The following is a 57,671-nucleotide window of genomic DNA, read 5'->3' on the forward strand; positions in this document are numbered from 1 at the left end:
GGCTGCGCCATCCGGGCCCTCGAGGCCCGCAGGGAGCGCACCGTCCGTGAGGTCCGCCAGGCCGAACGCCTCGCCCTCGCCCGCGATCTGCACGACCTCATCGCCCATCACATGACCGACATCATCGTCCAGGCCAACGCCGCCCTGACCATCCACTCCGCGGCACCCGACAAGGCCGAACCGATCCTGCACAACATCGCCCGGTCCGGCACCGAGACCCTGGAGTCCATGCGGCGCCTGGTACGCGTCCTACGGGAGGACAACCACACCGCGCTGCGCCCCGGCGACCTGCTCACCGAACTCGCCGACCTCGTCTCCGCCCACTCGTCCGGCACCCACGACGAGGGCGCGGCACGACTGGAGGCCACAGCAGCCGCCCGCACCGCCCGTCTCAGCCCCGAAGTGGAGGTCTCCGTGCACCGTCTGGTTCAGGAAGCCCTCACCAATGTCCGCCGCCATGCGCCGGGCACCCGGACCGTGGTCCACCTGGACGCCGAACCGGACTGGCTGCGGGTGACCGTCACCAACACCCCGCCGTCCCGAGCGTCCGCCCTTCCCACCGGTGGCCGTGGCGGCTTCGGCCTGCTGGGTCTGCAAGAACGTGTCGAAGCCCTCGACGGCACCCTGCACGCGGGGCCGCTGCCCGGCGGCGGCTGGCAGGTCCGGGCGACCCTGCCCCGCACCACCCCGCCCGCGCTGATCCCGTAGCGCGTCACCGTCCGGAACGGACGACCCCGTGTTCCCAGGCCCACGCCGCCACCTCGACCCGGTTCCGGGCATCGAGCTTGACCTGGATCCGCCCCAGATAGGTCTTCACCGTCGACAGCGACAGGAACAGCTCGTCGCAGATCTCCTGGTTGGTGCGGCCCACGGCCACCAGGCGCACGATGTCCCGCTCGCGCTCACTCAGCCCCGCGGCGTCTGCCCCTCCCGAGGCCACACCCCGCTCGGTCTCCTCCAGCCGCCGCAACAGCCGCACCGTCACCGCGGGCGACACCAGCGCGTCCCCGCGCGCCGCCGCCTGCACGGCCTCGACCAGCAGCCCCGGTGAGGCGTCCTTCAACAGGAACCCGCAGGCGCCGTTGCGCAGCGCGGTGCGTACGTAGTCGTCCTGGTCGAACGTGGTGATCACCACCACGTTCAGGGGATCGGTGACACCCGGGCCGGCCAACTGCCGCACCACTTCCAGGCCGTCCAGTCGCGGCATACGGATATCGACCAGCACCACCTGTGGACGCAAGCGACGTGCCAGCTCGATGCAGGCCACACCGTCAGCGGCCTCACCGACGACCCGGATGCCCGGTTGCGCCCCCAGGATCAGGCCGAAGCCCGCCCGTACCAGCTCCTGGTCGTCAGCGATCACCACGTCAATCTGCGTACCGGACACCGCCCGTTCCTATCACAGGCCTATGTGACCGCACCGTGTGTGAGTGAGGTGCGCGGTCACCGCCGGGCGGGCGCCGGGCCGGTCCAGCCTGCGGTCCCGACACAGGCCTCGTTGCCTTCGGGGTCGGCCAGCACCCAGTGTCCGGGCGCGTTGGAGTCGTCCACCAGGCGGCCACCGGCGGCGACGGCCTCGGCTATCCGGGCCTCGGCCCGGTCATAGGGCACCCAGACGTCGACGTGGACCCGGTTGCGCTGCGGGCGCGGCGCGTCCATCTGCTGGAAGTAGAACGGCGCCCCGCGACGCTGCGGGTCGATCAGGTCCTCCGGGCTGTTCGCACGGTCGTCATAGCCGAGCAGGGCCCGCCAGAACCGCACCACGGCGGGACCGGACAGGGCGTCGACGGTGACCTGGACGGTCTGCACGGCCGACGGGTCCGCCGGTATCCCGAGCGTGCGCGCCACGGCGGTGATCCGCCGGGCCAGCTCCACGTCCCGCTCGCTCAGCCCGTAGAAGTCACTGGCGAGGGTGATCAGACGGACGGTCACACCGTCGTAGCGCACATCGATGTCGGGGTGGCCGGAGTCGACGCCCGGCAGTTCGCTGATCGCCTGCACCAGCTTCGCGCCGACGGCCAGCGATCCCGTACGGAAGTACGCGCACGCTCCCTCACCGAGGACCCGCCAGTCCTCCAGGCCGACGGTCTCGTGGAACTGCTGCGGCCTGACGCGCTCGATCGTGCCTTCTCCATAGGTCATGCGAGGAACCTAGCGCCCGGCACTGACAATCCACTCGGCACCGGCCACTCGGCGGCACCGACACCCCCTCACGGCCCGGCGATGACGGTCGCCCCCCGACGGACCGCCATCTCCGGGCCGACCCCTCCCGCAGGGCCCGCCGCCCCCGTGCCGGCGGGCCCCGTACGCCGAGAATGTGCCCAGGCACGGGGGGAGTTGAAGCCTTGCCGCCCGTGTTCAGAGGTTCATTTGAGGGTTGCGTAGGCGGGGTACGCGCGCTGCCGTAGGTGGACCGGGCCGGGGCGCACGGGCCCGAGCGGCGGGGCCCTTCGCGGCCCCCCGAATCCTCCGCACGCCGTTGACGCCGCGTGACGAAGGGCGTTAGCTGAGCCGCAGCCCGCTCAGCACGAAGGTCACCCCCGCCCCGGAGGTTCCCGTGACCTCGACGTCCGCGCCCCCGGGCCTGGCCCGGTTCAACGCACTGGAGGAGTCCGCGGCGTTCGCCGTGCTCCACCAGGTGTGCGCCTGCACGGCGTGGGTGCGCGTGCTGCTCGCCGCCCGCCCCTACGCCACCACCGCCGCTCTCCACGCCGCGAGCGACGCCGCCACGGCCGGACTGACCACGGCCGACCTGGCGGAGGCGATGGCCGGGCACCCCCCGATAGGCCGCCCCGCCCCCGGCGATCCGGCCTCGGTCCGCGAGCAGCGCGGCATGTCCGACGCCTCCGCGGACCTCAGGGCGGAGATGCTCGACCTCACCCTGGCCTACCAGGAGAAGTTCGGGCATGTCTTCCTGCTCTGCGCGACCGGCCGGACCGGTGAGCAGATGCGTGACGCGATCGAGGAGCGCATCGGCAACGCGCCGGAGCGGGAGTGGGAGATCGCCCGTACCGAACTGGGCAGGATCAACCGCATCCGACTGGCCCGACTCGTCGAAGAGGACGCCCGAGCATGAGCAGCAGCACCACGGCCTCCGTGTCCACGCACATCCTGGACACCAGCGCCGGCCGTCCCGCCGAGGGCATCGCCGTCCGGCTCGCCGCCCGCAGCGGGCGCGACGCCGACTGGCAGCAGCTCGGCGGCTCCACGACCGGCGCCGACGGGCGGTGCCAGGACCTCCCGGCCCCGCCGGAGGGAACCACCCACGTACGGCTCGACTTCGCCGTGGAACCGTACGCCGAGAAGCACCCGGCCGGTGCGCCCGGAGTGTTCTTCCCGGAGGTCGCGATCACGTTCGCCGTCGCGGCCGGGGAGCACTACCACGTACCGCTGCTGCTCAGTCCGTTCGGCTACTCCGTATACCGAGGGAGCTAGCAGACCCATGGCAGAACACACCCGCCCCGCCCGCCCCGTGATCCTCGGGCAGAACCAGTACGGCAAGGCCGAGACGCGCGTCGTGAAGGTCACGCGGGACGGCGCCACCCACCACCTCAAGGACCTGAACGTCTCGGTGTCGCTCCGCGGCGCCATGGAGGAGGTCCACTACTCCGGCTCCAACGCCCATGTTCTGCCGACCGACACCACCAAGAACACGGTGTACGCGTTCGCCAAGGAGTACGGCATCGAGTCCGCCGAGCAGTTCGGCATCCACCTCGCCCGGCACTTCGTCACCTCGCAGGAGCCCATCCACCGCGCCCGTGTCCGGATCGAGGAGTACGCCTGGGAACGCATCGAGGCCTCCGACGCGGACCCCGGGCCCCTCGGCGCCGACGCGCCCCGGCACTCCTTCGTCCGCAAGGGCCAGGAGACCCGCCTCGCCCAGATCACCTATGACGGCTCGTCCTGGGAGGTCGTCTCCGGGCTCAAGGACCTCGTCGTGATGAACACGACCGACTCCGAGTTCTGGGGCTACGCGAAGGACAAGTACACGACGCTCCCCGAGACGCACGACCGCGTCCTGGCCACGGAGGTCTCCGGTCGCTGGCGGTTCCGGTGGAGCGGCGACGAGCAGCCCGTGCCCCCGTGGGAGAAGTCCTACGAGGAGATCCGCAAGCATCTGCTCCAGGCGTTCGCCGGGACCTACTCCCTGTCGTTGCAGCAGACGCTGTACCAGATGGGCGCGCGTGTCATCGAGCAGCGCGACGAGATCGACGAGGTCCGCCTCTCGCTCCCGAACAAGCATCACTTCCTGGTCGACCTCGAGCCGTTCGGGCTGGAGAACGCCACCGCGGACGGCGCCGTGTACTTCGCCGCCGACCGTCCCTACGGTCTGATCGAGGCCACCGTCCTGCGGGAGGGCTGCGCGGCGCAAATCCCCGTGGACCTCAGCACCCTGTGACGCGTCCGCCGGTGGCCCGGCCCTCTCCGGCCCCCCGCGCAGAGCGAAAGGAGCGCCCATGGCAGCACCCCGGCGCATCGTCATCGAGAACTGCTCGATCGCGACCGTGGACGCCGCGGACACCGAGTACGCCTCGGGACACCTCGTCGTCAACGGCAGCCGTATCGAGGCGGTCGGCGCGGGCCGGGCCCCCGAGGGCCTGGCGAACGTCGTACGCCGCGTCGACGCCTCCGGACATCTGCTGACCCCCGGCCTCGTCAACACCCACCACCACTTCTACCAGTGGCTCACCCGCGGCCTGGCCACGGACCACAACCTCTTCGACTGGCTCGTCGCGCTGTATCCGATCTGGGCGCGCATCGACGAGGAGATGGTGTACGCCGCCGCGCGGGGCTCCCTGGCGATGATGGCCCGCGGCGGTGTCACCACCGCCATGGATCACCACTACATCTACCCGAAGGGCTCCGGCGACCTGTCCGGCGCCGTCGTCCGCGCCGCCCGCGAGACGGGCCTCCGCTTCACCCTCGCCCGCGGCTCCATGGACCGCGGTGCCTCGGACGGCGGACTGCCCCCGGACTTCGCCGTCGAGACCCTTCAGGGCGCGCTGGCCGCCACCGAGGCGACCGTCAAGGAACACCACGACGCCTCCTTCGGCGCCCTGACCCAGGTGGCCGTGGCCCCCTGCTCACCCTTCTCCGTCTCGACCGAACTCCTTCGCACATCAGCGGAGTTGGCGCGGAGCAAGGGCGTACGGCTGCACACCCATGGCTCCGAGACCGTCGAAGAGGAGCGGTTCTGCCGGGAGTTGTTCGGCATGGGCCCCACCGACTACTTCGAGTCCACCGGCTGGCTCGGCGAGGACGTGTGGATGGCGCACTGCGTCCATATGAACGACTCCGACATCGCGGCCTTCGCCCGCACCGGGACGGGCGTCGCCCACTGCCCGTCGTCCAACGCCCGTCTGGCGGCGGGCATCGCCCGCGTACCCGACCTGCTCGCCGCGGGCGTCCCGGTCGGCCTCGGTGTCGACGGCACCGCGTCCAACGAGTCCGGTGAACTCCACACCGAACTGCGCAACGCCGTCCTCATCAACCGCCTGGGCGCCCATCGCGAGGCCGCGCTGACGGCCCGTCAGGCATTACGTCTCGGCACCTACGGTGGCGCCCAAGTCCTGGGCAGGGCACGGGAGATCGGCTCCCTCGAACCGGGCAAGCTCGCCGACCTCGTGCTGTGGAGGCTGGACACGCTGGCCCACGCCTCGATCGCCGACCCGGTGACCGCGCTGGTCCTCGGCGCGGCGGCCCCGGTCACGCTCGCGCTCGTGGGCGGTGAGCCGGTCGTGGAGAACGGCGGGCTGGTGCATGTCGACGAGGCCGCGATCGCCCGCTCCACGCGGACGGAGGCGCAACGCCTCGCGCGGATCACCGCGCAGGGCCCGAGCAGCTGAACACCCCGGCCGGAAGGGCGACATGAGCTTCCGGCCGGGCGTCACCGCCGACCGGAGGAACCACCGTGGCCGCGCACCCCGTTGACGAGACACTGCCCGCCCTCAGAACGGCGACCAGCGGCCTGCAACACGTCGCCGCCATGTACGCGGGAGTCGTCGCCCCGCCCCTGATCGTCGGCGCGGCTATCGGCCTGTCCGCCACCGACCTGACCTTCCTCACCGGCGCCTGCCTGTTCACCGCGGGCCTGGCCACCGTCCTGCAGACCCTCGGCGTCTGGAAGATCGGGGCCCGGCTGCCGTTCGTCAACGGCGTCACCTTCGCCGGGGTCGCCCCCATGACCGCGATCGTCGCCGCCACGAAGGACCGCTCCGACGCCCTGCCGGTCATCTTCGGCGCGGTCATCGTCGCCGGACTCCTCGGCTTCCTGTGCGCTCCCGTCTTCTGCAAGGCCGTCCGCTTCTTCCCACCCGTCGTCACCGGCAGCGTGATCACCCTCATCGGCATCTCGCTGCTGCCCGTCGCCTTCGGCTGGGCGCAGGGCCCCGACCCGGCGGCGCACGACTACGGTTCGGCGGGCAACGTGGGCCTCGCCGGGGGCACCCTCGTCATCGTGCTGCTGCTGCGCCGCTTCACCCGGGGCTTCGCCCAGCAGATCGCCGTCCTGATCGGGTTGGTCGCGGGCACCCTCATCGCGATCCCGTTCGGGGTCACGGACTTCGGCCCGGTGGTCGACGCGCACGTGGTCGGCTTCCCCACGCCGTTCCACTTCGGGGCCCCGCGGTTCCAGTCGGCCGCGATCCTGTCGATGTGCGTGGTGATGGTGGTCAGCATGACCGAGTCCACGGCGGACATGCTCGCGCTCGGCGAGATCGTCGAACGGCCCGCGGACGAGCGGACCATCGCGGCCGGGCTGCGCGCCGACACCCTCGGCTCTGCGATCGCCCCCGTCTTCAACGGCTTCATGTGCAGCGCCTTCGCGCAGAACATCGGCCTGGTCGCCATGACCCGTGTCCGCAGCCGCTACGTCGTCGCCACGGGCGGTGGCTTCCTGGTGCTGATGGGCCTGTGCCCGATGGCCGCCGCCCTCATCGCCGTCGTACCGCGCCCGGTGCTAGGGCGTGTTTCGAAAGTCCCGTCTGCCCCGCGACGCCTGGCACGGCACCTCGCCGCGTTGTCGGGATTGCCCGCGTACATCCAGTACGCGGGCAACCCTCCGCCTTGCGATGCACCGCACCAGACGCCGCGGGGCCCGCCCTCCGGGCGGACGACGCTACTTTCGAAACACGCCCTAGGCGGCGCGGGCGTGGTCCTGTTCGGCTCGGTGGCCGCGAGCGGCATCCAGACCCTGGTCCGCGCGGGTCTGGAGAAGGGCGACAACCTACTGATCGTGGCCGTCTCCCTGGCCGTCGGCATGATCCCGATCGCGGCCCCGGACTTCTATCACGCCTTCCCGGACACCGCGCGGATCGTCCTGGACTCGGGCATCTCGACCGGCTGTGTGACGGCGGTGCTGCTGAACCTGGTCTTCCATCACCTGGGGCCGCGACGGGACACGACCCACGCGATGGAGACGGGGACCGGTGATACGCGCCCCTCGGCGTCGGGGGTCCCTCAGACCCGTCGCGGTGACGCCAGCAGATAGCGCGCCCTCGACCGCGGCTCCGTGTGCTCGCTCACCTGCCAGCCCGCCGCCTCCAGCGTGCCCGCGCAGGCGCGCAGCGCTGTGACGTCCGCGCCGTGCACGGCGACCGCCTCCGGCTGCGGCGTCGTACGCACCCGGTAGCCGTCGCCGTCACCGGTCGCGGGCCGGTGGCCCGCCGCCTCCAGGGCGAGCGCGGCCGCGCGGACGAGATGCTTGCGCTCCCAGCCGCACGGGCGGTCCGTGGCACCGTCCGGGCTGGTCATCCGGCGCAGCTCCAGCAGCCCCTGCCAGGCGCCCCGCACTTCCCGCAGCCGGGCGGGCCCGGTGTCGGCCGTCTCCTCGCCGCCGACCCGCGCGGCGAACACGCCCGAGTCCGCCGCGGCCGGGGCGACCGGAGCGGCCCGTACGGCTTCCTCGGCGGGCGTCTCGCGTATGCGATGCCCGGCGGGAGTCAGGAAGTGGGCGTGCGGCGGACGCGGATGCCGGAAGGCCAGGCCTCGCTTCACCAGCGCGGCGAGCTGGGCCTCGGTCCCTGTCAGCCGTCCGGTCACGGGATCGGCGGCGTCGATGACACGTCGCTGCGCGGCGGTCGGCGGTGGGGTCATGGGGGCGTACTCCTTCCCGCGGGGCCGACGCGCGCGTGCGCCGGTCAGGGCCGGTCGGGCCCCGCTTCCCCCGCGGAGAGGGACCCATGGGAACAGTAGGCGTCGGGTCTGACATTCCACCCCGCCACCACATGGCGCCGATGCTCCGTGCTCAACCGGCTCATCGTCCCCGTGGAGAGCTGGAACAGCGCCCCGGCCGACACGGGCAGCCCGAGCCGACGCGCGGCCAGGACCCGCAGGAAGTGCCCGTGCGAGACGACGACCACGCTGCCCTCCGACTCCGCGAGCGCCGCGTCGATCTTGGCGAGCATGCGTTCGGCCCGGCCCCCGACCTCGTCCGGGCTCTCCCCGGGCTGCTCGGGCGGACCGGGCGCCACGCCGTCGGTGAACAGGAACCAGTCGGGCCGGGTGCGATGGATCTCGACGGTCGTGATCCCCTCGTACCCGCCGTAGTCCCACTCGGACAGATCCGCGTCGACGCGCGCCCCGCCCACCCCGGCCAGCCGCGCCGTCTCCTGCGCCCGCCGCATCGGGCTGACGAACGCCGTCGCGATGTGGTGCCGGGCGATCAGCGGGGCCAGCCGACGCGCCTGCTCGCGACCGTTGTCGGTGAGCGGGACGTCGGTCCGTCCGGTGTGCCGCCCGGAGAGCGACCACTCGGTCTCACCGTGCCGTACGAGAAGAAGGTCACCCATGGCCGCACCCTTTCGCTTCCTGTGTACGGTGACACCTTCTCAGGCCCCGCGCACCGTCGATTGCGCCGGTCGGCACAGGGCCCGCGGCTACTGCCGGTACCCGCTCAGGAAGCGGCCGATCCTGCTGATCGCCGTGTCCAGGACGTCGGCGTGCGGGAGGGTGAGGATGCGGAAGTGGTCGGGGGAGGGCCAGTTGAAGCCCGTGCCCTGGACCACCTGGATCTTCTCGCGCAGCAACAGGTCCAGGACGAACCGCTCGTCGTCATGGATCTTGTGGATCTCGGGGTCGAGGCGCGGGAACGCGTAGAGCGCGCCCTTCGGCTTCACACAGCTCACACCGGGGATCTCGTTCAGCTTCTCCCAGGCGCGGTCGCGCTGTTCGCGCAGTCGGCCACCGGGCGCCGTCAGGTCGTCGATGGACTGACGGCCGCCGAGCGCGGCCTGAATGGCGTACTGGGCAGGGGCGTTGGCGCACAGCCGCATGGAGGCCAGCATCGACAGGCCCTCCAGATAGCTGCGGGCGTGCTGCCTGGGGCCCGACACCACCAGCCAGCCGGAGCGGAAGCCCGCCACCCGGTAGGACTTCGAGAGGCCGCAGAAGGTGAGGACCACCAGGTCGGGGGCGAGCGCGGCGGCCGTGTGGTGCACGGCGTCGTCGTACAGGATCTGGTCGTAGATCTCGTCCGCGAAGACCATGAGCCCGTGGCGGCGGGCGAGGTCGAGGATGCCCTCCAGGACCTCCTTCGGATAGACCGCGCCCGTGGGGTTGTTCGGGTTGATGATGACGACGGCCTTGGTCCGGTCCGTGATCTTCGCCGCCATGTCGGCCAAGTCCGGGTACCAGTCGGCCTGTTCGTCGCACAGGTAGTGCACCGCCTTGCCGCCCGCCAGCGTCGTCACCGCGGTCCACAGGGGGAAGTCCGGCGCGGGGATGAGGATTTCGTCGCCGTCCTCCACCAGCGCCTGTACGGCCATCGAGACCAGCTCGGAGACGCCGTTGCCGAGGTAGACGTCGTCGACGTCGACCTCCAGGCCCCGCTCCTGGTAGCGCTGGGCCACGGCGCGCCGGGCCGAGAGGATGCCGCGCGAGTCCGTGTATCCGTGCGCCCGCGGCAGCATCCGGATCATGTCCTGGAGGATGCCCTCCGGCGCCTCGAAGCCGAAGAGCGCGGGGTTGCCGGTGTTCAGGCGCAGCACGCTGTGCCCGGCCTCCTCCAGCGCGTTGGCCTGCTCGATCACCGGGCCGCGGATCTCGTAACAGACCTCACTGAGCTTGTTCGACTGCCGGAACTCCATGAGCCGCTTCCCTCCCGGTGACTGGTTCCTTGGTTTTACCAAGTGACCGCTTGGAAAGTCCAACCTACCCTTTACACTGCGTCGTATGTCACCTCGCCGAAGCTACGACCAGTACTGCTCCACGGCTCGGGCCCTCGACGCCGTGGGTGACCGCTGGACGCTCCTGATCGTCCGTGAACTCCTTGCCGGTCCACGCCGCTACACCGACCTGCACGCGGATCTGCCCGGCGTCAGCACGGACGTTCTGGCATCCCGGCTGAAGGACATGGAGCGCGACGGCCTGACCACGCGGCGCCGACTGCCACCGCCGGGGGCCGCCTTCGTCTACGAACTCTCCGCGCGTGGGCGGGAGTTGCTCCCCGTGCTGCAAGCGCTCGATGCCTGGGGCGCACCTCTGCTCGCCGAGCGTCGGCCCACGGACGCGGTGCGCGCCCACTGGTTCGCCCTGCCGCTGCTGCGTTCGGTGGAGGGGGAGGGGGAGGGGCTGGTCGAAGTCCGCCTGGAAGAAGGCCTGTTCCATCTCTGGCTGGGCGGCGGGGACGGGCCGGTCTACGGCAACGGAGCCGCGCCCAGCAATCCGGACGCGTGCCTCACGCTGGATGCCGACACGTGTACGGCCCTGGGACAAGGGGAGGTGACGCTCCGTCAGGTCATACAGGACGGGCGCGTCCAGGTGTCGGGGGACGGCGCGCTCGCCAAGGCGCTGCGCGGGGAGTGAGCCCCGCCGTCCCTCGAGAAGAGACCCGCCGTATGCGAAGAGGCCCGCCGCACCCCATGGGGCGCGGCGGGCCTCCACCCGTGTCGTTCCGGGGCTCAGACCCCCGGCGGCACCCGCGACGGTCGGCCCGAGCCGCGCGTCAGCGCATAGCCGCCGATCCCGGCGAGCGCCGCGAGCACGGCGCCGATCCCGGTCCACACCCAGCGGTCCGACCACCAGCCGGAGGTCCAGCCACCGTCCGGCTTCAGCGAGGACAGCGTGGGCTTGTCCTCGTCCGAGGACTCCTGCGCGGTGAGCGCGATGCCGGGCACCAGCGGCTGGGACAGCGAACCGTCCACCGCCGCCGCGCCGCCGATCTCCTTGGAGTCCGCACGGACTTCGGCGTTCACCGGCTTGCCGAGGTCGCCCGTGCCCAGCGTCACCACGGTCAGCCGGATGTAGTACGTCCCCGGCAGCGGGTCGTTGGCCCACGGTTCCGACCAGGCGCGGACCGTGCGCAGCGTGCAGGCCAGGTCCACGGAGGTCGCGTCCTGGGCGGCCGTCCGGGTCTGCATCCCGTACTGGCACGCCTGGCGGCGCCGCAGCCCGTCGTACACGTCGAGCTGCCAGGTCTGCGTCCCGCTGCGGGCCGAGGAGGGCAGCTTGACCGTGGCCTTCACGGTGGGCCGCTGCCCGGCGTCCGCGGGGAACGACCAGTACAGGTAGTCGCCCGTCGAGGCGTTCGCCGTGGCCTGCTGCCCCTGCTCGATCTCCGTCGCGTTACGGAACGACGTACCCGCCGAGGTGGGCGCCGCGCTGTCGTCGGACGGGCTCGCGGAGGGCGAGGCGTCGGCGACGGCCGGGGCCGCGGCGGCCCCCAGCAGGAGGAGCGCGGTGGTCAACATTGTTCTGATACGCATCAGTTGGTCCTCCAGACCGCGAACCGCCAGCGCGACAGCCAGCCCCACAGCAGACCCGCGAGGAAGCCGATCAGTACGAGCGTGCCGAGCAGCCACCAGCCGCGCCCGAGGCCGAAGGAGGCCACGTCGCTCGCCTGGTCCGGACCGTCGACGACGTCGACCGTCAGCTCCAGCGGCAACCCGGGCGTGGTCTTCACACCGGCCGCGGGGGAGAAGGAGTTGGCGACCTGGAGGCACACCGTCTCGGCGGGCGCGTCCTCTTCGTCGCTCTCGGCCTTCGGGTAGCGCAGACCCGTCGACAGGACGTCCGTGCGGCCCGAGCCCGTGGCCTCACCGCGGACGATCTCGCGTCCGTGCACGGTGAACGCCCGCAGCGAGACGCCGTAGTCGGGGCCGATCTGCCGGTCGTCGGCGACACTCACCGACGCGCGCAGTTCCTGACCGGGCTTCACATCCACGCGGTAGAAGCGGTGCTGGCCGAACTCCTCACGGTCCGTGTACAGACCGGACTTCAGCGCGGGGGCGGCCTCACACCGGTCGGTGCCGTCCACGGCGACCGGCGTCACGACCTTCTCCGTCGTTCGGTCCACCAACTGGTTGACCTTGCCGGAGAGTTCCTCCTTGTGGCGCACCGAGGTGTACGTGCCACCGGTCGCCTCGGCGATGCAGCTCAACTGCCGGTTCATCTTGGCGTTCGGGACGAGTCCCAGCGTGTCGATGGTCAGCCCGATGCCCTTGGCCGCGATCTCGCGGGCCACCTCGCACGGGTCCAGCGGGCCGCAGGTGTCCTCGCCGTCGCTGATGAGGACGATACGGCGCACACCGTTGCCGCCGTCGAGATCGTCCGCCGCCTTCAGCAGGGCGGGGCCGATCGGCGTCCAGCCGGTGGGCTGAAGGGTCCCCACGGCCGTCTTGGCCTGGTCCCGGTTCAGCGGCCCGACCGGGTAGAGCTGTGCGGTGTCCTTGCAGCCCGTTCTGCGGTCGTCTCCCGGGTAGTTGGCGCCCAGCGTCCGGATGCCGAGCCGCACCTCTTCGGGGGTGGCGTCCACCACCTCGTTGAAGGCCTGCTTCGCCGCGTCCATGCGCGAGCCACCGTCGATGTCCCGGGTGCGCATCGAACCGCTGACATCGAGGACGAGATCGACCTTGGGCGCGTCCTGGGCCGTCGTCTCGTCGGCGACGGCGCCGGCCGGGACGGCTATCCCGGCCGCCAGGGCGGCGAGCAGAGCACAGACTCCGACCGCCAGCCGTTTTCTTGTGATCATCAACGGATCCTATTGACCCGAGGGGGTGCGCTTCAAAACGACGAGACGGCCAGTGGGTTCGGCAGGCGCGTCCACAGGTCCCCGGTTCGCCCCGGCGACAGCCGCATCAGCGTCAACGCCTTGGTGGGCACCGGACCTTCGCACAGCGCGGACAGATCAGGCGTCGACGGCAGATCCCGGACGGCGTCGCGCAGCGCCGTCCGCAAGGCGGTCCCCGACCCCGCCGTCGACGCCAGCGCGCCCGCCACCAGCGACCCGAACAGCTTGCGCCGCAAGGCGGTTTCGTCGTCCGTGACGATCCGCCCCGCCAACTCCGGTGCCTTGACGCCATGACAGGCCAGCCGGGCCGGGCTCACCCGGATGTCGGCGAGATCGCGGTAGACCAGCCGCAGCGGAGCACCCGTGGACGAGAGCACCACCAGGAGGTTCTGGCCGTGCGCCTCCAGGGCGACCCCCAGGTCCAGCAACCGCAGACCGGCGGTGAGCGCCAGGCGCGTGAACCGGGCCAGCCAAGCAGGGGACGCGGGCAGGCCCGTGAGCGGCAGAGCGGCCACCGGGACGACCCGTTCACCGGCCGCCGTGTCCGCGTACGTCTCGGGTGACTCCCTCACCAGCGCGGCGAGATCGGGGGAGTGGGCGCTGATCGCTCCCAGAGTGCGGGTGACGACCAGCAGGCCGTCCGTGCGCGCGGCCATCGTCTCCATGAAGCCGGACACCGCCGCCGCCATCTCGACCGAGGCGACCGAGATGTCCCGCACCGAGGACGTCAGCCGTGCGCTGAGCGCGGTCTTCACATGCGGCCCGCACGCGGGCAGCGCCAGCGTGCGCAAGGACATCAACGGATGGGCCAACGGGCCTTCCTCGGGCGTCACTTGGAGTACATGCCGCGACTGCCAGGGGTGGACCGGGACCATCACCCGCCCGTCCCGCCGCAGCCATGCGGGCCAGGTGCCCCGTACGAGAGCGTCGTCCACGGGAACCAGGCCGAGGCGCACCCGCGCCCGGTGCTCGGGACCGTACGCGAGCTGCTCGGCCACCGAGAAGCCCGGCCGGGAACGGCAGTTGGGGTGGTACGGATGCCCGTCGACCAGCCGCTGCTCCCACTCCCGGCTCGACACCGGCTCGGGCGCCTCCGAAGGCTGAGCGGCCCGGGAGAGCGCCAACGAGGCGGTGCTGTGGTCGAGTTCGACGGCGAACGCCACACCGTGCGGGACCGCGAGGGCCCGGACCAGCGCGGCCGGACGGTCGTACGCGCGCCCGTCCAGCCGTACCTCACCGACGTACGCGGTGGTCGCGTACGGGTCCACGGGCGGGCCGTCCAGACGGCGCCCGTCGGTCAGATGCAGGACGAGCCCGTCGCGCACCGCCTCCCGTCGCGCGATCCACGGCAGCGGCTCATGGGCGAGCGCCCGCCACAGCCGGGTGAGCACGGCGCTCCGGGCGCCGGGCAGCCCGGCCGCGTACGACGCCGACAGATCGGGCCGCACTGTGTGCAGCTCGTCGGCCAGCTCGGCCTCGGCGCGGACAGAGGGGGCATGCACAGTCGGGCTCCTCGGGGCTCGCGTACCGCATCGTGGGGACGGACCACGACAGACATACTGAACGCCAGTGCACCATACGGACGAACGGATCACAGGGACCCCATGCAGCCCATGCAGCCCAGGGACAACGCCCCCGACCGTGCCGACACCCACGCGATGGCGCCGCTGCTCAACTGTCTGCTCCGGGAGGCCGCGGAACCCGCGGGCGAGGCGGGCGTCCACCGGCTGCGGGCCAGTGGCCGGCTGCTGCGGGTACGCGGCGGACGTCGCCCCGGTGACCCCGAACTGCACGCCGACGGTGCCTGGCGGCCCCTCACCCACCCGGAACTGGTCAAACTCACGGTCGAGGAGTTGCGCGAGGCCACCGGCGTCTCCAACCCCGAACTGCCCGGCGAGATGATCGACAGCCGGGACGCGGTGGCCGCGATCCTGGCCGCCCGCGCTCACGCGACGGCGCCGAAGGACCCGTACACGCGCTCCGAGCAGTCCCTGGTCACCGGGCACCCCTACCACCCCGCGCCCAAGGCGCGCGGGGGCGGACCCGTCGCGAGCTGGCTGCCCTACGCGCCGGAGGCGTACGCCCGCTTCCCGCTCGTCCTGCTGGGGGTACGGGAGGACACGGTCGTCGAGGAGGGCGACACCACGGCGCTCGACGCGCTCGGCACGGCCCCGCACGGCTACCGGCTGCTGCCCGCGCACCCCTGGCAGCTCGACCTGGTCGCCGCCCGCCCCGAGATCCGCGAGGCGTTCGAGGACGGGCGGCTGATCCGACTTGGCTCCACCCCGCGCCCCGTACGGCCGACCGCCGCGATCCGCACCGTGTACGCCCCCGACCGCGACCTCTTCCTCAAGTTCAGCCTGGACGTGCGGATCACCAACGACATCCGCCGACTGTGGCGCCACGACCTGCGCCGGTTGTGCCATGTCAACACCGCAGCGGTGTCCGCGTTCGCGGCGATCGAGGGCCCGGCGGCCTGGCTGAGCGACCGCGGCTACCGCACCGCCGACCACGCCTTCGAGGAACTGGCCGTCCTCGTCCGTGACGGCCTGCGCCCGCATCTGCTGCCGGGCACCACCCCGCTGCTGGCCGCCGCCCTCGCCGAAGGCTTCGAGGGCAGCCCGCTCGACACGCTCACCGACCCGGCCCCGTGGTGGACGGCCTATCTGCGCCAGGTCGTCCCCCCGGCCCTGGAGGCGTTCCACCGCCACGGCGTCGTCCTGGAAGCCCACCTTCAGAACACCCTCGTCGCGGTGGACACCACCGGGCTGCCCGTCCAGACACTGTTCCGGGACGCGGAAGGCGTGAAGCTCCTGACCGACGTGGACCGGGAGGCGGGCTGGGAACGGCTCGTCTACTGCCTGATCGTCAACAACCTCACCGAACTGGCCGCCCGGCTCTCGCACCACCACCCCGACTGGGACCCCTGGCCCGCCGCCCGCACGGAACTCGCCCGCCACGCCGTCCCCGAGATCCCCGCCCTGCTCACCTCGCCCACCCTCCCCGGCAAGACCAACCTCCTGCTGCGCTGGACCGGCGCGGACGGCGCCGACGCGCGCTATCTGCCGCTGCCGAACCCCCTGGCCGACCACTGAACCGCCCGGTCCACGGCGCGAGTTGACCCTCCCCTTACGTCAGGCTCGATGCTGGACGCCGACGAAAGGGCAGGTGGATGAGCTACTCCGTAGGGCAGGTCTCCGCGTTCGCCGGGGTGACGGTCCGTACGCTGCACCACTACGACAAGGCGGGACTGCTCTCGCCCAGCGAACGCAGCCACGCGGGCTACCGCCTCTACAGCGACGCCGACCTGGCCCGGCTCCAGCAGATCCTCTTCTACCGCGAACTCGGCTTCCCTCTCGAGGAGATAGCCGCCATCCTCAAGGACCCCCAGGCCAACGCCCTGAAGCAACTCAAGGCCCGGCAAAGGCAGTTGAGCGACGAGATCGCAAGGCTCCAGCAACTGGCGGAGGTGGCGGAACGCGCCATCGAGGTCGCGCAGACCGGGGTGTCCCTGACGCCTCAGGAACGCTTCGAGGTCTTCGGTGAGATCAGACTCGATCTGAGCTACGCCACCCAGGCGGAGTTCAAGTGGGCCGACTCACCAGGACATCAGGAGTCGATGGCACGCGCGGCCGCCCACACCAAGGAGGACTGGCGGCGGCTCATGGGGGAGGCCGCCGCCTGGCGCGCCGAACTGCTCGCGGCCTTCGACGACGGGCAACCCGACGACGGCGAACGGGCCATGGACCTCGCCGAAGAGCACCGCCTGCACATCTCCCGCTGGTTCACCTCCTGCCCGCCCGACATGCACCGTCGCATCGCGGACGACTTCGCCGCCGACCCGCGCGCCTTCGCCCTGGTCGTACCGCCGTCCCAGCAACGTCCCGGCCTGGCCGCCTACTTGCGCAAGGCGGTCCACGCCAACGCGGCCCGCCGCACCGGCGGCCGTACCGCCTCCGAGGAGGACCGATGAGGATCCTGATCGCCGCGGCCGGATCACGCGGCGACGTCGCGCCCTACACGGGCCTGGGCGCGGAGCTGCGCCGGGCCGGGCACGAGGTCGCCCTCGCCACCACGGACTCCTTCGCGCCGCTCGTACGGGACGCCGGACTGGAGTTCCGCCCGCTGCCCGGCGACACACGCGCGGGCGGTGATGTCACGAGCAAGCGTGAACTGATGTGCACCGCCGCCGCGTTCGTCACCGAACTGGGCCAGGGGTTCGCCGATGTGGTGGACAAGGGGACCGATCTGCTCCTGCTGTCGGCCACCACGGCCCCGCTCGGCTGGCACCTCGCCGAGGCCACCGGCCTGCCGAGCCTCGGCGTGTACCTCACCCCGAACGCGCCGACCGGCGACTTCCCGCCCATCGTCACCAGTCCCCGCTCGCTGGGCCGCCTCGGCAACCGGGCCACCGGACGCTTCGCGCTGCGCATGGCCGACCGCGTCTTCGAGCAGGCGGTCGCCACGCTGCGCGAGCGCCTCCAGTTGCCCCCGCTCTCCCCGTCCGCGATGCGCCGCCGCCAGGAACAGGCCGACTGGCCCGTCCTGCACGGCTTCAGTACGGCGCTGGTGCCGCGCCCTGCGGACTGGCGCACCGGCCTGGACGTGGTGGGCAACTGGTGGCCCCATCTCGACGCCGCCGAACGGCTGCCCGACGAACTGGAGGACTTCCTGCGCGAAGGACCCCGGCCCGTCCTCATCGGCTTCGGGAGCATGGCGGCCGGGGAGGGGGAGCGGCTGAGCGAGCTGGCCGTACGGGCGCTACGGCGCGCCGGGCTGCGCGGCATCCTCCAGACAGGCAGCGCCGGGCTCGCGGCCGACGGCGACACCGTCCTCACCGTCGGGGACGTACCGCACACGCTGCTCTTCCCGCGCCTGGCCGCCGTCGTGCACCACGCCGGGGCCGGAACGTCGGCCGCCGCGGTGCGCGCCGGGGTGCCCTCGGTGACCGTACCCGTGACCGCCGATCAGCCCTTCTGGGCAGGGCGGTTGGCCACCCTCGGCGCGGGCACCGCCCCGATCCCCTTCCACGACCTCACCGTTGAACGCCTCGCCGACGCACTCGACCAAGTCATCACACAGCAGGGCTACACACGAGCCGCCGTGCGAGCCGCGCGGCACATGGCGACCGAGGACGGAACAGGGCGCGTGGTCAAGGCAGTCGAGGAGCTGTTCAGGGGGTGACGTCCTGCCTGCCCGGGAAGGGAGTGCACCGGCCCGACCGGGGACCGGGCCGGTGCACCGTGTGCGTCACGGCCGCTTGCGGAAGGGGAGTTGAGGTGTGACGTAGGCGACCCGTCCGGTGGGGCAGGTCACCTGCCGTCGTGGGTGGTCAGGCGCCCCAGCGCAGGGCGATCGTGTCGCCGACGGCGATGCTCTTGTCGCGGGCGGCCGTCGCGAACGACGAGCCGTCGACGCTCACCTTCCAGGTGTTCGAGCCGCTGTTGGCCTTCCCGTTGAGGGAGGTGAGCTGACCGCTGCCGGACGAGGGCGTCACCGCGCTGACGCAGCCGGAAGGAGTGGCCCCGGCGGTGGCCGCGTCGAGGACGGCGCCGAGCGTGGTCGTGGTGCCGGTCGGGGTGAGGGCGACGGAGCACACCTTCAGGTTCCCGGAGCCGTCGTCGACGCTCAGCGCGAGGGAGGTCGCGGTGCCGGAGGTCAGCGTGGACTGGGCGACCCACTGCGGTGCGCCGGACGTGACGGGCGCGGGCGGGGTCGCGGTGAAGCCGCCGCCCGCGACCGCGCGGAGGCCGTCGATCGAGGCGTACGCCTGCGGGGCTGTGTCACTGGGCAGGTACTTGAAGCCGCCGCCGGGGTTGAACTGCTGGCTGATGAGGAAGTCGACCGGGGTCTTGCCCTTGGAGGTGAGGAAGTCACCGGTCTGGGCGTTGATGCCGCAGGCGTTGAGACCGGAGACGGCCCAGCCGTTGGAGTCGGTGTTGACGCCGAACATGGCGTTGAAGGCACCCGAGGTGGCGACCAGCTTGCCCTTGAGGAACGCCTTGGCCTGCGCGACATCGGGGTCCGTGTTCGGGACGCCCGAGACACACAGCGCGGCCATCGCCGCGCCGGTCATGTCGACATCGCTCGCGGCGGCGAGCTGGTCGGGGTTGCCCTCGGCCTTGCCGAAGTTCCACCCGCCGTCGTCGTGCTGGTTGGCCCGGATCCGGTTGATCACGGCGTCGCGCAGCGCCTGGGGTATGCGTACCTGCCCGGAGGTGGTCCTGGCGCCGTTCAGGGCGAGGGCGGCGAAGACGGTGCCGTTGAAGTTGCCGGAGGGGCCGAAGTAGCCGGGCTCGCCGGTCTGCCAGTAGCGGTAGATGTCGGCGACGAGGTTGCGGGAGGCGGAGACGCGGGACGGGTCGATACCGGCCGCGTAGGCGTTGAGCGTGGCGCGTTCGTAGTCGGTGACGACGGGGGACGAGGACGGCCAGGCGCTGGTGGCGAGCAGGTCTCTGTACACCGTCCGCGCGTTCTTGCTCGCGTCACCGCCGGGCGTGACATCCACCGCCGCGGTACCGGCCGCGGCGAACGCGCTGAACGCCCACTCGTTGGACAGGCCCGATCCGGCGTACGAACCATCCGCCCCCTGAAGGGACTTGAGATAGGTCACACCGTTCGTCTTCGATGTGGCGATCTGGGCCGGGGTGGCGGTCGCCGCCGCGGGCAGGGTGGTCAGGGCGAACGCGCCGAGGGCGGCGACAGCGGTGAACACGGCGCGGCGGCCGAGGGCGGAACGGGACATGGCGTGCTCCAGGGGTAGAGGGACGCCGACCCGGCCCGACGGGTCCCCCTGACGGGTGCACACGGCGGGTGTGGCCGCCGTCCGAGACGCGTGGACCGACTTCCAACAAGCCTGTGCCGCTTGGGCATTCGGGCTCGGAAACGGTCGCCCGCCCCATACCGCTGCGCGTCAGCTCCGGACTCTCACCGGATTCCCCCACTCGGCAGGGCGGGACTGTACCCGAGGCACGCGAGCCCCGCTACAGCCCGCCTCACGCTGTGCTCGCGTGCCGCGACGCACTGTCTTGACGGTCTCTCCGGACGCGTGTTCCAATTCGCCTGATACGCAATGCAGTTCCAGGGGAAGCCGGTCGAAGTCCGGCGCTGACCCGCAGCCGTAGGCCCGATCCTGATCGGGCGAGCCGGAATACCTGGAGCGTGTTCCAAGCAACAGACGCCGTCGCGGACTACGGCGTGGTGCGACCCGCTCGGCTGCGCGGCTCTCCGCCTCCGCGCCGGGCATCTGCCACGCGATCGTTCCCCGCCTCGGCCACACAGCGAGGGAGCCGTTGTGGGAACCATGGGGCGCACGGACATACCGACACCGAGACGGTCGGGGGCGGTGGCAGCCGCGCTGACCGCGCCGGCCCTCCTGGCCGCCTCCTGCTTCGCGTTCCTCTCGGTCGCCCCGCCCGCCGCCGCCGCGCCGGTCGGCGACTGCACCGCCACCAAGGGCGCCGTCGTGGCCGTCGACTTCGGCCCGTTCGGCGGCAAGGTCGAACGGGGCTGCGACACCAGCCCCACCACCGGCTACGAACTCCTCCACGACGGCGGCTTCACCACCACCGGGACCCAGCACGACGGCCCCGGCTTCATCTGCCGCATCGGCAACGCGTCCTTCAACTCCGGTACGGAGTACCCGACTCAGGACAAGGAAGACTGCGTCCTCACCCCGTCCGCGACCGCCTACTGGTCGTACTGGGTCGCCTCACCGGGCCAGGACGACTGGTCGTACAGCCAGTACGGCGCGATGAACCGCAAGCTCAAGGACGGCGACGTCGACGCCTGGGTGTACGGCGGCACCGACATCGGGGGCACCAGCGGCAAGCCCACCTTCAGCCCCGACGACGTACGCGCGGGCGGCACCACGACCCCTGAACCGAGCACCGGACCCACCGGAGCGCCCGGAGGCGTCGATCTGGCCGCGGCCGCCACCTGGCTCAAGGGCCGCCTGACCGACGGGGAACGCGTCGTCGACGACGGCGCCGAGACCCCGAACTACCTGCTGACCGTCGAGACGGCCTACGCCCTCGCCGCCGCCGAGGGCAAGAGCGACACCCTCGACAAGGTCACCTCCTTCCTCGCCCAGCATGTCGACGACTACACCGCCCCGAACGGCAAGGACCAGACGCCCGACACGGCAGCCGCCGCCCGCCTCGCCCTGCTCGCCGAGTCGACCGAGGCTGACCCGAAGGACTTCGGCGGGCGCGACCTGATCGCCGACCTGAGCGGGAACGTGTGCCCGGCGGCTGCCCCCGCCGACGGTTGCACCGCGAAGGGCGACTTCCGCGGCATCGGCTACGCCGACGAACAGGCCCGCGCCGTACTGGCGTTGATACGCGCCGAGGAGAAGCCGCCGACCGAGGCGGTGGACCGGCTGACCCAGGTGCAGTGCAAGGACGGCGGCGTCACCAGCATCCTCATCACGCCCGGTGAGTACTGCGACGGCGACCCCGCCACCACCGGCCTCGTCGCCCTCGCCCTGCACCGGGCGGGCGGCCACGACGACGCCGTCACCAAGGCCCTCGGCTACCTGACCAAGAGCCAGCAGGACGACGGTGCCTTCCCCGGCTACACCGGATCCACCACCGGCGACGTGATCGCCACCTCGTACGCGGCCCAGACCCTGCGCGCGCTCGGCGAGACCGACCGCGCGGAGGCCGCCGAAGGATGGCTCTCGCGCGCCCAACTCAAGGACGGTGGCTTCGGGTTCGACCAGGACGCCGTCGACTCCACCCTCTACGCCACCCCCATGGCCGTCCTCGCGGGCGCCCGCACGGACCTCGCCACGCTCACCACCGAGAAGCCCGAGCCGACCGACCCGCCGTCGACCGGTGACCCCAGCACCGGCCCGACCACCCCGCCGTCCACCGACGGCCCGAGCACCGGGCCGACCAGCGAGCCGACGCGGGGCGAGGGACCCGACCTGAAGAAGGGCGTCGCCTACCTCACCGCGGCCGACCAGCTCAAGCAGGGCCGGTACTACCCGACCGAGGCCGGCTCCGTACGCGCCGACTTCGGCCTCACCATCGACGGCGCCTACGCCCTCGCGGCCACCGGCCTGAACAACAACAAGCTGCGCGGCATCGTCGACTTCCTCGACAAGGGCGGCAAGGACGGCGAGGGCCGCACCGTCAACGACTGGACCAACGTCGGCACCAAGTACGCCGCCGGAGGCTCGATCGGCAAGACCGCGCTGCTCGCCGAGGCGGTGGACCGCGACCCGCGCGACTTCGCCGGGCACGACCTGATCGCCGCGCTCGACAAGGCCGTGTGCGCCGCGCCGAGCGAGGCCCCGGACCGCTCCTGCGCGGCCAAGGGCGCCTACACCTACGCCCCGTCCGTCTTCTCGCAGGCCCTCGGCGTCATGGCCCAACTGCGCGCCGGGGACAAGGACAACGCCCAGGATCCGATCGCGTACCTGGAGAGCCTCCAGAACGACAACGGCGCCTGGCCGAGCCTGATCCCGCCGACCGGGGACTCCGACGTCGACTCCACCGCCATGGCCGCGATGGCCCTCGACCTCGCGGGCGGCGACACGGCCGACAAGGCGGTCGACAAGGCGCTGAAGTGGCTCGCCGCCCAGCAGTACGACGACGGTGGCTTTCCCGGCGCGTCGGGCAACTCCGTCAACTCGGCCGCGCTCGCCGTGCAGGGCCTGTCCCTGGACAAGTCGACGTACCAGGACGAGATCTCGGCGGCCCTGAAGTTCCTCGCCGCGCAGCAGAACACCGACGGCGGCTTCAACGTCGCCGTGGAAGGCCAGCGCGGCTCCAACCTCCGCGCCTCCGCCCAGGCCGTGGGCGGCGCCACCGGCATCTCCTTCGGCACACTGGAGCGCAGCCTCGACGGCACGTCGGCGCAGCCCACGCCCACCGACGACGGCGATGACGACGGTGACGGCGCGCCCGAGATCGTCACGCCCGGGGACACCGATGAGGGGGGCGGCGGGAACGTCGTGGACGCCACCGGCGGTGACAGCGGCGTCCTCGCCTCAACCGGCGTCCAGGTAGGCGCACTTGCCGCACTGGCCGTCCTCATGAGCGCCGCCGGCTGGCGCACCGTCGTCGTCGCCCGGCGCCGCGTCGCCGCGGGAGAGCGACGATGAGGACCCGGCGCCTCACGGGTGCCCTGGCCCGGCTGGCGGTCGCGCTCGGCCTGACCACCGCCGGGCTCGGCGCCAGCGCCGGGCAGGCGGTGGCCGACCCACAGGCCATGGGCCGCTGCACGACCACCTCCGGGGTGGTGCTCGCCGTGGACTTCAGCCACTGGGGCGGGCCCATCTACCGCTCCTGCGGCACCACCCCGACCACGGGCTACGAGCTGCTCAACCAGGGCGGTTGGCGCACCACCGGCACCGGGCACGACGGCCCGGCGTTCATCTGCCGTATCGGATACAGCGGTTACCTGGGCGGCAAGCAGTTCCCGACGGCCGCCCAGGACGACTGTGTGCTCACGCCACCCGCCTCGGCCTACTGGTCGTACTGGCACGCCGACCCCGGCGCCAGTAACTGGGAGTACAGCCAACTCGGCGCCATGCTCTACAAGCCGAAGCCCGGCAGCGTCGACCTGTGGATCTTCGGCGGCACCAACCTCGAAGGCACGAAGGGCCGCCCCAAGGTCACCCCCGACCAACTGCGCGCCCACAACACCCAGCCGAGCGGCGGCGGCAAGCCCGCCTCCACCGCGAAGGCGCCCAAGCTGCCGCCGAACGTGAACACCGGCCCGGCACCGGAGCGTCACGTCACGAAGAAGCCCTCGGCCGCGGCGAAGCAGCCGACCACGTCGAAGCAGCCGAAGCCGTCCGCGAAGCCGAAGACGTCCGAGAAGCCGGAACCGAGCACGAGTCCGTCCTCGTCCGCCCCGGCATCACCCAGCCCGCAGGACACGGCGAGCGCGACCGCGTCGTCCGCGACCGGCACGCGGACGCGGGTCCTTGACGCCGCTCCGAAGGCCGACGCCCCACACGACACGGGATCCGTCCTGCCCGTCGTCGCGGGTGGCGGGCTCGTCGCGTTGATCGCAGGCGCGGCCGTGTACTCCGCGCGCCGCAGACCGCACGAGTGACGCCCATGGCCCGCACCTCCCTGGCGGCGGAAGCCGAGCGGTCCGGCCCCGCGCCGGACCGCGGCGGCCGTCGCCTGCCCCGCACCCTGCATCCGCTCGCCTGGTGGATCTGGGCGCTCGCGCTCGCCACCGCGGTCAGCCGCACCAACAACCCGCTGCTGCTGTTCCTCGTCCTGGCCGTCCTCGGCTACGTCGTCACCGCCCGCCGTACGCAGGCACCTTGGGCCCGCGGCTTCAAGTACTACCTGTACCTGGCACTGACGGTCGTGGCGATCCGGGTCGCCTTCCGCGCCGTGTTCGCCACCGGCATCACCCCCCACGACCACTTCCTGTTCTCCCTGCCGCACATCCCCACCCCCGACTGGTACGCGGGCATCCAGATCGGCGGCCCCGTCTCGCTGGAAGCGGTCCTGTCCTCCGCCACGGACGGACTCCGCCTGGCCTGCATGCTGTGCTGCATCGGTGCCGCCAACACCCTCGCCAACCCGAAGCGGGCCCTGCGGGTCCTGCCGGGCGCCCTGTACGAGCTGGGCGTGGCGGTCACCGTCGCCATCAGCGTGGCCCCGCAGCTCGTCCAGAGCGTCCAACGAGTGGCACGCGCACGGAAGTTGAGAGCCGAACGCGCCCGGGGGATACGGGCGCTGCGCGGCATCGTGGTGCCGGTTCTCGAGGACGCGCTGGAGCGCTCCCTGCGCCTGGCCGCCGCCATGGACTCCCGTGGCTACGGACGCGCCGGTACCGCCACCCGCCGCTCCCGCCGGATCACGGGCGCGCTGATGCTGCTGGGCATGTGCGGGCTGTGCGCCGGTGCGTACGGGCTCCTCGACGCGACCGCGCCCGCCTTCCTGGGGTTCCCCGCGATGGCGGTGGGTGCCGCGCTGTGCGTCGCCGGGCTGCGGCTCGGTGGGCGCCGCGTCACCCGTACCACGTACCGGCCCGACCCGTGGCGCGTGCCCGAGTGGACGGTCGCGGGCAGCGGAGTGCTCTCCGCCGTCCTGCTGTTCACCCACCTCGGGTACGACGCGGCCCAGCTCAACCCCACCTTCTATCCGCTGACTTGGCCCGACCTCCCGCTGGTGCCGACCCTCGCGATCCTGCTCGCCGGAACCGCGGGCTTCCTGGCCCCGCCACCGACCGCGCCACACCGAACCGCACGGCAGCACACCGACCCACAACGCACCGACCCGAAAGCCGACACCGCGTGATCACCTTCGACCAGGTCACCATCGAGTACGACGACGCGCCCGGCCCGGCTCTGCGCGACATCGACCTCACGGTCGAGGAAGGCGAACTCTGCCTCGTCGTCGGCCACACGGGGGTCGGCAAGTCCACACTGCTCGGTGCCGTCAACGGCCTCGTACCGCACTTCACCGGCGGCACCCTGTACGGCAGGGTCACCGTCGACGGCCGCGACACCGCTCACCATCCGCCCCGTGAACTCGCCGACGTCGTAGGCGTGGTGGGCCAGGACCCGCTCGACGGCTTCGTCACGGACACCGTGGAGGAGGAACTCGCCTACGCCATGGAGCAGTTGGCGATCCCGCCCGCCACCATGCGCAAGCGCGTCGAAGAGACCCTCGACCTGCTGGGCCTGGCCGATCTGCGCCACCGCGCCCTGCATCAACTCTCCGGCGGCCAGCAGCAACGCGTCGCCATCGGCTCCGTCCTCACCGCCCACCCTCGTGTCCTCGTCCTCGACGAGCCGACCTCCGCGCTCGACCCGACCGCGGCCGAGGAGGTGCTCGCCGCCGTCACCCGGCTCGTCCACGACCTCGGCGTCACCGTACTGATGGCCGAACACCGCCTGGAGCGCGTCGTCCAGTACGCCGACCGCGTCCTCCACCTGCCCGGCGACGGCCACGTACGCATCGGTCCGTCCGCCGACATCCTCCGTACGTCCACGATCGCGCCGCCCATCGTCGAACTGGGGCGCGCCGCGGGCTGGGACCCGCTGCCGCTGTCCATCCGCGACGCCCGCAGAGCCGCGGCCCCGCTGCGCACCCGGCTGGCCGGACACACCCCGGCACCCGTGCGGCCCGCGGCGGAGCAGGACCGCCCCGAACTGCTCACCGCCCGCAAGGTGACCGTCGCCTACCAGGGCGTCCCGGCCGTCCGCGAGGTCGATCTCGCGTTGCGCGCGGGGGAGGTGACCGCCCTCATGGGACGCAACGGCTCGGGCAAGTCGTCCTTGCTGTGGGCGTTGCAGGGCACCGGACCCCGCCACTCCGGCACGGTCGCCGTCGCGGACGGCGCCACGACGGAGGATCCCCACACACAGTCCGCCGCGCGCGCCCGGCAACTCGTCGGCCTGGTGCCCCAAACCCCGGCGGATCTCCTGTACTTGGAGAGCGTCGAGCAGGAACTCACCCAGGCGGACAGCGAATCCGCCACGGGGGAGCGCGCGCGGGCGGTCCTCGACCGGCTCGCGCCGGACATCGACGGTGCCACCCACCCCCGCGACCTGTCCGAGGGCCAGAAGCTCGCCCTGGTCCTCGCCATCCAGCTCACCGCCGCGCCGAAGGTCCTGCTCCTGGACGAGCCGACCCGCGGCCTCGACTACCGGGCCAAGGCCCAACTGATCGATGTGATCGACGCGTTGGCCGCCGAAGGACGGGCCGTGGTCGTCTCCACCCACGATGTCGAGTTCGCCGCGCGCGCGGCCGACCGCGTCGTGGTCATGGCCGAGGGCGACATCGTCGCCGACGGGCCCACCGCCGACGTCATCGTCGCCTCCCCGGTCTTCGCGCCCCAGACGGCGAAGATCCTGGCGCCCCTGCCGTTCCTCACCGTCGACCAGGTCACCACCGCGCTCGACGCCCCCGGTCAGCAGGAGGCACGGCCGTGACACCGTCGAACAGACCGACCGCGTCCGCCATCCGGCTCACGCCCCGGATCGGCCTGGTCATCATGATGGCGGCCTTCCTGGGGATCGTCGCGTTCTTCTGGCCGTTCGTCGTGGCACCGGGCACCTTCGGCTCGAACTACGCACCCCCCTTGATCTTCGGTGTGCTGCTGGTGCTCGTCCTGTGCGTCGTGCTGTCCGAGATCGCCGAGGGCGGCATCGACTCCAAGGCCCTGGCCATGCTCGGCGTCCTGTCCGCCGTGAACGCGGCCCTGCGCCCGCTCGGCGCGGGCACCGCCGGTATCGAGACGGTCTTCTTCGTGCTCGTCCTCGCCGGACGCGTCTACGGTCCCGGCTTCGGCTTCACCCTCGGCTGCACCTCACTGTTCGCCTCCGCGCTCATCACCGGCGGCGTCGGCCCCTGGATGCCGTACCAGATGTTCGGCTGCGCCTTCGTCGGTATGCTCGCGGGCTTCCTGCCGCGCGCCACCGGCCGCCGCGAGGTGCTGCTGCTCGCGGTCTACGGATCCCTGTCCGGCTATCTCTTCGGCTTCCTGCTCAACCTCTCCTTCTGGCCGTTCTCCCTCGACCCCAACAGCTCCATCGCCTACCTGCCCGGCCTGCCCTTCACCGAGCAGTGGCATCGCTACGTCGCCTTCGACCTGGCCACCTCACTCGGCTGGGACACCGGGCGCGCCGTCACGAACTTCGTGTGCGTCCTGCTCGCGGGACCGGCCGTGCTGACGACGTTCCGCCGGGCCGCCCGCAAGGCCCGCTTCCGGGCGCCGGTACGGTTCGTCCCGAAGGGGTCGTAGGCGGCCTGGTTACTATGCTCGCCGAGGTCGGGCCATGTGGAAGGAGCCGGGGACAGTGCTGAGGGAGGTCACCGCGACCCGTTACGTCGAACCTCTGCGGTCCGGCGGTTCCGTACCCGGTGTCGTCGAGGCCGATGATCTGGGCACGTACGTCGTCAAGTTCACCGGCTCCGCGCAGGGCCGCAAGGCGCTGGTCGCCGAGATCATCGTCGGTGAGCTGGCCCGCAGGCTCGGGCTGCGCGTGCCCGAACTGGTCCTCGCCCACTTCGACCCCGAGATCGCCGCGCACGAACCGCACCAGGAAGTGCGGGAGCTGTTGAACGCGAGCCCCGGTCTCAACCTCGGCATGGACTACCTCCCGGGCGCGCGGGACTTCACGCCCGAGGTCGCCAGGGCCTGCACGGTCGATCCGGTGGAGGCGGGCAAGGTCATCTGGCTCGACGCCCTGACCGTGAACGTCGACCGCACGATCCACAGCTCCAACCTCATGGTCTGGCCCACCTTCGGCACCGCGCCCCCACGCCTGTGGCTGATCGACCACGGCGCGGCCCTCGTCTTCCACCACCGCTGGGAGGCCTCCGCCCCCGAGAAGGCGTACGACTTCCGCCATCACGCCCTCGGCCACTTCACCCCGGACACCCGGTCCGCCGAGGCCGAGTTGGCGCCGCGCGTGACCGACGCACTGCTGCGGGAGATCACCGAGGAGGTACCGGACGCGTGGCTGACCGGCGAGCCGGGCTTCACGACGCCCGGCGAGGTCCGCGACGCGTACGTGGCGTATCTCTCGGCGCGAGTGAAGGCGTCCGGGACCTGGCTGCCCACCGACTTCCCCACCCGCGAGGAACTCGCCGCCGAGGAGGCCCTCCGCGCGGCGAAGACCCGGCAGGGCCGCCCCGCCTGGCTGAAGCAGGTCCCCGACCTGCACGGCGAACCGGCCGCGGAACAGGACTGGTCGGTACACCTGGGCTGACCGCGGCCGGGCGCCGGTCGGGGAGTGGACCGGTCGGCCGCCCGGGGTCGCGGTCGTCCGTGGTTCAGCCGGTCAGCCGCTCGTACGCGGGCAGCGTCAGGAAGTCCGCGTAGTCCTCGTCCAGGGCCACCTTCAGCAGCAGATCATGGGCCTGCTGCCAGTGGCCCGCGGCGAAGGCCTCCGCGCCGATCTCGGCCCTGATGCCCGCCAGTTCCTCGGCGGCGACCCTGCGCGCCAGTTCGGCCGTGGCCTTCTCGCCGTTCTCGAACTCGACGCCCGCGTCGACCCACTGCCAGATCTGCGAGCGGGAGATCTCCGCGGTGGCCGCGTCCTCCATGAGATGGAAGATGGCGACCGCGCCCAGACCCCGCAGCCACGCCTCGATGTAACGGATGCCGACCTGAACGGCGTTGACCAGACCCGCGTACGTCGGCCGGGCGCGCAGGGAGTCGACGGCGATCAGATCGGCGGCCTTGACGTCGACGTCCTCGCGCAGCCGGTCCTTCTGATGCGGCCGGTCGCCGAGCACCTGGTCGAAGGAGGCCATGGCGAGCGGGACCAGATCCGGGTGGGCGACCCAGGAACCGTCGAAACCGTCGCGCGCCTCACGGTCCTTGTCCGCCTTGACCTTCTCGAAGGCGACCCGGTTGACCTCCTCGTCGCGCCGGGAGGGGATGAACGCCGCCATGCCGCCGATCGCGTGCGCGCCGCGCTTGTGGCAGGTACGCACGAGGAGTTCGGTGTACGCCCGCATGAACGGGGCGGTCATCGTCACGGCGTTGCGGTCCGGGAGGACGAACCTCGGCCCCGCGTCACGGAAGTTCTTGATGAGCGAGAACAGATAGTCCCAGCGCCCCGCGTTCAACCCCGAGGCGTGGTCGCGCAGTTCATAGAGGATCTCCTCCATCTCGTACGCCGCCGTGATCGTCTCGATCAGGACGGTGGCGCGGACGGTGCCCTGCGGAATGCCGACGTAGTCCTGCGCGAAGACGAACACGTCGTTCCACAGGCGCGCTTCCAGATGCGACTCCGTCTTCGGGAGGTAGAAGTACGGGCCCTTGCCGAGGTCGAGCAGACGGCGCGCGTTGTGGAAGAAGTACAGGCCGAAGTCGGCCAAGGCGCCGGGCACTTGCCGCCCGTCGACCTCCAGGTGACGCTCGTTCAGATGCCAGCCGCGCGGGCGCATGACGACCGTCGCCAGCTCCTCGTCGGGGCGCAGGGCGTACGACTTGCCCGTGTCCGGGTCGGTGAAGTCGATGGCCCGGGTGTACGCGTCGATCAGGTTCAGTTGGCCGAGGACCACGTTCTCCCACGTAGGAGCGGACGCGTCCTCGAAGTCCGCGAGCCACACCCGGGCACCGGAGTTGAGCGCGTTGACGGTCATCTTGCGGTCGGTGGGGCCGGTGATCTCGACGCGGCGATCCTCCAGGGCTCGCGGTGCGGGGGCCACGGTCCAGGAGCCGTCCGCGCGGATCGCCGCGGTCTTCGGAAGGAAGTCGAGCCGGGACGTACGGGCGATCTCGGCCCGGCGCTCCGCGCGGCGGGCGAGGAGTTCGTCGCGCCGGGGCGTGAACCGCCGGTGCAGCTCGGCCACGAAGGCGAGCGCCGCACCGGTGAGGACCTCCTCCTGGCGCGGCAGGGGCTCGGCGTCGACAAGGGCTGCCGGGGGCAGGGCGGATGCGGACATGAGCGGTCGCTTCTCCTTGGATGAGCCGGTACGAGGATCCTTCGGTGAGCCGGTACGAGGGCGCGACGGGGGCTCGGCGGCGCCGTCCCGTCTACTCTGCCCCGCCTGGCTCCAGGTGCACCAGATCGCCTGGTGTGTCGATGTCGTACGGCCGGGCGACGTCCCCGCACTCCACGCGCGCGAGCGCTTCCTCACGGGCCCGCAGATACGCGCGCGCCCCCCGGTCCCCGGTGGCCGTCTCCGCGACGCCCGCCCAGTGGGCGCGGCCGAGCAGGACCGGATGCCCCCGTACGCCGTCGTAGGTCGCCGAGACCAGCGAGGCCTCGTCCCGGTACGCGGCCAGGACGCGGGCCATGGCCTCCGAGCCGATGCCGGGCTGGTCGACCAGGGAGACGAGGGCCGCGCGCGCCCCTGTCCCGGCCAGCGAGGCGAGCCCGGCCCGCAGCGAGGAACCCATGCCCTGCGCCCAGTCCGGGTTGTCCACGAGGACGCAGCCGGACAGGTCCGCCCGGTCCCGTACGGTGTCGGCGGCGGCCCCGAGCACGACGTGCACCCGGCCGCATCCGGCTGCCCGCAAGGCGGACACCGCGTGCTCCACGAGCGGTCGGCCCCGGTGGTCGAGCAGCGCCTTGGGCCGCCCGCCGAGCCGACGCCCTCCGCCCGCCGCGAGGAGCAGCCCGGCGACGGCCTCTTCATCGCGCGCCGTACGCGCAGCCGTCGTACGTCCCGTAGTGGTGCGTCCTGTCCCCGTCATACGTCCTGCATACCCGACGTCGTCTCAGGCGGTCGGTCCCGAACTCGCCAGCGCCCGCGACAGCTCCGCCGCCACCTCCTGGAGCACCGGCACGATCTTCTCCGTCGACGCCTCCGTGACCCGGCCCGCCGGGCCCGAGATGGAGATCGCCGCGGCCGTCGGGGAGTCGGGCACGGGCACCGCGAGGCACCTGACCCCTATCTCCTGCTCGTTGTCGTCGACCGCGTACCCGAGGAGGCGTACGTCCGCCAGGGCGGCCAGGAAGGCCTCCGGCGTGGTGATCGTCTTCTCCGTGACGGCGGGCATGCCCGTACGCGCGAGCAGGGCGCGGACCTCGTCGTCGGGCGTGGCGGCCAGCAGCGCCTTGCCCACGCCCGTGGTGTGCGGCAGTACCCGCCGCCCGACCTCCGTGAACATCCGCATCGAGTGCTTGGACGGCACCTGCGCCACGTACACGACGTCGTCGCCGTCGAGCAGCGCCATGTTGGCGGTCTCGCCGGTCTCCTCGACCAGACGCGCGAGATGGGGACGGGCCCACGTGCCGAGCAGCCGGGCCGCCGACTCCCCGAGCCGTATCAGCCGGGGGCCGAGCGCATAGCGGCGGTTGGGCTGCTGGCGTACGTACCCGCTCGCCACGAGCGTGCGCATCAGCCGGTGGATCGTCGGCAACGGCAGCCCGCTGTCGGCCGACAGCTCGCTGAGGCCGATCTCGCCGCCCGCGTCCGCCATCCGCTCCAGCAGATCGAAGGCGCGATCGAGGGACTGGACACCACCGGCGGCGGACTTGGCGGGGGCGTCGCTGGCGCTGGACGTCGGCACGGAGCGGTCCTTTCGGGGCCGGTGGGGAGGGAAGCAGCCTATCGGGCAGCGCGCCGTGCGGGGCTCTTGACGGTGTGAAGGCGGGAGTGAAGACTCCCTCGACAGCACGGCGAAGGGTGGTCCGGGTGTCCGAACTGGTCCTGCGCTCGACGCGCGTCATCACCCCGGAAGGGACCCGCGCCGCCTCGGTCGCGGTCGCCGGGGGCACGATCACGGCCGTCCTGCCCCACGACGCGGACGCACCGCCGGGGGCCCGGATCGAGGACCTCGGCGACGACGTCCTGCTGCCCGGCCTGGTCGACACCCATGTGCACATCAACGACCCGGGCCGCAGCGAATGGGAGGGCTTCCGCACCGCCACGCGCGCGGCGGCGGCAGGCGGCATCACCACCCTGATCGACATGCCGCTCAACTCCCTCCCGCCGACCACGACGGTCGACCACCTCCGTACGAAGCGGGAGGCCGCGGCCCGCGCGATCCATGTCGACGTCGGGTTCTGGGGCGGCGCGCTGCCCGGCAACGTGGGCGACCTGCGACCGCTGCACGACGCGGGCGTCTTCGGCTTCAAGGCGTTCCTGTCGCCCTCCGGCGTGACCGAGTTCCCCCACCTCGACCAGGAGCAACTCGCCCGCTCCCTGGCCGAGATCACCGGATTCGGCGGACTGCTCCTCGTCCACGCCGAGGATCCGCGTCAACTCGCCGCCGCACCGCGGCGGGGCGGCCCGAAGTACGCGGACTTCCTGGCCAGTCGGCCCCGAGCCGCCGAGACCGAGGCCGTCGCGAACCTGCTCGCCCACGCGAAACGGCTCCACGCGCGCGTGCACGTACTGCACCTGTCCTCCGGTGACGCGCTGCCGCTGCTCGCCGCCGCCAGGGCCGAAGGCCTGCCGGTCACCGTCGAGACCTGTCCGCACTACCTGACCCTGAGCGCCGAGGAGGTCCCGGACGGGGCCAGTGCGTTCAAGTGCTGCCCGCCCATCCGCGAGGCCGCGAACCAAGAGCCGCTGTGGCAGGCGCTGGCGGACGGCACCATCGACTGCGTGGTCACCGACCACTCCCCGTCCACGGCCGACCTGAAGACCGCCGACTTCGCGACCGCGTGGGGCGGCGTCTCCGGCCTCCAACTCAGCCTGCCCGCCGTCTGGACCGAGGCCCGTCGACGCGGCCACGGACTCGACGACGTGGCCCGCTGGATGTCCACGCGCACCGCGCGGCTGGCCGGCCTCGACCGCAAGGGTGCCATCGAGGCGGGCCGCGACGCCGACTTCGCGGTGCTCGCCCCCGACGAGACCTTCACCGTGGACCCGGCAGCCCTCCACCACCGCAACCGGGTCACGGCGTACGCGGGCAGGACCCTGTACGGCGTGGTCAAGTCCGCCTGGCTGCGCGGCGAGCGCATCGTGGCGGACGGCGAGTTCACCGAGCCGAAGGGCCGACTGCTCCGCAGAACCGGCTGACTCCCCTCCCGTCCCAGGCAGGAAGGCCCGATCACCGTGACCGCGCAGCAGCACCCCTCCCGGATCGTCCGCTTCACCGGCGACGCCGCCCCGTACACGGGCGGGGACCCCTACGCGGACTACCGCACCGCCGACTTCCCCTTCACCCGGTACACCGACCTCGCCGACCGAGGGCTCGGCGCCGGGGTCATCGCCGCGGGCGACGAGTTCTTCGCCCCGCGCGAGAACCTCCTCGTGCCCGAGCGCGCCGAGTTCGACCCCGGGCACTTCGGGCACAAGGGCAAGGTCATGGACGGCTGGGAGACACGGCGGCGCCGCGGCGTCTCCGCCGAGCAGCCGTGGCCGACCTCCGAGGTCCACGACTGGGCACTGGTGCGCCTCGGCACGCCGGGCGTCGTCCGCGGCATCGTCGTCGACACGGCGCACTTCCGCGGCAACTACCCCCAGGCGGTGTCCGTCGAGGGGGCGTCGGCGCCCGGCTCACCGTCCCCGGAGCAGTTGCTGTCGGACGAGGTGAAGTGGACGACGCTGGTCCCGCGCACCCCGGTCGCGGGCCACGCGGCGAACGGCTTCGCGGTGTCGGCCGAACAGCGCTTCACGCACCTGCGGCTGAACCAGCACCCCGACGGAGGCGTGGCGCGCCTGCGCGTGTACGGCGAGGTGGTCCCGGACCCGGCCTGGCTGGCGGTCCTCGGCACCTTCGACGTGGTCGCGCTGGAGCACGGCGGCCAAGTAGAAGACGCCTCGAACCTCTTCTACTCCCCGGCCACGAACACGATCAGGCCGGGCCGCTCCCGCACGATGGATGAGGGCTGGGAGACACGCCGCCGCCGCGACCGGGGCAACGACTGGATCCGCTACCGGCTGGTGGCCCGGTCGTGGATCCGCGCGATCGAGATCGACACGGCCTGTCTGAAGGGGAACGCGGCGGGCTGGGCCTCGGTCTCGGTCAAGGACGACGGGAACCCGGAGAGCGGGGAGGGCGCCGGGTGGCGGGAGATCCTGCCGCGCACCCGCCTCCAGCCCGACACGAACCACCGCTTCGTGCTGCCCGCCCCGGCCGTCGGCACGCACGCGCGCGTGGACATCTATCCGGACGGCGGCATCTCGCGGCTGCGCCTGCACGGCTCTCTGACCGAGGACGGCGCGGCCCGCCTGGCGGCCCGCCACCAGGAACTGGGCGGCTGAGGCCACCCGTTCGGACGCATTCCGGGACGGCCGGAACTCTTCGCACGGCCCCCGGCGTTCTCCCGGCGTGACTCTTCGCCAAGACATCGTCGGCAACGCCATGCAGATGGCGGTCGTCACCCTGAGCCCGGGGCAGACCGTGTACTGCGAGGCGGGCAAGTTCCTCTTCAAGACCACGAACGTGACCATGGAGACCCGCCTCTCCGGCCCGTCGAACGGCGGCGGTCAGTCCCCGGGCGGCGGCTCGGCCGGGGGTATGGGCGGCTTCCTGCGCCAGGCCATGGGCACGGCGATGCAGGTCGGCCAGCGCGCCCTGGCGGGCGAGTCGCTCGCGTTCCAGTACTTCACGGCGCAGGGCGGCGAGGGCACGGTCGGGTTCGCCGGTGTGCTCCCCGGAGAGATGCGCGCGCTGGAACTGGACGGCACGCGCGCGTGGTTCGCGGAGAAGGACGCCTTCGTGGCCGCCGAGTCGACGGTCGACTTCGGCATCGCCTTCCAGGGCGGCCGTACGGGCATGAGCGGCGGCGAGGGCTTCATCCTGGAGAAGTTCACCGGTCGCGGCACGGTGATCATCGCCGGGGCGGGCAACTTCATCGACCTCGACCCCGCGGACTTCGGCGGCCGGATCGAGGTCGACACGGGATGCGTCGTCGCCTTCGAGGAGGGCATCCAGTACGGCGTCGAGCGGATCGGCGGCCTCAACCGCCAGGGGCTCATGAACATGGCCTTCGGCGGCGAGGGCCTGTCCCTGGCCACGCTGGAGGGCCAAGGCCGCGTCATCCTCCAGTCGCTCACCATCGAGAGCCTCGCCAACGCGCTCAAGAAGGCCCAGGGCGGCGACAAGCAGGGACCGACGGGCGGCCTGTTCTCGACGCACACGGGATGAGCGGGGGGGTGCCGTACGAGATTCGACGGAATCGGATGACCGCCGACCGATGAGTTACGGGCACCGGCTCGGTCTGAACCGCTGACAACAGTACGGATCACCACCCGAGCAAGGAGGGCACCCGCACATGGGCAAGCTCACCGTTACCGCGTTCCTCACCCTCGACGGCGTTCACCAGGGACCGGGCGGGCCCAACGAGGACACCAGCGATGGCTTCACCCAGGGCGGCTGGAGCGTTCCCTACGGCGACGAGGGCTTCGGCCGGTTCATGGCCGAGGTCTTCGACCGCGCGGGCGCCTTCCTCCTCGGCCGCCGCACCTACGAGGTCTTCGTCGCGCACTGGCCGAAGCTGACCGACCCGGCCGACCCGATCGCCTCCCGGCTCAACTCCCTTCCGAAGTACGTCACGTCGCAGACCCTCGGCACACCCTCCTGGGCGGGCACCACGGTGCTGCGCGGCGACCTCGCCAAGGAGGTCACCGACCTCAAGGAGCGGACCGAGGGCGAACTCCAGGTGCACGGCAGCGCCACCCTGGTCCGGTCCCTGCTCGCGCTCGACCTCGTGGACACCCTGCACCTGCTGACGTGCCCGCTCATCCTCGGGAGCGGGCACCGTCTGTTCGCGGAGAGCACCCTGCCCACCGCGTTCGACCACATCGAGGCCCGCACCACGGCCAAGGGCGTCACCATCCACTCCTACGACCGCGCGGGCCGCCCGCGGTACGGCTCGTACGAACTCCCGGAGAACGCCCGGCGCCCGTCGTAACAGGGCCTAGTTGAGCCGCAAGGTGTGCCAGATCTCGTCCACGCCCGCCACATAGCGCTCGACCTCCACGAACCCGCGCTGGTGCGCGAAGGCGAGCCCGTCGGGGTTGGTGCCGAGCACGATCGTCTCGATCGTCTCGGCACCCAGCCCACGGGCCTGTTCGAGGCCCCGCTCGTAGAGCCGCCCGCCGAACCCCTGCCCGCGGTGGGCGGGCAGGATGCGCGCGATGACCGTGGCCGTGCCGTCCGTGGGCGGGCGCACGGTCGAGCAGCCCACGAGGACGTCGCCGAGGTACGCGACCTCCAGGCGGTTGCGCCGCACGCGCTCGCGTACGTCGTCGAGGGAGAGCGGGTCCGCGGGGATGATCTCGTTGTGGACGTGCCGCCAGTCCTCGAGCGAGGCATCGTCGGCGGGTTCCACGAAGCGAAGGTTCGACATCGCAGCAGGAAACCGGGGGCCGTCGGTCACCGTCAACCGGAATAGGCGATCTCGCCGACGTGAACGGGGCGGCGCTCGCGGCGGGACAGCTCGCACGCCTCCGCGATCCGCAGGGCGTGCAAGGCCTCATGGCCGTCGCAGGGGTTCGCGCGCTCGCCCCGTACCACCGCCACGAACGCCGCGATCTCCGCCTCGTACGCGGGCGCGAACCGCTCCAGGAAGCCGGTCCACGGCTTGTCCGCGGGCGCCGGACCGGTCGGTTCGGCGGACCTGAGCGGCGAACGCGCGTCCAGGCCGACCGCGAGCGTGTCCCGCTCGCCCGCCAGCTCCATCCGTACGTCGTACCCCGCCCCGTTGACGCGCGTCGCCGTCGCCGTCGCCAGCGTGCCGTCGTCCAGGGTGAGCACGGCCGCGGCCGTCTCGACGTCGTCCGCCTCCCGGTACATCGCCTCGCCCGCGTCGGACCCGGTCGCGTACACCTCCACGACCTCCCGGCCGGTCACCCAGCGCAGGACGTCGAAGTCGTGCACGAGGCAGTCGCGGTAGATCCCGCCGGACAACGGCAGATACGCGGCCGGTGGCGGCGCCGGGTCGGACGTCACCGCGCGCACCGTGTGCAGCCGGCCGAGCCGCCCGGAGCGCACGGCCTCGCGCGCGGCCGTGTACCCCGCGTCGAAGCGGCGCTGGAAGCCCATCTGAAGGACCGTCCCGGCCGCGTCGACCTCCGCGAGGGCGGCCAGCGTGCTCGGCAGGTCGACCGCGATCGGCTTCTCGCAGAACACCGGAAGCCCCGCGCGCGCCGCCCGGCCGATCAGCTCGGCGTGGGCCGCGGTCGCCGCCGTGACGACCACGGCGTCCGCGCCGCGGGCGAAGACCTCGTCCACATCGGCCGCGACCGCCGCGCCCAGCCGGTCCGCGAGCGCGGTGGCCCGGGGCGTGTCGAGGTCCGTGACGACGATCGAGCCGACCTCGCGGAGGCGGCCGAGCGTGCTCGCGTGGAACGTCCCGATACGGCCCGCCCCGATGACTGCGATGCGCATGAGAACAACCTGGGGTCCCGCACCCCGACCTGTCAATGGATTGTCCGGACAACCGGACTACACGACTTCCCGTCACCACCCACCGGAGCTACGCTCGCCCCGTGCCGAAACCAGATGGGGACCCGACCGTGTCGCTCCAGCTCAGCGTCGACCGCAGCAGCCCGGTGCCGCTGTACTTCCAGCTCGCGCAGCAGTTGGAGGCCGCGATCGAGCACGGCGCGCTCACGCCGGGCAGCCTGCTGGGCAACGAGATCGAGCTGGCCGCACGGCTCGGCCTGTCCCGGCCCACCGTCCGCCAGGCCATCCAGTCCCTGGTCGACAAGGGGCTGCTGGTGCGCCGCCGCGGTGTCGGCACCCAGGTCGTGCACAGCCAGGTCAGGCGCCCGCTGGAGCTGAGCAGCCTCTACGACGATCTGGAGGCGGCCGGGCAGCGCCCCGCGACCCGGGTGCTCGGCAACACCGTCGTCCCCGCGTCGGCCGAGGTCGCCGCCGCGCTCGGTGTGCCCGAGGGCAGCGAGGTGCGCCGGATCGAGCGGCTTCGCCTCGCGCACGGCGAGCCGATGGCGTACCTGTGCAACTACCTGCCGACCGGTCTGCTCGCTCTGGAGTCCGAGCGGCTGGAGGCGACCGGCCTCTACCGTCTGATGCGCGCCGCCGGGATCACCCTGCACAGCGCCCGGCAGACCGTCGGGGCCCGCGCCGCCACCCCGGAGGAGAGCGAGCGGTTCGGCGAGCCCGAGGGTGCCCCGCTGCTCACCATGCAGCGCGTCACGTTCGACGACACGGGCCGCGCCGTGGAGTTCGGCACGCACAGCTACCGCGCCTCGCGCTACTCCTTCGAGTTCCAGTTGCTCGTACGCCCGTGACCTGCCGCTTCGTACGCCCCTGACGTACTGCCCCGTACGTCCCTGACCCGCTCGCCCCGTACGCCCGTGACGTGCCGCCCCGTACGCCCCTGACCTACTGTCCGGTACGCCCTGTTCCCTCGGCCGATGGCCGGTAAGCGATACTGGATCGTTCCCATCATCTCCGCAGGAAGGTATGTCCTCGTGGCACGGATACGGATCTGGGCGACCATCGCGCTCGCAGGGGCGCTCGGCGTATCCCTCGCAGGGTGCAGCAGCCACGGCGGCAAGCGCGCCGAGGACGCCCGCAAGGCCGCCGTCGCCCAGGGCCGGGCCGCGGTGGACACGCCCCGCTGGACGGTCGCGATGATCACGCACTCCGGCGACGGCGACACCTTCTGGGACATCGTGCAGAAGGGCGCCGAGCAGGCCGCGCTCAAGGACAACATCGAGTTCCTCTACTCGCACAGCGCCGAGGCCCAGCAGCAGGCCCAGCTCGTGGACGCGGCGGTGGACCAGAAGGTCGACGGCATCATCGTCACGCTGGCCAAGCCCGACGCGATGAAGGCCGCCGTCGCCCGCGCGGAGAAGGCCGGTATCCCGGTGGTCACCGTGAACTCCGGCTCGGCCGAGTCCAAGGCGTTCGGCGCTCTCACCCACATCGGCCAGGACGAGACGATCGCGGGCGAGGCCGTCGGCGACGAGCTGAACAAGCGCGGCCGCAAGAAGGCCCTGTGCGTGCTGCACGAGCAGGGCAACGTAGGCCACGAGCAGCGCTGCGACGGCGTGAAGAAGACCTTCCACGGCACCGTGAAGAACCTCTACGTCAACGGCACCAACATGCCCGACGTGCAGTCCGCCATCGGCGCCAAGCTCCAGTCGGACAAATCCTTCGACGCGGTCGTCACCCTCGGCGCCCCCTACGCCGACACCGCGGTGAAGGCCAAGGCCGACGCCGGCAGCCGGGCGGAGATCGACACCTTCGACCTGAACGCGAAGGTGGCCGCCAAGCTGAAGGACGGCACGCTCGGCTTCGCCGTCGACCAGCAGCCCTACCTCCAGGGCTACGAGGCGGTCGACCAGATCTGGCTCTACAAGTACAACGCCAACACCATCGGCGGCGGCAAGCCGGTCCTGACCGGACCGCAGATCGTCACCAAGGACCAGGCCGCGACCCTGGAGAAGTACGCGGATCGGGGCACGCGATGACCACGACGACACCGGCGGAGCGGCCGGAGACGACGGCGGACGGAGCGCGCGCGGACGAGCGGCTGCTGAAGACCTCGCCCCTGAAGAAGCTCCTCGGCCGGCCCGAGCTGGGCTCGGTGGTGGGCGCGGTCGCCGTCTTCCTGTTCTTCGCGATCATCGCCGACCACTTCCTGCGGGCCGCGAGCCTCAGCACGGTCCTGTACGCGTCCTCGACGATCGGCATCATGGCCGTCCCGGTCGCGCTGCTGATGATCGGCGGCGAGTTCGACCTGTCCGCGGGCGTCCTCGTGACGTCGTCCGCGCTGATCTCGTCGATGTTCAGCTACCAGATGACCGCCGACATCTGGGTCGGCGTCGGCGTCTCCCTGCTGGTCACGCTGGCGATCGGCGCGTTCAACGGATTCGTGCTGACCCGTACGAAGCTGCCCAGCTTCATCGTCACGCTCGGCACGTTCCTGATGCTGACCGGTCTGAACCTCGGTCTCACCAAGATGATCAGCGGCACGGTCTCCACCAAGTCGATCTCCGACATGGACGGCTTCGAGTCGGCCAAGGCGGTGTTCGCCTCCACGATCACCATCGGCGGCGTCGACTTCAAGATCACCATCCTGTGGTGGTTCGCCCTGGTCGCCGTCGCCTCCTGGATCCTGCTGCGCACGCGGGCCGGTAACTGGATCTTCGCGGTCGGCGGCAACGAGAGCGCGGCCCGCGCGGTCGGCGTCCCGCTGTACCGGACCAAGATCGGCCTGTACATGGGGGTCGCCTTCGGCGCCTGGATCTCCGGCCAGCACCTGCTGTTCTCCTTCGACGTGGTGCAGTCCGGCGAGGGTGTCGGCAACGAGCTGATCTACATCATCGCGGCCGTCATCGGCGGCTGTCTGATCACCGGCGGCTACGGCTCCGCGATCGGCTCGGCGGTCGGCGCGCTGATCTTCGGCATGACCAGCAAGGGCATCGTCTTCGCCCAGTGGAACCCCGACTGGTTCAAGTTCTTCCTCGGAGCGATGCTCCTCCTCGCGACCCTGCTCAACACCTGGGTCCGCAAGCGTGCGGAGGCCACGACATGACGCACGACACGACGCGCGACGCGACGAAGGACGCGACGAACGACGCCGACGCCGAGGAGCGCACCGCGCTCGTCGAGCTGGAGGACGTCAGCAAGTACTACGGCAACGTCCGCGCCCTCGAAGGGGTCTCCCTGGAGGTCCGCCCGGGGGAGATCACCTGCGTCCTCGGTGACAACGGCGCGGGCAAGTCCACCCTCATCAAGATCATCGCGGGGCTGCACCAGCACGACGCGGGCACCTTCCGCATCGAGGGCGAGGAGTGCCGCCCGGCCTCCCCGCGCGAGGCCCTGGACCGCGGGATCGCCACGGTCTACCAGGACCTGGCCGTCGTCCCGCTGATGCCGGTGTGGCGGAACTTCTTCCTCGGCTCCGAGCCCCGCAAGGGCGTCGGCCCCTTCAAGCGCATGGACGTCGACTTCATGCGCCGCACCACGCGCACCGAACTGCTGCGCCTGGGCATCGACCTGCGGGACGTCGACCAGCCCATCGGCACCCTGTCGGGTGGCGAACGCCAGTGCGTGGCCATCGCGCGCGCGGTGTACTTCGGGGCCAAGGTGCTGGTCCTCGACGAGCCGACGGCGGCCCTGGGCGTGAAGCAGTCGGGCATCGTGCTGAAGTATGTGGCGGCGGCACGGGACGCCGGGCTGGGTGTTGTCTTCATCACCCACAACCCGCACCACGCGTACCTGGTGGGCGACCGGTTCACCCTGCTCAAGCGCGGCACGATGGTGGGCCGCCACACCCGCGAGGAGATCTCGCTGGACGAGCTGACCCGGCAGATGGCGGGCGGCGACGAACTCGACGATCTGCGCGAGGAGTTGGGCAACCGCGCCTCCTAGGGCGCGCGATCGGCGTGTCGCACGGCCCGCGAGACGGGCGCGACCGGCCGCGGCGGACCCGCGGCCGGGCCGCCGACCACGGTGTCCCGGGCGTCCACGGGAGCGAAACCGCTCCACCGTGCTCCCCGCCGTCGGCGTGACAGAATCGGCCCGATGAGCACCTACCGCGACTTCACCCACCGCGGCTCCGCGCGGGCGACCGTCCTGCGGACCGTCGGCACGCGCGAGCGCCGGTCCCATCTGTCGGCGCCCCGCGTCCCCACGGTCGGTATCGACATCGGCGGCACGAAGGTGATGGCGGGCGTCGTCGACGCCGACGGCAACATCCTGGAGAAGCTCCGCACCGAGACGCCCGACAAGTCCAAGAGTCCCAAGGTCGTCGAGGACACCATCGTCGAGCTGGTCCTGGACCTCTCCGACCGGCACGATGTGCACGCCGTCGGTATCGGCGCGGCCGGCTGGGTGGACGCGGACCGCAACCGCGTCCTGTTCGCTCCCCACCTGTCCTGGCGCAACGAGCCCCTGCGCGACCGCCTGGCCGGACGGCTCGCCGTCCCCGTCCTGGTCGACAACGACGCCAACGCCGCCGCCTGGGCCGAGTGGCGCTTCGGCGCGGGCCGCGACGAGGACCACCTGGTCATGATCACCCTCGGTACGGGCATCGGCGGCGCCATTCTGGAGGACGGCCAGGTCAAGCGCGGCAAGTTCGGCGTCGCGGGCGAGTTCGGCCATATGCAGGTCGTGCCCGGCGGCCACCGCTGCCCGTGCGGCAACCGCGGCTGCTGGGAGCAGTACAGCTCGGGCAACGCCCTGGTCCGCGAGGCCAGGGAACTGGCCGCCGCCGAGTCCCCGGTGGCGTACGGGATCATCGAGCACGTCAAGGGCAACATCTCCGAGATCACCGGCCCGATGATCACCGAGCTGGCCCGCGAGGGCGACGCGATGTGCGTCGAGCTGTTGCAGGACATCGGCCAGTGGCTCGGCGTCGGCATCGCCAACCTCGCCGCCGCCCTGGACCCCTCCTGCTTCGTGATCGGCGGCGGCGTCAGCGCGGCCGACGATCTGCTCATCGGCCCGGCCCGGGACGCCTTCCGGCGCCATCTGACCGGCCGCGGCTACCGCCCCGAGGCCCGCATCACGCGCGCGCAACTCGGCCCCGAGGCCGGCATGGTCGGCGCCGCCGACCTCGCCCGGCTCGTCGCCCGCCGCTTCCGCCGCGCCAACCGGCGCCGGGTGGAGCGGTACGAACGCTACGAGCGGTACGCGCAGTCCCGCCGCACCACCAGGGGAGTCCTGTGACGGCCACCACCTCCGTACCGCATCAGCCCGCACCGCCGGACGAGCCCGGACGGCCCCCCGAGTCCCACGGGCACATGGTCCGCCGCAGGGCGCTGACCCTGCTGACCATCATGCTGCTCATCGGCGTCCCGGCCGGCTATCTGGTGATCTCCGCCAACCAGAGCCGTGACAGCGGCAAGGTCAAGGAGGCCAGGTACTCGGCGACCGGCCTCACCGCGGGCCGCCCCTCCAGCGTGCTGTGCAGCCTGTACCAGGTGAAGATCCCCGCGAAGGCCACCGAGGTCGCGTACTACGAGACGAACAACTGGAAGACCAGCAGGCTGTACGCGCAGTTCAACACCAGCGAGGCCGGTCTCGCGAAGTTCCTCCGCAAGATCGACAAGAGCACGGGCGAGCTGAAGGAGAACGACACCGCCATCAGCCCGCGCGACCAGGGGATCGTCGGCTGGTCGTTCACCGGAGAGGGCCCCTGGTACGGCCTGACCCACACGCAGAAGAACCCGGCGCCCACCCTGGACGTCATGGTGAACCGCGCCGACCCCGACCACCCGACGGTCTACGTGGTGTCCCGGACGACCCCCTGACCGTCGCCCCCGTGAGCCTCGTCGGAGCCGGTTGTCAGACCCCGCCCGTACAGTCGAAGACATCTGACACGACGAGACGGCGGGAGGTGACCGGACGGATGAGGGAGCTGCGAGCTTGGGCGAAGCTGGCCGCCGTCTTCCTGCCCGCGCCGGTGCCCCGCCAGGGCCGGGTCGCCTTCTGGGACCCGGACGGCGGCCCTCTCCCGTCGGACGGCGGCCCCCTCCTGCCGGAGGGCGGGCCCCTCCTGTCGGAGAGCGGGGAGGACGCGGACAGCGCGGGCGGTGCGGATGACGCGGACCGTTCGGACGGCGTGGACCGTTCGGACGGCGCGCAGGACCTGACAGGCGCGACGGGCGCGCGGGAGCTGACGGTCGTACGCCCCCATGGATCCGGGGTGCGCCGCGGCACCGTACCCGCCGTCTCGCTGCCCATCGCCGACGCCCTGCCGCTGCTCGCCCGAGCCCGGCGCGATCCCGCCGCCCACCCCGCCACGGCCTGCTGGGGCGCCGCCACGCTCCACGCGCTGCGGCTCGTCGCGCGCGGGCGGCTGCTGCCCGGTCTCACCCCGCAGGGGGACGACGCCTGGCGGGCCGGACCGCTGGAACCGGACGACATCGCCCACCTCAGAGCGATCGCCGCGGCCCTGCCCTACGAGGGCCATGCCGTCCCGCTCCCCGGCAAGGGCCCCCTCACGCTGCCCGAGCCCGAGTCCCTCGTACGGTCCTTCCTGGACGCCGTCGCGGACACCCTGCCCCGTACCCCGGCCGCCGCCCACGCCATGGGCAAGCCGTTCGCCGCGCGTGAGCCGCAGCGCCTGCCCCGCGCGCGGGACTGGGCCGCCGAGGTCGCCGCGGGCATGGACACCGGCGTACGGATCTCGCTGCGCCTGGACCTGTCGGCGTCCCAGCTCTTCGACGACGGCGAGGACGCCCGGCGCGCCGGAGCGGCCGTCGTCCAGGTGCACAGCCTCGCCGACCCCACGCTCGTCGTCGACGCGGCGGCGCTGTGGGCGGGCGAGGCGGACGCCGGGTTCGGCCCCCGCGCGCGGGTGGACGCGGCCCTCGCCGTACGCCGCGCGGCCCGCGTCTGGCCCCCGCTGGAGCGGCTCTCCGAGCAGGACGTGCCCGATGTCCTGGCGCTGTCCGAGGAGGAGTTGGGCGATCTGCTGGGCGTCGCGGCGAGCAGGCTGGGCGCCGCCGGGGTCGCCGTGCACTGGCCCCGGGACCTGGCCCAGGACCTGACCGCGACAGCGGTCGTACGGCCCGCGCCCGGCTCGGCGACCGACGGCACGGGCTTCTTCGAGAGCGAGGAACTGCTCCAGTTCCGCTGGCAGTTGGCGCTCGGCGGCGATCCGCTCAGCGAAGCCGAGATGGACGCGCTCGCCGAGGCCCACCGCCCGGTCGTCCGGCTGCGCGACCGCTGGGTGCTGGTCGACCCGGCGCTCGTCCGCAAGGCCCGCAAGCGCGAACTGGGCCTGCTCGACCCGGTCGACGCGCTCTCGGTGGCGCTCACGGGCAGCGCCGAGGTGGACGGCGCGACGGTCGAGGCGGTGCCGGTCGGCGCGCTCGCCACCCTGCGGGACCGGCTGACGGCGGGCGTCGGCCCGGTGGAGCCGCCCCCGGGCCTCGCCGCCCGGCTGCGGGACTATCAACTGCGCGGCCTGGCCTGGCTGGACCTGATGACCTCCCTCGGCCTCGGCGCCTGCCTCGCCGACGACATGGGCCTCGGCAAGACGGTCACGGTCATCGCCCTGCATCTGCGCCGGGCCCGCCGCGAGCCGACCCTCGTCGTCTGCCCGGCGTCGCTGCTCGGCAACTGGCAGCGGGAGATCACGCGGTTCGCGCCCGGGGTCCCGGTCCGCCGCTTCCACGGCGCGGACCGCACCCTGGACGACCTGGACGGCGGCTTCGTCCTCACCACCTACGGCACAATGCGCACGGCGGCGCCGAGACTCGCCGAGCAGACCTGGGGCATGGTCGTCGCGGACGAGGCACAGCACATCAAGAACCCGTACTCGGCCACGGCGAAGGCACTGCGCACGATCCCGTCCCCCGCGCGTGTGGCCCTCACCGGGACCCCCGTGGAGAACAACCTCTCCGAGCTGTGGGCCCTGCTGGACTGGACGACCCCCGGACTGCTCGGCCCCCTGAAGTCCTTCCGCGCCCGGCACGCGCGCGCGGTGGAGAACGGCGAGGACCAGGAGGCCGTCGAGCGGCTCGCCCGCCTGGTCCGCCCGTTCCTGCTGCGCCGCAAGAAGTCCGACCCGGGCATCGTCCCCGAGCTGCCGCCCAAGACGGAGACGGACCATCCGGTTCCGCTCACCCGCGAACAGGCCGCGCTCTACGAGGCGGTCGTACGGGAGTCGCTGCTGGCCATCGAGACGGCGGAGGGCATCGGCCGCCGGGGCCTGGTCCTCGCCCTCCTCGGCTCGCTCAAGCAGATCTGCGACCACCCGGCGCTGTATCTGAAGGAGGATCCGGCGACGGCCGCGGCGCTCACCGCGCGCTCGGGCAAACTCGCCCTGCTGGACGAGCTGGTGGACACGCTGCTCGCGGAGGACGGCTCGGCGCTGGTGTTCACGCAGTACGTCGGCATGGCCCGGCTGATCACCACGCATCTGGCCGCCCGCGCGATACCGGTCGAGCTGCTGCACGGAGGCACGCCCGTGCCGGACCGCGAGCGGATGGTGGACCGCTTCCAGAGCGGGGCGACCCCGGTCCTGGTCCTCTCCCTCAAGGCGGCGGGTACGGGCCTCAACCTCACCCGTGCCGGGCATGTCATCCACTTCGACCGCTGGTGGAACCCCGCGGTGGAGGAGCAGGCCACGGACCGCGCGTACCGCATCGGCCAGACCCAGCCGGTGCAGGTCCACCGGCTGATCACTGAGGGCACGGTCGAGGACCGTATCGCCGAGATGCTGGAGTCCAAGCGGGCCCTGGCGGACGCGATCCTGGGCTCCGGCGAGTCCGCCCTGACCGAACTGACCGTCCGCGAGCTGTCGGACCTGGTGTCACTGCGGAGGACGGCGTGACCGGCACCGAGAGCACGACGTCCACCCGCCCCGCCGACGAGGCACGGCGTGCGCTGCGGGCCGCGAGGGAGCGGGAGAGCGCGAGCGCGGAGGGCGCCGAGGACAGCGGCGTGGAGGTCTCCGCGTCCGGCGTGGACGTACGGCCGGAAGCCGGGCCGACGGTCAGGCCGGGGGACGCGGCCCGCGAGGCGTTGCGCCGGGCGAACGCGGAACGGCGCGGTGGGGACGCGCGCGAGGCCGACCCGGTGACCGTGGACGCCGCCGCGCCGGAATCCGTAGCGGAGACCGCACCGGCCACGCGCCCCGGAGACATCGCGCGTGAGGCGCTGCGGGCCGCACGGAAGGAAGCGGACCGGCGCCCGCCCGCCACCACACCGGAGCCACAGTCCGGCGGCCGAGAGACATCCGGCGCCGAAGAGCCCTCCGCAGCACCGTCCGAACTCGCAGCACCGTCCGAACTCGCAGGGCCCTCCGAGCCATTGGGGCCGTCCGGTGCCGCGCGGCCGTCCCGTTCCGTACGGTCATCCGGTTCCGCGCGCTCGACCGTCGCCCGCGCCCGCCGCCCGAGCGCCCGAACTCGCGTGCACAGTGGTCGAGTTCAGGAGGTACGCGAACTCCTCGCCGACACCTTCGAGTTGCCCGCGTCGATGGCGTCACCGGAAGCCGGGACCGCGCGCCTCGAAGGGGACGACGGCGGCCACCGGAAGGAGACACGGCCCGAGACGGTCGCCCACTACCCCCGCTCCATGGCGGCCCCCGGCCGCGACGGCGCGCTGCGGCGCACGTTCGCCGCGCTTCCCCCTCTCCCCGCGCCCGCCGCGCAACCGGCGGACCCGGCCGACCGGTTCGCCGGGACCTGGTGGGGCAACGCCTGGGTCACGGCACTGGAGGAAGGGGCGCTCGACGCCGCGCGCCTGGCACGCGGGCGGGCCTACGCGGGCCAGGGGAACGTGGACGCCCTCACCGTCACCCCCGGACACGTGGTGGCCTACGTACAGGGAAGCCGCCCGCGCCCGTACCGCGCGCAGGTGCGGCTGCGGACGTTCTCCGACGACGAGTGGGACCGGTTCCTGGACGCCGCGGCCGAGCGGCCCGACCATATCGCCGCGCTGCTGGACAAGCAGGTGCCGCGGTCCCTCGCCGAGTGCGGGGTCCGGCTGCTCCCGGGGCCCGGCGATCTCGAACCACAGTGCAGTTGCCCCGACGTCGGCCACCCCTGCAAGCACGCCGCCGCGGTCTGCTACCAGACCGCCCGGCTGCTCGACCAGGATCCCTTCGTCCTCCTCCTGCTGCGCGGCCGGGGCGAGCGCGAGGTGCTCGACGCGCTGACCCGGCGCAACGCCGCCCGTGCGGCCCGGGAGCGGGAACCCGCCCCCGCCGCGGGCGTCCGCGCCCGTGACGCCGTGGACCGGCGCGCGCTGCCGCCGCTCCCGGCCCCGCTGCCGCCGCCCGCGCATCCCGAGCAGCCGCCGGTCTACCCGGGGACCGCGGACGGCCCGGACCCGCTCGCGCTGGACCAGTTGGCCACGGACGCCGCGGCCCGCGCCCACGCCCTGCTGACCACCGGCCACGATCCGATCGCGGACCTGACGCTGTGGCAGGACGCGGTACGGCTCGCCGCCGCCCGCCCCGGCTCGGGCCTCACCGCGGCGACCCGCGCGCTCTACTCCTCGCTGGCCGCCGCCACCGGGCGGACCCCGGCCGACCTGGCGCGTGCCGTCGCCGCGTGGCGACAGGGCGGACGCGAGGGGCTCGCCGTACTGGAAGAGCACTGGGACCCGCCCGCGGGCCGCTTCGACCGGGCCCGCCCGCTCCTCCTCGCCGCGGACCTCCCCGCGTTCCGCCCGTGGCACAACCACCTCACACATCCGGCGGGCCACACCCAACTCCGGCTCGGCCGGGACGGCTTGTGGTACGCGTACGAGTCGGAACCGGGCCGCGAGGACTGGTGGCCCCGCGGCACCCCGGCCTCGGACCCGGTCGGCGCCCTTACCGGCCTGGGAGCGCCGGGAGCCTGGGCGTAGAGAAGCCGAAGGGGACCGGAGGCGGGGCAGCGGCCACCGCTCCGGTCCCCGACTCCCTTGCTACGAGGGGTTGTTGTAGCGGTCGATCAGCCGGACCCGGCTGAAGGTCCAGTTGCCCGCAGCCGCTTCCCAGCTCCCCGCGGGCTCGTTGAGCGTTCCGTCGGCCTTGGCGGTCCAGGTGATGGTCTTGACCCGGCCATCGGAGTAGCCGTAGAGGGTGGCGAGGTCGTCGCGGCCGTCGCCGTCGAAGTCCCCGGTCACGAGCTGCATGTTCTCGCGGTAGTAGTTGCCCGCCGGGGTGGTCCACAGATCCGTACGGCCGCCGAGCTTGCCGTCGGTGCCGCTGGGCGTGAAGCCGATCACCGCGTCGTGCCCGTCGGCGTAGTCGTACCAGACGGCCACGTTGTCGCGGCCGTCACCGTCGAAGTCCCCGGAGTACACGGTGGCTCGCTTGAAGTCCCAGCCGGTGGCGGAACTCCAGCCGTGCACCGGCTCGTTGAAGCCGCCGTCGGGCTTGGCCGGGAAGGTGATGAGCTTGACCTCACCGGTGGAGTAGCCGTAGAGGACCGCGAGGTCGTCGCGGCCGTCACCGTTGTAGTCGCCGGTGACGAACTTCATGTTCTCGCGGAAGTAGTTGCCCGCCGGGGTCTGCCATCCGGCGAACGGGCTGTTGAAGCCGCCGTCGGTCTTGGCGAGGAAGGTCTGGATCTTGTCGCTGCCGTCGGCGTAGTCGTACCAGACGGCGACGTCGTCGCGGCCGTCGCCGTTGAAGTCACCGGCGACCGGGGTCATCCGGGAGAACGTCCAACCCGAGGCGATCTTCCAGGACTTCAGGGGCGCGGCGAAGTTGCCGTCGCCCTTGCCCAGCCAGGTGATGAGGGCGACCTCTCCGGTGGAGTAGCCGTAGAGGGTGGCCACGTCGCCGATGCCGTCGCCGTTGAAGTCGCCGGTGACGGGCTTCATGTTCTCGGCGTAGTAGTTGCCCGCCGCGGCTTCCCAGCCGTGGACGGGGCTGTTGAAGCCGCCGTCGGTCTTGGCGAGGAAGGCGTGGATCTGGTCGCTGCCGTCGGCGTAGTCGTACCAGTCGGCCATGTCGCTGCGGCCGTCGCCGTCGTAGTCGTGGCGGACCGTGGTGCCGGCGGCCCACTGCGACTCGTTCTTGGCGTTGTAGATGACGAAGTCACCGCGGTCCTGAAGGACGGCCTTGCCACCGGGCGCGGTGGTCTTCGACTCCCACAGCGTCGTGGTCCCGTCGGTGTCGATGACGGCGAGGTTGCCCTGCGCGTCGAGACGGGCCGTCGCGCCGGGGTGCCCCGCGGTCCTGGTGGACCAGAGGGTCTTGCCCGCGCGGGAGACGACGACGAGGTTGCCGTCGGACTGCAGGGTCAGACGGGCGGCGTTGGACGTCAGGGAGTCTCCGGGCATGAGCACGCCACCGGCCGACAGCGTGCTGCCGCCGACGATGTTGTCCAGCCGGGTGGAGACGGCGTCGGTGCGGGTCTCGGCCGGGTCGGCACCGAAGCAACCGCCCTGCCAGGACTGGCTGCTGAGCGCGACCAGCTCGGGTCGGCCGTCCTTGATCCGGACGATCGGCCCGCCCGCGTCACCGGCGCAGATGGCGTCCGCCGCGGACTTGCCGTGCAGGGCGAGCGTGGTGCCCGCCACGGAGTCGACGGTGAAGGTGGCGGTGTGGAGCTTGAGCGGCGCCCACTCGTCCTTGGTCCGGCCGTACCCGGCGACCGTCAGCTCCTCCCCGGCGGCGGGCGCGGTGTCGGCGAACGCCACGGGGGTGATCCCGGTGGCCGGTGAGGCGAGGCGAGCCAGGACCAGGTCCCGGTCCTCACGGGGCACCAGCTCGACGACCTCACGGACCTGCCCGCCGGAAGTGGTCAGATCCGTACGGCCGATGGTGGCCATGGTCTTCGACTTCGGCTTGCCCGCGGGGACTTGGGACGTTCCGCTGTCGGAGAAGCAGCTCGCGGACGTGGCGAGCCACTGCGGTGACACCAACGCCGCGGAACAGGCGCGCTGGCCGTCGCCCACGTCGAGACGGGCGGTGAAGGCATATCCGGCGTCGGTGGCGGCGGGTCCGGTGACAGCGGACGCGGGCGCCGCGCACAGAGAGCCCGGTACGGCGAGGAGCGTGGCGGCGAGAGCGAGGAGGGGCATGCGTCTGGAGCGTGGCATGAACGGGTTCCTTGGCTTCGGATCGTAGAAGGTGGGAGCCATGGGACGGCGGCCTACTTGTTGGTGGAGATCTCGACCAGCATGTGATCGCCGTCCGCCGGATCGGCCGCTTCTCCCACATTGGTCCAGGAGTCCTTGGTGATCTCGTAGACCTTCTCCCGATCGCCCACGGTCATCTTCACGGACGTCTCGTACGAGTTGCCCTTCACGCCGTAGACCGCGGGTATTTCCATGGCGAGGTATCCGCTGTTACCGGTGACGCGGAAACAGACCATGTCCTTGTTCCGCGGCTGTACTCCGAGCAGCCCTTCCTGACTTCCGCAGGTCGCGAGGACGATATGGCCGTCACCGCGCTTCAGAACAATTCCCTGCTCTTCGAGAATCTTGTCCGCCCGCGGGTAATTGAAGTCCTCCACCGCGTACGGCGGGTTCTCTCCCGCCGCCATGTCCGCCCGCAAGGTCTGGTCCTTGTGACCCGTGGCGCTGAACGCGACGCCCACACTCGCGGCGATCAGTACGCACGTCGACACGAGTACGCGACTCGCAACCTTCATCTCTCTTCTCCATAACGAATAGGAATCCAAACGAAACACACACTGATCCTTCACCGTAGGACGCGGTAGAGGGCCGGGCATACGGATTTACGGAGTTGTGACCTCAGGGGCAGGTCTGGGTCTATAGGCTCCGGTAGCGCAAAATGACGCTCTCTTCGTCAGATGTCGATCCCAAGTCGACAAAAGGGATGTCTGCGACACCCTCTTGCTGAATAGCCGACCGCCCTGACAGGTTGTTGGCGAACTTGCATTTCACTAAGTGCGAGTTTGGCTGCTTGCAAACACTGTTTATGGGGGTGGAACGGGCATGCTGAGACGTAACCCATCGAGACGGAATATCTCCGAATGGGGCCCTTCGCGCCGGAGTTTCTTGACCTTGGCGGTAGCCGCCACGGCGGCTTCGGTCGTAGGGACGAGGAACTCACCGGCGTACGCGGCCGACGGAGCGGGGACAGGGGACAGTGACCGCGACCAGGCCGTCGACGCCTGGCTCCTCGGCGGCCGTGCCGTACGAACGGAAGCGAAACAGGCGCTCACCGGCGACCAAGCGGCTCTGACGGCCTTCCTCACCACGGGGCTGGCCAGGGCGCAGGCCGAGGACGACCGGGTCTCCGTCCTGGAGATGCTCAACTTCGCGGGTCCCGGTGTACGGGCGAAGGTCCAACAGGTCCTCGACGGCACCGACGCGGAACTGCACGCGTTCGTCACCGGAGGCTACGAGCAACCGCTGGCCGACGACCGGCGGGTCGCGGTCCTGACGATCCTGGGCGCCGGCGGCAAGGCCGTGGTGCGCGAGGCGAACAAGGCCCTGGACAACGGCACGCCGAACGTGCTGGACGGCTTCCTCCAGGAAGGGCAGTACAGCGCGCGCGAGGAGGACGAGCGGTTCGAGACGACCGCCATGCTCGCCGGCGCCGGTCCGAACCTGACCCAGGCCATCAACCGGGCGCTGGACGGCACAGCGGCCGACGTGAGCGAGTTCTTACGCTACGGGCAGCACCTCGCGCGTGCCCGTGACCAAGAGAAGCTGACGATCGACCAGTTGGTGGTGCAGGCGCAGAACGCGGGTGCGCGCGCCCACACCGCGACGGTCGAGGCCAAGGAGGCGGCCGAGCACGCCGAGGCCGCGTCCGTCGAGGCCAAGAAGGCCGCCCTGCTGGCCGCCGACGAGAGCGCCGCGGCCAAGGGCGACGCGCTCAAGGCGTCACGTGCCGCCGGACGGGCCGCCGACGCGGCGAACGGCGCGGCAGCCGCGGCCCGTACCGCGGTCTCGGCGTCGCACACCGCGATCTCCGCGGCCCACACGGCCGCGAGCGCGGCCCAGGCCGCCGCCGCAGCGGCCGGTGCCGCCTCTCGCGCCTCGGTGCGCGCCTACCAGGCCGCCTCCGCCGCGTCGAAGGACGCCGGTCAGGCGGCAGCGGCGCGCGAAGCCGCCCAAGTGGCCCGGGACACGGCCAAGAAGGCCCGAACCGCCGCCGCCGCGGCCTCCGCCGCCGCGGACGCCAGCGCCCAGGCCGAGACGTCGAGCGCCGCCGCGGCCCGTGCGGGACAGAACGCCGCGGCGTCCGCCAACGCCGCCGCGGACGCGGCTGCGGCGGCGGGTGTCTCCCAGGCCGAGGCCAAGCGGGCCAGAGACGCCGCCGCGTTGGCCACCCGCGCCGCCAACACCGCCACCGCCGCGGCCAATCGGGCCGCGACCCTCGCCTCCCGGGCGGCCACCGCCGCGCGCGATGCCCACAAGGCCGCCAACAGCGCCGCCGATCACGCGGACGCCGCAGCCGCTGCCGCCGAGGACGCGGCCAAGCACGCGGGCGAGGCGCAGGACTGGGCCAACGAGGCGACCATCCAGGCCAACAAGGCCGTCGCCGCGGCCACGGACGCCGCCGCGGCCGTCACCCAGGCACAGGACATCGCGGCTCTCGCCCGTGAAGCGGAAGCGGCGAAGCTCGCCGAGGAACGCACCCTGGCCATCGAAGCGGCCCAGGAGTTGAAGAAGGAGGAGGAGCAGAACCGCTCCCGTATCGAGCAGATCCAGACCCAGCAGGAGCTGACCGACCAGGAGACCCGCGACCTGCTCGACCGGGCGCGGTCGGAGAGCGATCCCGCGCAGGTGGCCGTGCTCGGGCGCAAGGCCGCCGTCAACCTGATGGACTCCGTGGGTACGTGGACCCGTCAGGCCGCGCAGGACGCGCTCGCCGGTGACGACCAGGCGGTGGTCGACTGGGTCGGGCACACACATGGCGACGCCATGGCGCTCGATGACCGGGAACGCGTGCTCACGCTGGCCAACGCGGGGAGCGCCGTGCTCGCCGACGCGGCCCAGAAGGTGCTCGCGGACGACGATCAGCAGGCCGTGACGGACTTCCTGGACGCGGACGCGCTGGCCGTTCAGGTCGACGACTACCGCGTGGAGGTCCTGAAGACGTTGCAGGGGGCCGGAAGGGCCGTGAAGGCGGCCGCCAACGCGGCGATGGACGACGGCAGCGTCGAAGCCCTGCACGAGTACCTCCTCACCGGCTTCGCCAAGGCCAAGACCGAGGACGACCGGGTCACGACCCTCTCGGCTCTCGACGGCGCCGGCCCCAATGTCGAGGCCGCGGCCCAGGCCGCGCTCGAGGGCCCGCAGTGGATGCTGGAGCGCTTCGTCACCTCGGTCCGCTACAAGGCCCAGCAGGCCGACGAGGACACGGCCACCCATGTGGCGGCCATCCAGGCGCAGATCGCCCGAGCCGCCGCCATCGCGGCGACGGCCTTCCAGGAAGCCGCCGAAGCGGCCAAGGCGGCGGCCGACGCGCGCGGTGCCGCGGCGGAGGCCAAGCAGTGGGCGACCAAGGCCGCCAACTCGGCGACGAGCGCGAAGGGTTACGCCGACGACGCGCAGAAGTCGGCGGCGAAGGCGGACGTCTCGGCGGCTGCCGCGGCGGCCTCGGCCAAGCTGGCCGCCGACGCGGCTGCGGCTGCGCGTTCGGCCAAGCGGCAGGCCAACTACTCGGCGAACCAGGCCATTTCGTCGGCCAACACCGCTGTCGCGGCGGCGAGCAGCGCACGGGCCTCGGCCGACCGCGCGTACGCCGACGCGATCGCGGCGGGCAAGGACGCCGCTGCCGCCCGCTCGGCGGCCACTGAGGCGAAGGCCGTGGCGCAGCAGAAGCGGCAGCAGGAGATGGCCGCGGCGGCGGCCAAGGCGGCTCAGCAGGCGAAGCAGAACGCCGAGAAGGGTGTGAATCCCGCTGAGTCGACGGCCAATGACAAGGTCGACTTCACCGAGATCGACAAGGAGGCCACCAACAACGCCGCCGAAGCCGCCACGTACTTCGGGCGGGTGAGCGCGGTGCTCGGCGGGGCCGCGGTGGTCGCCGCGTTCATCCCCGGCGGGCAGTTGGTCGCGGGCGGACTCGCCGGAGCGTCGCTCCTGTTCGCGGGAGTCAGCGCCCTGTACAGCGCCAAGGCCTATGGTTGGGGAAGCTCGCAGTTCGTGGCGTCGGTCGGCGGTATAGCTCTCACCCTGGGTCTCGGCGGCGTGGGAAGCCTCGCCGCGGATTCCATGGTGAGCAATGTCGGCAAGGCCGCGATCAAGGGAGTCCACGACACCGTGTCGTCCGTCGTGGGCTGGTTCTCGTCGTAAGCGCGTCGTGTAGGCGCACCTGGTAGGCGCGTCTCGTAGTGCGTTCTCGAAGAGGGGCTGAGAGACGGGGAGTTGACAGACTCCGCATACTCTCGGCCCCTCGTCGGGAGGAACGGAATGCTGTGAAGGATTCACCGCTGTGGTGGCTGTTCGCCGCGATGAGCGTCCTCATCTGGTTCGCTGTGATGCTCCCCGCCATGCCCACGCGAAAGCACAAGGCATTCGTCTCCTGCGGCCCGGCGCTCGCTGTCGTTCCACTGGCGGCGTACTGCCTGAAGTCCAAGGAGCCCTTCACGGAGATGCTCCCCGTCTACTGCGCGCTGATCGTCTCCGTACCGGTGGGAATCCTGGGACATCGCAAGGCTCTGCGTGAAGTGCTCTCAGACCCCGATATCCCGTACGACGAGGCGACCGGCCCCTGGACGCTACAGGCGGCGTGCGCTCTCGCCGCATTCCTCGGCCTGGCTCTCTACTATGTGGCCCATTGAGGGCCGTCTCGTCCTCCCGGTGGCTCGGGCCCGGGGACGGTGCGGGAACGCCTACCCGCGTAGCCGACCCGTCGCACGAAGGCATTCCCCGGTGCGAAATACTCCTCTGATGAGTTCACGCACTTCCCCGAGCAGGCAGCCGATCACGATACGGAGAGCCGTCGCGCGGGATGCCAAACGGCTCACGCGGCTCGTGCGTGGCTCAAGCGCCTACGAGGGTCAGTACGCGGCGGCAGTCGCGGGCTACCGGGTCGGTCCTGATTACATCGAGGCCCACCGTGCCTTCGTGGCCGTCGGCGCCGACGAGCAGGGAGGCCGGGTCCTCGGGTTCTACTCGCTCGTCCTCGCTCCACCGGAGCTCGACCTGCTGTTCGTCGCCGACGATGTGCAAGGGCGGGGTATCGGACGGCTCCTCGTCGCGCACATGCAGTCCGAGGCCCGTGCCGCAGGGCTCGACCGTGTCAAGGTCGTGTCGCATCTTCCCGCCGAGGACTTCTACCACCGCGTCGGCGCGGTGCGGACCGGGACCGCGTTCGCGAACCCGCCCGCCGTGCCGTGGGACCGTCCCGAATTCGAGTTCCGCATTCCTCCGAGGTGACACGGTGTGCCGGTCCGCAGGGCACCCGGCTTCGCCTGCATGGTGGCCGGGCCGCGCCCTAGACTGCGACCGCTCCGAAATCTGGTGATCCTCTGGAGGATGTGCAGGATGAACCGAGCTCTCATAACGGCATGGGTGGCAGCGGCGTCGGTCGCGTCCGGGGTCAGTACCGCCTCCGCTTCCGAGGCCCCGCCGCGAACCACACACGGCCCTTGCCAGTACGCCCAGACCCCGGACGAGCCGGCGGCGCGGCCGGTTCCCCTGCCGCCCGATCCGCGACGCACCCCCAGCCATGGCACGGTCGACATGGCTGTCCCGACCAGCCAGGGCCCGCTCCCGCTGCGTCTGGACCGGGCGAAGGCGCCGTGCACGGTCCAGAGCTTCGTGCACCTGGCGCGGCACCGGTTCTACGACCGTACGGTGTGCCATCGGCTGACGGCGTATCCGACGCTGAAGGTCCTGCAATGTGGCGACCCGACCGGCACTGGCGAGGGCGGGCCGGGGTACGAGTACAAGGACGAGCTGCCGGTGGACCTGCCACCGGTACCGACCGACCCGACCGGCACCCGTCGCCTGTACGGGCGCGGCTTGCTGGCGATGGCCAACGCCGGGCCGAACACGAACGGTTCGCAGTTCTTCGTCGTCTACGGGGACTCCACACTGCGACCGGACTACACGGTGTTCGGCACGGTCGGTGCCGCCGGTCTGAAGACGCTCGACAAGATCGCTGTCGGCGGTATCGAACCAACTGCCCAGGATCCGGCGCCTGTCGACGGCACGCCCGTACTGCGGACCGAGCTGCTCAGCGTCCGGCCGTCCTGCCGACCCTGACGATCAGCCCCTGCTCACAGGGGCTGTGACACGCCTGGTCGGCTTGCTCCGACGGTGATCCCGCGCAGACGGGAACCTGGTACGACGACGCCCCGCCGGCTTGCTCCGGCGGGGCGTCGTCGTGCATGTGGTCAAGACCAGAGGTATCGCTGCCTCAGATGGTCGGGGTGTCGTCGACGACCGGCTTGTGAACCTCGACGACCGGCTTCCAGCCCGCGGAGAACTCGATGAAGTCCGCACGGGTGGGGTAGGTGTCGATCGCGCGACGGTCACGCTTGGGGCTGTCGTTCCCCTTGCGTCCCCGGGGAACCTGCTCCTCGAAGATGTCGACCTTCACGTCGGGAACCTCCTTGAGGCCCTGGCGCCAGATCTGCACGACATCGGCGCCGAACGCCTGCCGGACCGCGGCGTACAGGGCCGTGAGGGACCCCTTGTCCCCACCGGGGACGAAGAGCGCGAGGTCCAGCACGACACCGGCGGACTGGAGGACCTCGATGGTCACCGGGCCGTTCTCGTCGGCCAAGTAGATTCCGGCTTCGTCCTCGTCGTCGGGAAGGCAGGAGACTTCTTCCTGGAATACGGTTCGCGCCGTGATCGAGCCGCCGTCGAAAGCCTCACCGGACTTGGTCAGAAAGGCAGGGACATAGCAGCCGGGAAGCTTGAGTTCTTCCGTGTCGGCGGAAACGAAGATCCTGTCCTTCACGCCGAGCTGCGTCACCTCTTCCAGCGAGAGGCGGCGAGCGGCGATCTT

49 protein-coding genes and 2 riboswitches (2 of these 51 cut by a window edge) are annotated in these 57,671 nt (G+C 71.9%); of the genes, 32 read left to right on the forward strand and 17 right to left on the reverse strand.

The genetic code is table 11. The features are described from left to right. Positions 1–708, forward strand: the 3' portion of a protein-coding gene (locus ACZ60T_RS18820) for a sensor histidine kinase (RefSeq protein ID WP_469666886.1). The gene continues 510 nt to the left of window position 1, outside the view; the window shows 708 of its 1,218 coding nt (coding positions 511–1,218); its start codon lies off the left edge, out of view; its stop codon occupies positions 706–708. A 4-nt stretch (positions 709–712) separates the two neighbouring features. Here the strand turns inward: ACZ60T_RS18820 and ACZ60T_RS18825 are convergent, their stop codons facing one another. Then, on the reverse strand, positions 713–1,366 hold the full coding sequence (locus ACZ60T_RS18825; RefSeq protein ID WP_469666887.1) for a response regulator: 654 nt from the start codon (positions 1,364–1,366) through the stop codon (positions 713–715). 77 nt (positions 1,367–1,443) lie between these two features. Next, positions 1,444–2,142, reverse strand: coding sequence for a VOC family protein (locus ACZ60T_RS18830; protein WP_469666888.1), 699 nt, complete (start codon positions 2,140–2,142; stop codon positions 1,444–1,446). A 415-nt stretch (positions 2,143–2,557) separates the two neighbouring features. On the opposite strand from ACZ60T_RS18830, the gene uraD reads away from it, so the two are divergent. From uraD to ACZ60T_RS18855, 5 genes are all read left to right on the forward strand, one after another. Next, a complete protein-coding gene (uraD, locus tag ACZ60T_RS18835; protein ID WP_469666889.1) occupies positions 2,558–3,076 on the forward strand; it encodes a 2-oxo-4-hydroxy-4-carboxy-5-ureidoimidazoline decarboxylase in 519 nt (172 codons plus the stop codon). Continuing rightward, positions 3,073–3,435, forward strand: coding sequence for a hydroxyisourate hydrolase (gene uraH, locus ACZ60T_RS18840; RefSeq protein ID WP_469666891.1), 363 nt, complete (start codon positions 3,073–3,075; stop codon positions 3,433–3,435). Before uraD ends, uraH begins: the two co-directional genes overlap by 4 nt. A 7-nt stretch (positions 3,436–3,442) precedes the next feature. Further along, a complete protein-coding gene (gene pucL, locus ACZ60T_RS18845) occupies positions 3,443–4,399 on the forward strand; it encodes a factor-independent urate hydroxylase (RefSeq protein WP_469666892.1) in 957 nt (318 codons plus the stop codon). A gap of 58 nt (positions 4,400–4,457) precedes the next feature. Further along, the gene (locus tag ACZ60T_RS18850) at positions 4,458–5,846 is read left to right on the forward strand and encodes an 8-oxoguanine deaminase (RefSeq protein ID WP_469666893.1); all 1,389 of its coding nucleotides are present in this window, start codon (positions 4,458–4,460) and stop codon (positions 5,844–5,846) included. A 65-nt stretch (positions 5,847–5,911) separates the two neighbouring features. After that, positions 5,912–7,489, forward strand: coding sequence for a nucleobase:cation symporter-2 family protein (locus ACZ60T_RS18855; protein ID WP_469666894.1), 1,578 nt, complete (start codon positions 5,912–5,914; stop codon positions 7,487–7,489). On the opposite strand, the gene ACZ60T_RS18860 is transcribed toward ACZ60T_RS18855, so the two are convergent. From ACZ60T_RS18860 to ACZ60T_RS18870, 3 genes are all read right to left on the reverse strand, one after another. Next, positions 7,459–8,094 (reverse strand): hypothetical protein, encoded by a 636-nt coding sequence (locus ACZ60T_RS18860; RefSeq protein WP_469666896.1) that lies wholly within the window; start codon positions 8,092–8,094, stop codon positions 7,459–7,461. The two genes, ACZ60T_RS18855 and ACZ60T_RS18860, sit on opposite strands and share 31 nt — an antisense overlap. A 44-nt stretch (positions 8,095–8,138) precedes the next feature. Next, the gene (locus ACZ60T_RS18865; protein WP_365623266.1) at positions 8,139–8,789 is read right to left on the reverse strand and encodes a histidine phosphatase family protein; all 651 of its coding nucleotides are present in this window, start codon (positions 8,787–8,789) and stop codon (positions 8,139–8,141) included. A gap of 87 nt (positions 8,790–8,876) precedes the next feature. Then, positions 8,877–10,085: a pyridoxal phosphate-dependent aminotransferase gene (locus ACZ60T_RS18870; RefSeq protein ID WP_365623264.1), complete on the reverse strand. Its 1,209-nt coding sequence runs from the start codon at positions 10,083–10,085 to the stop codon at positions 8,877–8,879. An 85-nt stretch (positions 10,086–10,170) separates the two neighbouring features. Between ACZ60T_RS18870 and ACZ60T_RS18875 the strand changes: the two genes are divergently transcribed. Continuing rightward, the gene (locus ACZ60T_RS18875) at positions 10,171–10,803 is read left to right on the forward strand and encodes a winged helix-turn-helix transcriptional regulator (RefSeq protein ID WP_469666898.1); all 633 of its coding nucleotides are present in this window, start codon (positions 10,171–10,173) and stop codon (positions 10,801–10,803) included. A 95-nt stretch (positions 10,804–10,898) separates the two neighbouring features. On the opposite strand, the gene ACZ60T_RS18880 is transcribed toward ACZ60T_RS18875, so the two are convergent. The 3 genes from ACZ60T_RS18880 to ACZ60T_RS18890 are packed head-to-tail and all read right to left on the reverse strand — an operon-like array spanning position 10,899 to position 14,508. Next, the gene (locus ACZ60T_RS18880; RefSeq protein ID WP_469666899.1) at positions 10,899–11,702 is read right to left on the reverse strand and encodes a hypothetical protein; all 804 of its coding nucleotides are present in this window, start codon (positions 11,700–11,702) and stop codon (positions 10,899–10,901) included. Next, positions 11,702–12,967 (reverse strand): VWA domain-containing protein, encoded by a 1,266-nt coding sequence (locus ACZ60T_RS18885; RefSeq protein WP_365623259.1) that lies wholly within the window; start codon positions 12,965–12,967, stop codon positions 11,702–11,704. Before ACZ60T_RS18885 ends, ACZ60T_RS18880 begins: the two co-directional genes overlap by 1 nt. A gap of 32 nt (positions 12,968–12,999) precedes the next feature. Then, positions 13,000–14,508 carry an IucA/IucC family protein gene (locus tag ACZ60T_RS18890; RefSeq protein ID WP_469666900.1) on the reverse strand — a complete coding sequence of 503 codons (1,509 nt, stop codon included), beginning with the start codon at positions 14,506–14,508 and terminating at the stop codon, positions 13,000–13,002. A 102-nt stretch (positions 14,509–14,610) separates the two neighbouring features. On the opposite strand from ACZ60T_RS18890, the gene ACZ60T_RS18895 reads away from it, so the two are divergent. The 3 genes from ACZ60T_RS18895 to ACZ60T_RS18905 all read left to right on the forward strand — a co-directional run bounded on the left by ACZ60T_RS18895 (position 14,611) and on the right by ACZ60T_RS18905 (position 18,190). Beyond that, positions 14,611–16,101: an IucA/IucC family protein gene (locus ACZ60T_RS18895; RefSeq protein ID WP_469666901.1), complete on the forward strand. Its 1,491-nt coding sequence runs from the start codon at positions 14,611–14,613 to the stop codon at positions 16,099–16,101. A gap of 77 nt (positions 16,102–16,178) precedes the next feature. Continuing rightward, positions 16,179–16,979 carry a MerR family transcriptional regulator gene (locus ACZ60T_RS18900; protein WP_469666902.1) on the forward strand — a complete coding sequence of 267 codons (801 nt, stop codon included), beginning with the start codon at positions 16,179–16,181 and terminating at the stop codon, positions 16,977–16,979. Continuing rightward, positions 16,976–18,190 carry a glycosyltransferase gene (locus ACZ60T_RS18905; protein WP_469666903.1) on the forward strand — a complete coding sequence of 405 codons (1,215 nt, stop codon included), beginning with the start codon at positions 16,976–16,978 and terminating at the stop codon, positions 18,188–18,190. The genes ACZ60T_RS18900 and ACZ60T_RS18905 overlap by 4 nt, the downstream gene beginning before the upstream one ends. 148 nt (positions 18,191–18,338) lie before the next feature. On the opposite strand, the gene ACZ60T_RS18910 is transcribed toward ACZ60T_RS18905, so the two are convergent. Next, a complete protein-coding gene (locus ACZ60T_RS18910) occupies positions 18,339–19,751 on the reverse strand; it encodes a prenyltransferase/squalene oxidase repeat-containing protein (protein ID WP_469666904.1) in 1,413 nt (470 codons plus the stop codon). Positions 19,752–19,873: 122 nt separating this feature from the next. Beyond that, positions 19,874–19,947, reverse strand: a riboswitch (cobalamin riboswitch). An 88-nt stretch (positions 19,948–20,035) separates the two neighbouring features. Next, positions 20,036–20,185: riboswitch (cobalamin riboswitch) on the forward strand. A 124-nt stretch (positions 20,186–20,309) separates the two neighbouring features. Between ACZ60T_RS18910 and ACZ60T_RS18915 the strand changes: the two genes are divergently transcribed. The 6 genes from ACZ60T_RS18915 (at position 20,310) to ACZ60T_RS18940 (ending at position 28,703) form a co-directional block, all read left to right on the forward strand. Beyond that, positions 20,310–23,117, forward strand: coding sequence for a prenyltransferase/squalene oxidase repeat-containing protein (locus ACZ60T_RS18915; RefSeq protein WP_469666974.1), 2,808 nt, complete (start codon positions 20,310–20,312; stop codon positions 23,115–23,117). After that, a complete protein-coding gene (locus ACZ60T_RS18920; RefSeq protein WP_469666905.1) occupies positions 23,114–24,076 on the forward strand; it encodes a hypothetical protein in 963 nt (320 codons plus the stop codon). Before ACZ60T_RS18915 ends, ACZ60T_RS18920 begins: the two co-directional genes overlap by 4 nt. Positions 24,077–24,081: 5 nt before the next feature. After that, entirely contained in the window at positions 24,082–25,281 is a 1,200-nt protein-coding gene (locus ACZ60T_RS18925) for an energy-coupling factor transporter transmembrane component T (RefSeq protein WP_469666906.1), read from the forward strand. Next, positions 25,278–26,921 (forward strand): ABC transporter ATP-binding protein, encoded by a 1,644-nt coding sequence (locus ACZ60T_RS18930; protein WP_469666907.1) that lies wholly within the window; start codon positions 25,278–25,280, stop codon positions 26,919–26,921. The genes ACZ60T_RS18925 and ACZ60T_RS18930 overlap by 4 nt, the downstream gene beginning before the upstream one ends. 62 nt (positions 26,922–26,983) lie before the next feature. Beyond that, complete coding sequence (locus tag ACZ60T_RS18935) at positions 26,984–27,733, forward strand: ECF transporter S component (RefSeq protein WP_365623993.1); 750 nt, start codon at positions 26,984–26,986, stop codon at positions 27,731–27,733. 55 nt (positions 27,734–27,788) lie between these two features. Then, on the forward strand, positions 27,789–28,703 hold the full coding sequence (locus tag ACZ60T_RS18940) for a HipA family kinase (protein WP_469666908.1): 915 nt from the start codon (positions 27,789–27,791) through the stop codon (positions 28,701–28,703). Positions 28,704–28,767: 64 nt separating this feature from the next. Here the strand turns inward: ACZ60T_RS18940 and aceB are convergent, their stop codons facing one another. From aceB to ACZ60T_RS18955, 3 genes are all read right to left on the reverse strand, one after another. Then, entirely contained in the window at positions 28,768–30,390 is a 1,623-nt protein-coding gene (aceB, locus tag ACZ60T_RS18945; protein WP_469666909.1) for a malate synthase A, read from the reverse strand. 91 nt (positions 30,391–30,481) lie between these two features. Next, positions 30,482–31,144: a nucleotidyltransferase family protein gene (locus ACZ60T_RS18950; protein WP_469666911.1), complete on the reverse strand. Its 663-nt coding sequence runs from the start codon at positions 31,142–31,144 to the stop codon at positions 30,482–30,484. A 24-nt stretch (positions 31,145–31,168) separates the two neighbouring features. Continuing rightward, complete coding sequence (locus ACZ60T_RS18955; protein ID WP_469666912.1) at positions 31,169–31,963, reverse strand: IclR family transcriptional regulator; 795 nt, start codon at positions 31,961–31,963, stop codon at positions 31,169–31,171. 125 nt (positions 31,964–32,088) lie between these two features. Here ACZ60T_RS18955 and allB point away from each other — a divergent pair, with 125 nt between their 5' ends. From allB to ACZ60T_RS18975, 4 genes are all read left to right on the forward strand, one after another. Then, positions 32,089–33,420, forward strand: a complete 1,332-nt coding sequence (gene allB / locus ACZ60T_RS18960; RefSeq protein WP_469666913.1) for an allantoinase AllB — start codon at positions 32,089–32,091, stop codon at positions 33,418–33,420. A 36-nt stretch (positions 33,421–33,456) separates the two neighbouring features. After that, positions 33,457–34,608 carry an allantoicase gene (gene alc, locus ACZ60T_RS18965; RefSeq protein WP_469666914.1) on the forward strand — a complete coding sequence of 384 codons (1,152 nt, stop codon included), beginning with the start codon at positions 33,457–33,459 and terminating at the stop codon, positions 34,606–34,608. Between the two features lie 67 nt (positions 34,609–34,675). Beyond that, complete coding sequence (locus ACZ60T_RS18970) at positions 34,676–35,494, forward strand: AIM24 family protein (protein WP_469666915.1); 819 nt, start codon at positions 34,676–34,678, stop codon at positions 35,492–35,494. A gap of 127 nt (positions 35,495–35,621) precedes the next feature. Beyond that, complete coding sequence (locus ACZ60T_RS18975; protein ID WP_469666916.1) at positions 35,622–36,260, forward strand: dihydrofolate reductase family protein; 639 nt, start codon at positions 35,622–35,624, stop codon at positions 36,258–36,260. A gap of 6 nt (positions 36,261–36,266) precedes the next feature. Here the strand turns inward: ACZ60T_RS18975 and ACZ60T_RS18980 are convergent, their stop codons facing one another. After that, complete coding sequence (locus ACZ60T_RS18980; protein ID WP_469666917.1) at positions 36,267–36,698, reverse strand: GNAT family N-acetyltransferase; 432 nt, start codon at positions 36,696–36,698, stop codon at positions 36,267–36,269. A 32-nt stretch (positions 36,699–36,730) separates the two neighbouring features. Beyond that, positions 36,731–37,738 (reverse strand): Gfo/Idh/MocA family protein, encoded by a 1,008-nt coding sequence (locus ACZ60T_RS18985; protein ID WP_469666918.1) that lies wholly within the window; start codon positions 37,736–37,738, stop codon positions 36,731–36,733. A 128-nt stretch (positions 37,739–37,866) separates the two neighbouring features. Between ACZ60T_RS18985 and ACZ60T_RS18990 the strand changes: the two genes are divergently transcribed. The 8 genes from ACZ60T_RS18990 to ACZ60T_RS19025 all read left to right on the forward strand — a co-directional run bounded on the left by ACZ60T_RS18990 (position 37,867) and on the right by ACZ60T_RS19025 (position 48,637). Beyond that, entirely contained in the window at positions 37,867–38,604 is a 738-nt protein-coding gene (locus ACZ60T_RS18990) for a GntR family transcriptional regulator (protein ID WP_469666975.1), read from the forward strand. Between the two features lie 183 nt (positions 38,605–38,787). After that, complete coding sequence (locus tag ACZ60T_RS18995; RefSeq protein WP_365623989.1) at positions 38,788–39,792, forward strand: sugar ABC transporter substrate-binding protein; 1,005 nt, start codon at positions 38,788–38,790, stop codon at positions 39,790–39,792. Next, positions 39,789–40,859, forward strand: coding sequence for an ABC transporter permease (locus ACZ60T_RS19000; RefSeq protein ID WP_469666919.1), 1,071 nt, complete (start codon positions 39,789–39,791; stop codon positions 40,857–40,859). The genes ACZ60T_RS18995 and ACZ60T_RS19000 overlap by 4 nt, the downstream gene beginning before the upstream one ends. After that, positions 40,856–41,698, forward strand: a complete 843-nt coding sequence (locus tag ACZ60T_RS19005; protein WP_469666920.1) for an ATP-binding cassette domain-containing protein — start codon at positions 40,856–40,858, stop codon at positions 41,696–41,698. Before ACZ60T_RS19000 ends, ACZ60T_RS19005 begins: the two co-directional genes overlap by 4 nt. A 153-nt stretch (positions 41,699–41,851) precedes the next feature. Next, complete coding sequence (locus ACZ60T_RS19010) at positions 41,852–42,997, forward strand: ROK family glucokinase (protein WP_252428487.1); 1,146 nt, start codon at positions 41,852–41,854, stop codon at positions 42,995–42,997. Further along, positions 42,994–43,581, forward strand: a complete 588-nt coding sequence (locus tag ACZ60T_RS19015; protein WP_469666921.1) for a sugar kinase — start codon at positions 42,994–42,996, stop codon at positions 43,579–43,581. The genes ACZ60T_RS19010 and ACZ60T_RS19015 overlap by 4 nt, the downstream gene beginning before the upstream one ends. 98 nt (positions 43,582–43,679) lie before the next feature. Further along, positions 43,680–46,613: a DEAD/DEAH box helicase gene (locus ACZ60T_RS19020; RefSeq protein ID WP_469666922.1), complete on the forward strand. Its 2,934-nt coding sequence runs from the start codon at positions 43,680–43,682 to the stop codon at positions 46,611–46,613. Beyond that, the gene (locus ACZ60T_RS19025) at positions 46,610–48,637 is read left to right on the forward strand and encodes an SWIM zinc finger family protein (RefSeq protein ID WP_469666923.1); all 2,028 of its coding nucleotides are present in this window, start codon (positions 46,610–46,612) and stop codon (positions 48,635–48,637) included. Before ACZ60T_RS19020 ends, ACZ60T_RS19025 begins: the two co-directional genes overlap by 4 nt. 60 nt (positions 48,638–48,697) lie before the next feature. Here ACZ60T_RS19025 and ACZ60T_RS19030 read toward each other — a convergent pair whose 3' ends face one another. Further along, a complete protein-coding gene (locus tag ACZ60T_RS19030) occupies positions 48,698–50,824 on the reverse strand; it encodes an FG-GAP-like repeat-containing protein (RefSeq protein WP_469666924.1) in 2,127 nt (708 codons plus the stop codon). A 53-nt stretch (positions 50,825–50,877) separates the two neighbouring features. Next, positions 50,878–51,378, reverse strand: a complete 501-nt coding sequence (locus tag ACZ60T_RS19035) for a hypothetical protein (RefSeq protein ID WP_469666925.1) — start codon at positions 51,376–51,378, stop codon at positions 50,878–50,880. 376 nt (positions 51,379–51,754) lie between these two features. On the opposite strand from ACZ60T_RS19035, the gene ACZ60T_RS19040 reads away from it, so the two are divergent. From ACZ60T_RS19040 to ACZ60T_RS19055, 4 genes are all read left to right on the forward strand, one after another. Next, the gene (locus ACZ60T_RS19040; RefSeq protein WP_469666926.1) at positions 51,755–55,003 is read left to right on the forward strand and encodes an ALF repeat-containing protein; all 3,249 of its coding nucleotides are present in this window, start codon (positions 51,755–51,757) and stop codon (positions 55,001–55,003) included. 122 nt (positions 55,004–55,125) lie between these two features. Then, a complete protein-coding gene (locus ACZ60T_RS19045) occupies positions 55,126–55,491 on the forward strand; it encodes a hypothetical protein (RefSeq protein WP_469666927.1) in 366 nt (121 codons plus the stop codon). Between the two features lie 109 nt (positions 55,492–55,600). Next, positions 55,601–56,089, forward strand: a complete 489-nt coding sequence (locus tag ACZ60T_RS19050) for a GNAT family N-acetyltransferase (protein ID WP_469666929.1) — start codon at positions 55,601–55,603, stop codon at positions 56,087–56,089. Between the two features lie 306 nt (positions 56,090–56,395). Further along, positions 56,396–56,920, forward strand: a complete 525-nt coding sequence (locus tag ACZ60T_RS19055) for a peptidylprolyl isomerase (RefSeq protein ID WP_469666930.1) — start codon at positions 56,396–56,398, stop codon at positions 56,918–56,920. Between the two features lie 154 nt (positions 56,921–57,074). Here the strand turns inward: ACZ60T_RS19055 and ACZ60T_RS19060 are convergent, their stop codons facing one another. Next, positions 57,075–57,671: the 3' portion of a hypothetical protein gene (locus ACZ60T_RS19060; RefSeq protein WP_365623197.1), read on the reverse strand. The gene runs 12 nt beyond the window's last position; 597 of the gene's 609 nt are visible here — the last part of the coding sequence; its start codon lies off the right edge, out of view — the gene reads right to left on this strand; the stop codon is at positions 57,075–57,077.

The organism is Streptomyces sp. NPDC104371 (genome assembly GCF_055583785.1).

Bases quoted from the DNA above. Each gene is read 5' to 3' on its own strand.
- ACZ60T_RS18830 (WP_469666888.1), bottom strand. From the start codon at position 2,142: ATGACCTATGGAGAAGGCACGATCGAGCGCGTCAGGCCGCAGCAGTTC.
- uraH (WP_469666891.1), top strand. From the start codon at position 3,073: ATGAGCAGCAGCACCACGGCCTCCGTGTCCACGCACATCCTGGACACC.
- pucL (WP_469666892.1), top strand. From the start codon at position 3,443: ATGGCAGAACACACCCGCCCCGCCCGCCCCGTGATCCTCGGGCAGAAC.
- ACZ60T_RS18850 (WP_469666893.1), top strand. From the start codon at position 4,458: ATGGCAGCACCCCGGCGCATCGTCATCGAGAACTGCTCGATCGCGACC.
- ACZ60T_RS18860 (WP_469666896.1), bottom strand. From the start codon at position 8,094: ATGACCCCACCGCCGACCGCCGCGCAGCGACGTGTCATCGACGCCGCC.
- ACZ60T_RS18865 (WP_365623266.1), bottom strand. From the start codon at position 8,789: ATGGGTGACCTTCTTCTCGTACGGCACGGTGAGACCGAGTGGTCGCTC.
- ACZ60T_RS18870 (WP_365623264.1), bottom strand. From the start codon at position 10,085: ATGGAGTTCCGGCAGTCGAACAAGCTCAGTGAGGTCTGTTACGAGATC.
- ACZ60T_RS18875 (WP_469666898.1), top strand. From the start codon at position 10,171: ATGTCACCTCGCCGAAGCTACGACCAGTACTGCTCCACGGCTCGGGCC.
- ACZ60T_RS18880 (WP_469666899.1), bottom strand. From the start codon at position 11,702: ATGCGTATCAGAACAATGTTGACCACCGCGCTCCTCCTGCTGGGGGCC.
- ACZ60T_RS18885 (WP_365623259.1), bottom strand. From the start codon at position 12,967: ATGATCACAAGAAAACGGCTGGCGGTCGGAGTCTGTGCTCTGCTCGCC.
- ACZ60T_RS18895 (WP_469666901.1), top strand. From the start codon at position 14,611: ATGCAGCCCATGCAGCCCAGGGACAACGCCCCCGACCGTGCCGACACC.
- ACZ60T_RS18900 (WP_469666902.1), top strand. From the start codon at position 16,179: ATGAGCTACTCCGTAGGGCAGGTCTCCGCGTTCGCCGGGGTGACGGTC.
- ACZ60T_RS18905 (WP_469666903.1), top strand. From the start codon at position 16,976: ATGAGGATCCTGATCGCCGCGGCCGGATCACGCGGCGACGTCGCGCCC.
- ACZ60T_RS18910 (WP_469666904.1), bottom strand. From the start codon at position 19,751: ATGTCCCGTTCCGCCCTCGGCCGCCGCGCCGTGTTCACCGCTGTCGCC.
- ACZ60T_RS18915 (WP_469666974.1), top strand. From the start codon at position 20,310: ATGGGGCGCACGGACATACCGACACCGAGACGGTCGGGGGCGGTGGCA.
- ACZ60T_RS18920 (WP_469666905.1), top strand. From the start codon at position 23,114: ATGAGGACCCGGCGCCTCACGGGTGCCCTGGCCCGGCTGGCGGTCGCG.
- ACZ60T_RS18925 (WP_469666906.1), top strand. From the start codon at position 24,082: ATGGCCCGCACCTCCCTGGCGGCGGAAGCCGAGCGGTCCGGCCCCGCG.
- ACZ60T_RS18935 (WP_365623993.1), top strand. From the start codon at position 26,984: ATGATGGCGGCCTTCCTGGGGATCGTCGCGTTCTTCTGGCCGTTCGTC.
- aceB (WP_469666909.1), bottom strand. From the start codon at position 30,390: ATGTCCGCATCCGCCCTGCCCCCGGCAGCCCTTGTCGACGCCGAGCCC.
- ACZ60T_RS18950 (WP_469666911.1), bottom strand. From the start codon at position 31,144: ATGACGGGGACAGGACGCACCACTACGGGACGTACGACGGCTGCGCGT.
- ACZ60T_RS18975 (WP_469666916.1), top strand. From the start codon at position 35,622: ATGGGCAAGCTCACCGTTACCGCGTTCCTCACCCTCGACGGCGTTCAC.
- ACZ60T_RS18980 (WP_469666917.1), bottom strand. From the start codon at position 36,698: ATGTCGAACCTTCGCTTCGTGGAACCCGCCGACGATGCCTCGCTCGAG.
- ACZ60T_RS18985 (WP_469666918.1), bottom strand. From the start codon at position 37,738: ATGCGCATCGCAGTCATCGGGGCGGGCCGTATCGGGACGTTCCACGCG.
- ACZ60T_RS19000 (WP_469666919.1), top strand. From the start codon at position 39,789: ATGACCACGACGACACCGGCGGAGCGGCCGGAGACGACGGCGGACGGA.
- ACZ60T_RS19005 (WP_469666920.1), top strand. From the start codon at position 40,856: ATGACGCACGACACGACGCGCGACGCGACGAAGGACGCGACGAACGAC.
- ACZ60T_RS19010 (WP_252428487.1), top strand. From the start codon at position 41,852: ATGAGCACCTACCGCGACTTCACCCACCGCGGCTCCGCGCGGGCGACC.
- ACZ60T_RS19020 (WP_469666922.1), top strand. From the start codon at position 43,680: ATGAGGGAGCTGCGAGCTTGGGCGAAGCTGGCCGCCGTCTTCCTGCCC.
- ACZ60T_RS19030 (WP_469666924.1), bottom strand. From the start codon at position 50,824: ATGCCACGCTCCAGACGCATGCCCCTCCTCGCTCTCGCCGCCACGCTC.
- ACZ60T_RS19035 (WP_469666925.1), bottom strand. From the start codon at position 51,378: ATGAAGGTTGCGAGTCGCGTACTCGTGTCGACGTGCGTACTGATCGCC.
- ACZ60T_RS19050 (WP_469666929.1), top strand. From the start codon at position 55,601: ATGAGTTCACGCACTTCCCCGAGCAGGCAGCCGATCACGATACGGAGA.
- ACZ60T_RS19055 (WP_469666930.1), top strand. From the start codon at position 56,396: ATGGCTGTCCCGACCAGCCAGGGCCCGCTCCCGCTGCGTCTGGACCGG.